The sequence below is a fragment of the Cupriavidus sp. CuC1 genome, assembly GCF_044627735.1.
Classification (GTDB): domain Bacteria; phylum Pseudomonadota; class Gammaproteobacteria; order Burkholderiales; family Burkholderiaceae; genus Cupriavidus; species Cupriavidus ulmosensis.
On record NZ_JBIUHC010000054.1, the window covers coordinates 1 to 57,671 of the forward strand.

The window sequence follows — 57,671 nt, forward strand, 5'->3', positions numbered from 1 at the left end:
GGCGGTGCGGGGGTCTGCCAAGGGCCGTGCCGCGCCACGCCAGCGCGTGGTGGTCGAGGTGGCGCCGCGCAAGGGCGCCGCGGTTGCGGCAAGGTCGTCGGCCAAGGCCGCGCCAACCGTTTCGGCAGCCAAGGCCAGCGCCAAGCCGGCTGGCAAATCGGCGGCGGGGCCGGCGAAGACCAAGGCGCACGCTCGCTGAAGCGGGGATGGGTTTGAGCCAGATCAAGGGCGTGCCAATGGCACGCCCTTTTGCTTGGTGCGGCGCATCGTGGGTAAGCCTTGCGTAAGGCGGCGTACCCAGACTTGCAGGAACCGGTCGCCGGCCTCGGCAAGCCCATGCGTGGGCTGCCATGCACCCGCAGTGGTGGCAAACTAGCGGCAATAAATCCCCAAAGCAACAAACCAACAACCCGCATCTAAGCGGAGGAGACAAGCCATGACGGCTACCCGTGCCCTGCACGCCCGCTCGTTGAGCGACCCTGAAGGCTTCTGGGCCGAACAGGCTTGCCGCATCGACTGGGAAACCCCGTTCGACACCGTGCTGGACGATAGCCGGCCGCCATTCACCCGGTGGTTCGTCGGCGGCCGCACCAACCTTTGCCACAACGCTGTCGATCGCCACCTGGCCGAGCGCGCGGACCAGGCCGCCCTGATCTACGTGTCGACCGAAACGGGCCAGCACCGCACCTACAGCTACGCCGAGCTGCACGACGAGGTCAACCGCATGGCCGCGATCCTGCAGCAGATGGACGTGGTCAAGGGCGACCGCGTGCTGATCTACATGCCGATGATTCCCGAGGCCGCGTTTGCCATGCTGGCCTGCGCGCGCATCGGCGCCATTCATTCCGTGGTGTTCGGCGGCTTTGCCTCGGTGAGCCTGGCCGCGCGCATCGACGATGCGCGGCCGCGCGTGATCGTCAGCGCGGATGCCGGCTCGCGCGCCGGCAAGGTGGTGCCCTACAAGCCGTTGCTGGACGAGGCGGTGAACCTGGCCGCGCACAAGCCGGAGCGCGTGTTGCTGGTGGATCGCCAGCTTTCCCCGATGACGTTCATGCCCGGCCGCGATGAAGACTATGGCGCCTGGCGCGAGCGCGTGGGCGCGGCGCGCGTGCCGTGCGTGTGGCTTGAATCGAGCGAGCCGTCCTATGTGCTCTACACGTCCGGTACCACGGGCAAGCCCAAGGGCGTGCAGCGCGATACCGGCGGCTACGCGGTCGCGCTGGCGGCCTCGATGGCCTACATCTTCTGCGGCAAGGCTGGCGACACCATGTTCTCCAGTTCCGATATCGGCTGGGTGGTCGGGCACAGCTATATCGTCTACGGGCCGCTGCTGGCGGGCATGTCTACGGTCATGTACGAGGGCACGCCGATCCGCCCGGACGGCGGCATCCTGTGGCAACTGGTCGAGCAGTACCGCGTCAACATCATGTTCAGCGCGCCCACCGCCATCCGCGTGCTGAAGAAGCAGGATCCCGCCTGGCTCACGCGCTACGACCTGTCCAGCCTGCGCCTGCTGTTCCTGGCCGGCGAGCCGCTCGACGAGCCCACGGCGAGCTGGATCCAGCAGGGCATCGGCAAGCCGGTGGTGGACAACTATTGGCAGACCGAGACGGGCTGGCCGATCATTGCCATCCAGCGCGGCATCGACCCGCTGCCGGCCAAGCTGGGCTCACCTGGCGTGCCGGTCTACGGCTACGACCTGAAGATCGTCGACGAGGCTACCGGCGCCGAATGCCCGCCGGGGCAGAAGGGCGTGGTCGCCATCGACGGGCCGCTGCCGCCGGGCTGCATGACCACGGTGTGGGGCGACGACGAACGCTTCGTCAAGACGTATTGGTCCAGCGTGCCGGGACGGCGCTGCTATTCCACGTTCGACTGGGGCGTGCAGGACGAGGATGGCTATATCTTTATCCTCGGCCGTACCGACGATGTGATCAATGTGGCGGGCCACCGCCTGGGCACGCGCGAGATCGAGGAGAGCATTTCATCGCACCCGGCGGTGGCCGAGGTAGCTGTGGTGGGCGTGCACGATGCGCTCAAGGGCCAGGTGGCAATGGCCTTTGTCATCGTGCGCGACGCGGCCCGTACCGCTACCCAGGCCGATCGGCTGGCGCTGGAGGGCGATGTGATGAAAACGGTGGACCAGCAACTGGGCGCGGTGGCGCGCCCGGCGCGCGTGTTCTTTGTCAATGTGCTGCCCAAGACGCGCTCCGGCAAGCTGCTGCGCCGCGCCATGCAGGCGGTGGCGGAAGGGCGCGACCCGGGCGATCTGACCACGATTGAGGATCCCACCGCACTCGCGCAACTGCAGGCGGCGATGCAAGGCTGAAGGCAGAGGCGCCCGCCCTCCGGCGGGCGCTGCACTGCGCAAAAGATTGTGCTTGCCAGGGGTGTGCATGCGGACTAATATTTTAAGCATCAAATATTTAAGCATGATCTAGATGCGCTCCCGCGCATCGCATGTGCCGCACGGCTCTCCTGGAACTCAGAATCCCAAGGGGCGGACCGGCACGCAGGAGACGAAAAAATGCGAGTGCTGTGTATTGGCGGCGGCCCCTCGGGCCTGTACTTCGGCTTGCTGATGAAGCTGCGGGACCCATCCAACGAGGTCTACGTGGTGGAACGCAACCGCCCCTATGACACCTTCGGCTGGGGCGTGGTGTTCTCCGACGCCACCATGGACAACCTCAGGCAGGCCGACCCGGTCAGCGCGGAGCAGATCAACGCGGCGTTCAACCACTGGGACGATATCGACATCCATATCGGCGGGCGCACCCTGCGCTCCGGCGGGCATGGCTTTATCGGCATCGGCCGCAAGCGCCTGCTCAATATCCTGCAGGCACGCTGCGAGGCACTCGGCGTGCACCTGGTGTTCGAGACCGACGTGACGGACGACCAGGCGCTGGCGCAGCAATACCGGGCCGACCTCGTGATCGCCTCCGATGGCATCAACAGCCGCGTGCGCGGGCGCTATGCCGAGACCTTCCAGCCCGATATCGATACCCGCCAGTGCCGCTTTGTCTGGCTCGGCACGCGCAAGCTGTTCGACGCCTTCACCTTTGCCTTTGAAAAAACCGAGCACGGCTGGTTCCAGGCCCATGCCTACCGCTTCGACGACAACACGTCGACGTTTATCGTCGAGGCGCCCGAAGATGTGTGGCGTGCCGCCGGCATCGAGCAGATGAGCCAGGAAGAGGGCGTGGCCTATTGCGAACGGCTGTTCGCACGCTACCTGGACGGCAACGCACTGATCAGCAACGCCACGCACCTGCGCGGTTCCGCCAACTGGATCCGCTTCCCCCGTGTGATCTGCGGCACCTGGGTGCGCTGGAATACGCTGGCCAATGGCCGCCGCGTGCCGGTGGTGCTGATGGGCGACGCCGCGCATACCGCGCATTTCTCCATCGGCTCCGGCACCAAGCTGGCGCTGGAAGACGCCATCGACCTGGCCAACAATATCCGCGATGCCGGCGCCGGCGGCGCCGATGTACTGCCGCAGGCGCTGGAGCGCTACCAGGCCACCCGCAGCGTCGAGGTACTCAAGATCCAGAATGCCGCGCGCAACTCCACCGAGTGGTTCGAGAATGTCGAGCGCTACGCCGGCATGGCCCCGGAGCAGTTCGCCTATTCGCTGCTGACGCGCTCGCAGCGCATCTCGCACGAGAACCTGCGCGTGCGGGATCCCGGCTACGTCGAGGGCTTCGAGCGCTGGCTGGCGGGGCAGGCGGCTGCCAACGTCGCCAATGTCACCAGCGCCGCGCAGGCGGCACAGGCCCGCGCAGTGCCGCCGATGTTCACGCCGTTCCGCGTGCGCAACGTCACCTTGAAGAACCGCGTGGTGGTGTCGCCGATGGCCATGTACTCCTGCGAGGACGGCGTGCCGGGCGACTTCCACCTGACGCACCTGGGCGCGCGTGCGCTCGGCGGCGCGGGCATGGTGGTGGCGGAGATGACCTGCACCTCGCCGGATGCGCGCATCACCCCGGGCTGCCCGGGTTTGTGGAACGACGCGCAGCGCGACGCCTGGCGCCGCATTGTCGACTTCGTGCACGCCAACAGCGACGCGCGCATCGCCATGCAGATCGGCCATGCCGGACGCAAGGGCTCGACCCAGCTTGGCTGGGAACAGATGGACTATCCGCTCGCCAGCGGCAACTGGCCGGTGATGTCGGCCTCGCCGTTGCCGTACATGCCGGGCGTGTCGCAAGTACCGCGCGAGATGAGCCGCGCCGACATGGATGCCGTGCGCGATGATTTCGTGGACAGCGCGCGGCGTGCTGCCGAAGCCGGGTTCGACTGGCTGGAACTGCACTGTGCCCATGGCTACCTGCTCTCCAGCTTTATCTCGCCGCTGACCAACCAGCGCACGGACGAATACGGCGGCTCGCTGGCGGCGCGGCTGCGCTACCCGCTCGAAGTCTTCGCTGCCGTGCGCGCCGTATGGCCGCAGGAGCGCCCGATGTCCGTGCGGATCTCGGCCCATGACTGGGTCGAAGGCGGCATCACGCCCGACGACGCGATCGAGATCGCGCGCGCCTTCAAGGCAGCCGGCGCCGACATGATCGACTGCTCCTCCGGGCAGGTGAGCCCGGACCAGGCGCCGGTCTATGGGCGCATGTACCAGACGCCGTTTGCCGACCGTATCCGCAACGAAGCCGGCATCGCCACGATTGCCGTCGGCGCGATCTTCGAGGCGGACCACGTCGACAGCATCATCGCCGCCGGCCGTGCGGACCTGTGCGCGATTGCGCGTCCGCACCTGGCGGATCCCGCCTGGACCATTCATGAGGCGGCGCGGCTGGGACATCGCGACCTGGCATGGCCCAAGCAATACCAGGCCGGCAAGCGTCAGCTCGAAACCAATCTGGAGCGAGCGGCACAACAAGCGCAGCAAGCCCGCCAGCCGGAGGATCACTGAGCATGAACGCGCATCTTTCCCTGCAAGGCCGGCACGCGCTGGTCACGGGCGGCGGGCGCGGCATCGGCGCTGCCATTGCGCGCCGCCTGCTCTCGCACGGCGCTAGCGTGACCTTGCTGGGCCGCGACGCGGCCACGCTGGCGGCCACCGCCGATACGCTGGCCGAGGCCGTGGTGTCGCCTGCCGTGTTGTGCACGGTGACGGCGGACATCTCCCAGGCTGACAGCGTGGCGGCGGCCTTTGCCGAAGCCGCCGGCCGCGCTGGGCCCATCGACCTGCTGATCAACAATGCCGGCCAGGCGCGCAGTGCGCCGTTCGGCAAGACCGATCTCGCGCTGTGGCAATCCATGCTCGCGGTCAACCTCACCGGCACCTTTGTCTGCACGCAGGCCGCGCTGCCGCACATGCTGGCCAATGGCTGGGGCCGCATCGTCAACGTGGCCAGCACGGCCGGGCTGGTTGGCTATGGTTATGTGAGCGCCTATTGCGCGGCCAAGCACGGCGTGATCGGTCTGACCCGCGCGCTGGCGCTGGAAACGGCGAGCAGCGGCGTCACCGTCAATGCGGTCTGCCCGGGCTATACGGAAACCGACATCGTGCGCGACGCCGTCGCCAATATCGTGCGCAAGACCGGCCGCACCGAGGCGCAGGCCCGGGCCGAGCTGGCCAAGGGCAATCCGCAGGGGCGGCTGGTGCAGCCCGACGAGGTGGCGGATGCGGTGGCGTGGCTGTGCCAGCCATCGGCCAGCGCCATCACGGGCCAGTCGATCGCCGTGGCCGGCGGCGAGGTCATGGCGGGTTGATCCCCGACGCATGCAAGTCAACCAGAATCAGAACGAACAAGCGAGAAACGAGATGAGCGAAATAGCACTGGACATGCGCCACCACAAGCGCAGCTTCGCCGGGTATCAGCCGCAGCACTTCCTGTGGTCGGTCTCGGCCGACGGCAAGGTCGGCACCGTGACGCTGAACCGCCCCGAGCGCAAGAACCCGCTCACGTTCGACTCCTACGCCGAGCTGCGCGACCTGTTCCGCGGCCTGTGCTACGCCACCGACATCAAGACGGTGGTCATCACCGGCGCCGGCGGCAACTTCTGCTCGGGCGGCGACGTGCACGAAATCATCGGGCCGCTCACGCGCATGACCATGCCCGAGCTGCTGGAGTTCACGCGCATGACCGGCGACCTGATCAAGGCCATGCGGGCCTGCCCGCAGCCAATCGTTAGCGCCGTCGACGGCATCTGCGCCGGTGCCGGCGCGATGATGGCGCTGGCCTCCGATATGCGCCTGGGCACGGCGCAGGCCAAGACGGCCTTCCTGTTCGTGCGGGTCGGCCTGGCCGGCGCCGACATGGGCGCTTGCTCGCTGCTGCCGCGCGTGATCGGGCAGGGCCGTGCGAGCGAACTGCTTTATACCGGCCGCGCGATGAATGCGGAGCAAGGGCTGCAGTGGGGCTTCTTCAACGCGCTGCATGCGCCCGACGTCGTGCTGGCCGAGGCGCAGGCGCTGGCGGCGCAAATCGCCGCTGGACCGACCTTCGCCCACGGCGTGACCAAGAAGCTGCTCCACCAGGAGTGGAATATGGGGCTGGACGAAGCCATCGAAGCCGAGGCCGAGGCGCAGGCCATCTGCATGCAGACCCGGGACTTCCGCCGCGCCTATGACGCGTTTGTGGCCAAGGCGCGCCCCGTGTTCGAAGGCGACTGAACGATCAGCTGATTAGCAGAGGAAACGCACGCCATGTCCGACAAAAGTTATCTCGCCCTGCCGTTCTTCGACGACGCGCACCGCGAACTGGAGCAACGGCTCGATGCGTGGGCCACGGCCTCGCTCAAGGTCGACCACAGCGATACCGATGCGGCTTGCCGTGCGCTGGTGCGCCAGCTCGGCGCGGCCGGCTGGCTGCGCTACTGCGTGCCAGCGGCCTACGGCGGCGCGCTCGATAAGCTCGACTCGCGCTCACTGTGCCTGCTGCGCGAGACGCTGGCCCGCCATGATGGCCTGGCCGACTTCGCCTTCGCTATGCAAGGGCTAGGCAGCGGCGCGATTACGCTGGCCGGCAGCGATGCCATGCGCGAACGCTACCTGCCGCGTGTGGCGCGTGGCGAAGCCATTGCCGCGTTCGCGTTGTCGGAGCCCGATGCGGGTTCCGATGTCGCCGCGTTGCAATGCCGCGCGGTGCAGGATGGCGACCACTACGTGCTGGACGGCGTCAAGACCTGGATCTCCAACGGCGGCATCGCCGACTTCTATTGCGTCTTTGCCCGCACCGGCGAAGCGCCGGGCGCGCGCGGCATCTCTGCGTTCGTCGTGGATGCGGACACGCCGGGCCTGACCATCGCCGAGCGGATCGACGTGATGGCACCGCACCCGCTGGCCACGCTGCGCTTCGAGAACTGCCGCGTGCCCAAAGCCGCAAGGCTGGGCGAGGCAGGGCAGGGCTTCAAGGTGGCCATGATGACGCTGGACATCTTCCGCGCCTCGGTGGCCGCCGCGTCGCTGGGCTTCGGCCGCGCCGCGCTCGACGAAGCGCTGGCGCGCGCCACCGCGCGGCCGATGTTCGGCGGCGTGCTGGCGGACCTGCAACTGACGCAGGCGGCCATCGGCGACATGGCCACCGCCATCGACTCGGCGGCGCTGCTGACCTACCGCGCCGCGTGGCTGCGCGACGTGGCCGGCGTGCGGACCACGCGTGAAGCGGCGATGGCCAAGATGGTCGCCACCGAGAACGCGCAGCAGGTGATCGACCGCGCCGTGCAGATGTTCGGCGGCCTTGGCGTCAAGGTCGGCACGCGCGTGGAAAGCCTGTATCGCGAGATCCGTTCGCTGCGGATCTACGAGGGCGCCACCGAAGTGCAGAAGCTGATCATCGCGCGCGAAACGCTGGCGCAGCATCGCGCCTGACGTGCCCGGCGCGAGCGGACAACCCCGACCAGTATCACCAGAATGAAGGAAGTGGAGACAACCATGGCGAGCACAGCCCACCTCGATACCTTTGCACTGGACCGCCTGCCGCCCCCGCAGCAGTGGCCGGCGTTCCTGTTCAACGCCGATACCCGGTACCCGGAGCGCATGAACTGCGCGCTGGAGCTGGTCGAGCGCCATGTGCGCGAGGGGCGCGGCGATCGCGTGGCCATCCGCCATGAGCAGGACGGCGCGCACCGCACCGTCAGCTATGCCGAACTGGCTGCGCTGTCCAACCGCATCGCTCATGTGCTGACCGGCGACATGAAGCTGGTCCCGGGCAATCGGGTGCTGCTGCGCGGCCCCAACAACCTGATGATGGGGGCGTGCTGGCTGGCGGTGGTCAAGGCTGGCCTGATCGCGGTGCCGACCATGCCACTGCTGCGCGCCAAGGAACTCAAGCAGGTGATCGACCGCGCGGCAGTCAGCGCCGCGCTGTGCGACGAACGCCTGCGCGAGGAACTGGAGGCCAACCTCGATCCAGGTGGCGAGCACCATTGCCCGAGCCTGACGCAGGCGCTGTACTTCAACGGCAGCGGCGCCGGCTCGGTGGAAGCTGCCATGGCGGGCAAGCCCGAGAGCTTCGAGGCCTGCGATACCGCGGCTGACGACATCTGCCTGATTGCCTTCACCAGCGGCACTACCGGACAGCCCAAGGGCACGGTGCATTTCCATCGCGACGTGATCGCCATGTGCGACCTGTTCCCGCGCCATGTGCTCAAGCCCGGCCCGGACGATATTTTCTGCGGCACGCCGCCGCTGGCCTTTACCTTCGGGCTTGGCGGCATCCTGTGCTTCCCGCTGCGCGTGGGGGCTTCCACCGTGCTGGCCGAGCGGCTGACTCCCGAAAGCCTGCTGGCGCTGATCCAGTCCTTTCGCGCCACCATCGTGTTCACCGCGCCGACCTTCTACCGGCAGATGGCCGCGCTGGCGCAGGGGTACGACATTTCCAGCCTGCTCAAGAGCGTATCGGCCGGCGAGGCGCTGCCCGACGCGACGCGCCAGAGCTGGAAGGCGGCCACCGGGATCGAGATGACCGACGGCATTGGCGGCACCGAGATGATGCACATCTTCATCTCCAGCGCGGGCGCCGAGGTGCGGCCCGGCGCCATCGGCAAGGTGGTGCCCGGCTATGTCGCGCAGATCGTGGACGAGCAGATGCAGCCGGTGCCGTACGGCACCGTCGGCAGGCTGGCGGTGCGCGGCCCCACCGGCTGCCGCTACCTGGACGACCCGCGCCAGGCCAGCTACGTGAAGGACGGCTGGAACCTGCCGGGCGACACGTTCAAGGCCGATGCCGATGGCTACTACTACTACCAGGCGCGTTCCGACGACATGATCGTCTCGGCCGGCTACAACATCGCCGGACCGGAAGTGGAGAGCGCACTGATGCGCCATGAGGCGGTCGCCGAGTGCGGCGTGGTTGCCATGCCCGACCCCGAGCGCGGCCAGATTGTTGCCGCCTACGTGGTGCTGCGTCCCGGCGTGGCGGCCAGCGACGAGACCTGCGCTGCGCTGCAGGCCTACGTCAAGGCCGAGATCGCGCCGTACAAGTATCCGCGCCGGGTGATCTTCGTCGACGCGCTGCCGCGCACCGAGACCGGCAAGCTGCAGCGTTTCCGCCTGCGGCAGATGGCGGAGCAGGGCGGGGCACCCGAGGGCGCGAGGCAGCCGTGAGCGAGGTCTTCAGCAACAGCGTGCGGGTGCGCTTCAAGGATTGCGATGCCGCCGGCATCGTATTCTTCCCGCGCTACTTCGAGATGCTCAACGACCTCGTCGAGGACTGGTTCCGCGAGGCGCTCGGCTGGTCCTTCGCCGAGATGCATGGCGCGGGGCAGGCCGGTGTGCCGACGGCTGAATTGTCCACCCGCTTTGTCGCGCCCAGCCGCCTGGGCGAATTGTTGATGCGCGAGTTGCGTGTGACGCAATTGGGGCGCAGCAGCTTCGCCTTGCTGGTGCGCTTCGTCGGGCCAGCCGGGGACCTGCGCGTGGAGATCGCGCAGCGGCTGGTATGCGTGGATACCGCGCAGATGATGCCGAGCGCGCTGCCGCAGGCAGTGCGCTCGGCCATGGAGCGGTTCCTGGCGCCCGATGCCCCGATGCCCTCACCGATGCGCCCGTCCGGGGCTTAGGGCGAAGTCGACCAGACAGAAAACAAGATCCCAATCACTTCTTACGGAAAACCGACCATGAAGATTCTCCAGCCACCAGACTGGGCCGCGCCGCGCGGCTACTCTAACGGCACCATGACCGAGATGCAGGTGGGCAGCCGCCTGCTCTTCGTCGGCGGCCAGATCGGCTGGAACGGCCAGTGCGAGTTCGAGACCGATGACTTTGCCGAGCAGGTCGGCCAGGCGCTGCGCAATATCGTGGCGGTGCTGGCCGAGGGCGGCGCGCGTCCGGATCACATCGTGCGCATGACCTGGTATGTGAAGGACAAGGTGGAGTATGTGGCGGCCTACCGCGCCATTGGCGAGCACTACCGCGCCACCATCGGGCGTCATTTTCCGGCCATGACGGCGGTGGAAGTGGCCGATCTGGTGGAGGCGCGCGCCAAGGTGGAGATCGAGGTGACGGCGGTCGTGCCGGCTGCCGAATGACGCCATCCGCCTGGCATGCCTGCGGGCTGCCAGGCGCATCGGGGAGGGTCGAGGCGTCCGCAAGTCCTTGATAACTTGAGAAAATGAGTGGCGCGGGGTATAATCCAAAAGTTTCGCTTTCAGAACCCCTCACCCTAGCGCCTACCGAATTCCACCTTCCGCCGCCCCCATTTCGCCCTGGCTCCGCCGCATTGTTTTGTGTGGCGTATCGAGCACCGAGCGAACGGCCCCGGCGACAAGCATCGCGTCCAGTCGACGAAATCGACAATCCACGCGCTGCCGGTCGCCCCGCCGCAGAACGGGGCAAGAGGCGTTGAGCAGGTCGGTCACGGGGTGAATCCAGCAGGAGCCTACCCGTGTTACCGTCTTTTCCGTCCGCCATTCTCGCGCTTGCAGACGGCACGGTCTTTCGTGGCTATTCCATTGGCGCTTCCGGCCATACCATCGGCGAAGTGGTGTTCAACACTGCTCTGACCGGTTACCAGGAAATCCTCACCGACCCCAGCTATTCCCGGCAGATCGTCACCTTGACGTATCCGCATATCGGTAATGTCGGGGTCAATACAGAGGATGTCGAAGCCACGAAAGTCCATGCCGCCGGCCTGATCATCAAGGATCTGCCGCTCCTGGCCTCCAATTTCCGCAAGGAACATTCCCTCGGCCACTACCTGAAGCAGGAAAAGGTGGTGGCGATCGCCGGCATCGATACCCGCAAGCTGACCCGTATCCTGCGCGAGAAGGGTGCGCAGAACGGCTGCATCCTGGCTGGCGAGGACAATGTGCAGAAGGCCATCGACCTGGCGCGCTCCTTCCCCGGCCTGGCCGGCATGGACCTGGCCAAGGTGGTGTCGGTCAAGGAACCGTACGCGTGGAACCAGACCGAATGGGCGCTGGGCAGCGGCTACGGCAAGCTGGAGTCGCCGCGTTTCCACGTGGTGGCCTTTGACTACGGCGTCAAGTTCAACATCCTGCGCATGCTGGCTGAACGTGGCTGCAAGGTGACGGTGCTGCCGGCGCAAGCCAGCGCTGCCGACGCGCTCGCGCTCAACCCGGACGGCATCTTCCTGTCGAACGGCCCCGGCGACCCCGAGCCTTGCGATTACGCGATCCGCGCCACCCGCGAGTTCATCGAGCGTGGCATCCCCACCTTCGGCATTTGCCTGGGTCACCAGATCATGGCGCTGGCAGTTGGCGCCAAGACGCTGAAGATGAAGTTCGGCCACCATGGCGCGAACCATCCGGTGAAGGACCTCGACGACGGCCGCGTGGTGATCACTTCGCAGAACCACGGTTTCGCGGTGGACGCCGATACCCTGCCTGCCAACGTGCGCACCACCCACGTGTCGCTGTTCGACGGCTCGCTGCAGGGTTTCGCGCTGACCGACAAGCCCGCCTTCTGCTTCCAGGGCCACCCGGAAGCCTCGCCGGGCCCGAACGACGTGGCTTACCTGTTCGACCGCTTCACCAAGATGATGGCGGACGCACGCCAGTAATCGCAGCGAAGCCAAGACGAGAAGTGACGTAGACAAGCAAACCAAGCAGATAAAGCAGACCGCAGGACGACCCGATGAACGCCTTCATGCATGCCGCGCTGGGCATTACCGATTTCTGGACCTTTGTGCTCGGCACGATTTTCATCGTGCTGCTGCCGGGGCCGAACTCGATGTATGTGCTATCGGTGGCCGCGCAGCGCGGCGTGCGCGAGGGCTACAAGGGGGCCTGCGGGGTGTTCCTGGGGGACGCCATCCTGATGGTGCTGTCGGCGGCGGGGGTGGCCTCGCTGCTCAAGGCCAGCCCGGCCTTGTTCTACGTGGTGAAGTACATCGGTGCCGCTTATCTGGGCTGGATCGGTTTCCAGATGCTGCGCGGTGCCGTGCGCGCCTGGACGAGCCGGGGCAGCGATGGCGGGGCGGCGCAGGCGCAGGCGCCCGTGGACCGCGACGTCAGCCCATTCCGTAAGGCGCTGGTGGTGAGCCTGCTCAACCCCAAGGCCATCCTGTTCTTCATCTCCTTCTTCATCCAGTTCGTCGATCCGCAGTTCGGCTATCCGGCGCTGTCGTTTGTCGCGCTGGGGCTGGTGTGCCAGTTGTGCAGTTTCGCCTACCTGACCGCGATCATCTTCGTGGGCGCCAGGCTGGCCGAAGCGTTTCGCCGCCGACGACGCCTGTCGGCGGGCATGGCGAGCGGGGTAGGCGCCATGTTCATCGGCTTCGGCGCCAAGCTGGCGACGGCCACTCTGAACTGAATCGAATCCTGATATCCGGTGCGGCCCGCGCGATCGTGCGGGCCGGCCAATAATGAGAGCGTGCAATGCCAAAGCGCACAGACATAAAGAGCATCCTGATCATCGGCGCCGGCCCCATCATCATCGGGCAGGCGTGCGAGTTCGACTATTCCGGCGCCCAGGCCTGCAAGGCGCTGCGCGAGGAAGGTTTCAAGGTCGTGCTGGTGAATTCCAACCCGGCCACGATCATGACCGATCCCAACACGGCCGATGTGACCTACATCGAGCCGATTACCTGGGAAGTGGTCGAGCGCATCATTGAAAAAGAGCGTCCCGACGCCATCCTGCCGACCATGGGCGGCCAGACCGCGCTGAACTGCGCGCTGGACCTGCATCGCCATGGCGTGCTGGCAAAGTACAACGTCGAGCTGATTGGCGCGTCGCCGGAAGCCATCGACAAGGCCGAGGATCGCCAGAAGTTCAAGGAAGCGATGACCAAGATCGGCCTGGGCTCGGCCAAGTCCGGCATCGCCCACTCGATGGAAGAAGCGCTGGCCGTGCAGACGCAGATCGCCAAGGAAACGGCGACCGGCGGCTACCCGATCGTGATCCGCCCGTCCTTCACGCTGGGCGGCTCCGGCGGCGGCATTGCCTACAACCGCGAAGAATTCGAGGAAATCTGCAAGCGCGGCCTGGATCTCTCGCCGACCCGCGAGCTGCTGATCGAAGAATCGCTGCTGGGCTGGAAAGAGTATGAGATGGAAGTGGTCCGCGACAAGAAGGACAACTGCATCATCATCTGCTCGATCGAGAACCTGGACCCGATGGGCATCCACACCGGTGACTCCATCACGGTGGCGCCCGCCCAGACCCTGACCGACAAGGAATACCAGATCCTGCGTAACGCCTCGCTGGCGGTGCTGCGCGAGATCGGCGTCGATACCGGCGGCTCCAACGTGCAGTTCTCGATCAACCCGGCCGACGGCCGCATGATCGTGATCGAGATGAACCCGCGCGTGTCGCGTTCGTCGGCGCTGGCCTCCAAGGCCACTGGCTTCCCGATCGCCAAGGTCGCCGCCAAGCTGGCGGTGGGCTACACGCTGGATGAGCTGAAGAACGAGATTACCGGCGGTGCGACCCCGGCCTCGTTCGAGCCGTCGATCGACTACGTGGTCACCAAGGTGCCGCGTTTCGCCTTCGAGAAATTCCCCCAGGCCGACAGCCACCTGACCACCCAGATGAAGTCCGTGGGTGAAGTGATGGCCATGGGCCGCACCTTCCAGGAATCGTTCCAGAAGGCCCTGCGCGGCCTGGAAGTCGGCGTGGACGGCCTGGACGACAAGTCCACCGACCGCGACGAGATCGTCGAGGAAATCGGTGAAGCCGGCCCGGACCGCATCTGGTACGTGGGCGACGCCTTCCGTATCGGCATGTCGCTGGAAGAAGTGCACGCCGAGACCGCGATCGACCCGTGGTTCCTGGCCCAGATCGAAGACATCGTCAAGACCGAGACCCTGGTCAAGGCACGCAAGCTGGACAGCCTGTCGGCCGCCGAGCTGCGCCACCTGAAGCAAAAGGGCTTCTCGGATCGCCGCCTGGCCAAGCTGATGGGCGCCGAGCCCGCAGCCGTGCGCGCCGCTCGCCATGCCGCCGGCGTGCGCCCGGTGTACAAGCGCGTGGACACCTGCGCTGCCGAGTTCGCCACCAACACCGCCTACATGTACGGCACGTATGAAGCCGAACATGGCGAGTGCGAAGCCGACCCCACCACCAATCGCAAGATCATGGTGCTGGGCGGCGGCCCGAACCGGATCGGCCAGGGCATCGAGTTCGACTACTGCTGCGTGCATGCCGCGCTGGCGCTGCGCGAAGACGGGTACGAGACCATCATGGTCAACTGCAACCCGGAAACCGTGTCGACCGACTACGACACCTCGGACCGTCTCTACTTCGAGCCGCTGACGCTGGAAGACGTGCTGGAAATCGTCGACAAAGAGAAGCCCGTCGGCGTGATCGTGCAGTACGGCGGCCAGACCCCGCTGAAGCTGGCGCTGGACCTGGAAGCCAACGGCGTGCCCATCATCGGCACCAGCCCGGACATGATCGATGCCGCGGAAGACCGCGAGCGTTTCCAGAAGCTGCTGCATGAGCTGGGCCTGCGCCAGCCGCCCAACCGCACCGCGCGTGCCGAGGACGAAGCACTGCGCCTGGCCACCGAGATCGGTTACCCGCTGGTGGTGCGCCCGTCGTACGTGCTGGGTGGCCGCGCGATGGAAATCGTGCATGAGCCGCGCGACCTCGAGCGCTATATGCGCGAGGCCGTCAAGGTCTCGCACGATTCCCCGGTGCTGCTGGATCGCTTCCTGAACGACGCCATCGAGTGCGACGTCGACGCCCTGTGCGACGGCCAGCGCGTGTTTATCGGCGGCGTGATGGAGCACATCGAGCAAGCCGGCGTGCACTCGGGCGACTCCGCCTGCTCGCTGCCGCCGTACTCGCTGGCGCAAGCCACCGTGGACGAGCTCAAGCGCCAGACCGCCGCCATGGCTCGCGCCCTGAACGTGATCGGCCTGATGAACGTGCAGTTCGCCATCCAGCAAGTGAATGGCGAAGATGTCGTCTACGTGCTGGAAGTGAACCCGCGCGCTTCGCGTACCGTGCCGTACGTGTCCAAGGCCACCGGCCTGTCGCTGGCCAAGATCGCCGCGCGTTGCATGGCGGGCCAGACGCTCGACTCGCAAGGCGTGTTCGATGAAGTGGTGCCCCCGTACTTCAGCGTCAAGGAAGCGGTGTTCCCCTTCAACAAGTTCCCCGGCGTCGACCCGGTGCTCGGACCTGAGATGCGCTCCACCGGCGAGGTGATGGGCGTGGGCAAGACCTTCGGCGAAGCGCTCTTCAAGAGCCAGCTGGCCGCGGGCTCGCGCCTGCCGGAGAAGGGCACCGTGCTGCTGACCGTCAAGGACAGCGACAAGCCGCACGCGGTTGGCGTGGCGCGCATGCTTCACGACATGGGCTACCCGATTGTCGCCACCCGCGGCACCGCCTCGGCCATCGAAGCCGCCGGCATCCCGGTGCGCGTGGTCAACAAGGTGAAGGACGGCCGCCCGCATATCGTCGACATGATCAAGAACGGCGAGCTGGCGCTGGTGTTCACCACCGTGGACGAAACCCGCACCGCCATCGCCGATTCGCGCTCGATCCGGATCTCGGCCCTGGCCAACCGGGTGCCGTACTACACCACCATCGCCGGCGCGCGCGCCGCGGTGGAAGGCCTCAAGCACATGCAGAGCCTGGAGGTCTACGACCTGCAGAGCCTGCACGCCTCGCTGGGCTGAAGGTCGCCCTGGGCCCCAGGGCCGTCCGCAGTTGCTGCGGGCGGCCGTCTTGGCCTAAACTAACAGCATTTCGTCGACCCAGTGGCCGGGCAAGCGTGCGGCCATGTGATCGATCCAACCTGACAACCTGAAAGGCCGCGGTTGAGCGGAAGTGCCCCGGGCAGCGATGCCGGTGCATGGTTCCAGCTCCGCTGCGGCTCATTTTTTTGCAGAACGAAGACATGAGCACGATTCCGATTACCAGGCGCGGCGCAGAGCTGCTCAAAGAGGAACTGCAGCGCCTGAAGGCCGTCGAACGTCCCGCGGTGATCAACGCCATTTCCGAAGCACGTGCGCAAGGCGACCTCTCCGAGAACGCCGAGTACGACGCCGCCAAGGAAAAGCAGGCCTTTATCGAAGGCCGGATCATCGAAGTGGAGTCCAAGCTGTCGGCGGCGCAGGTCATCGACCCGACCCAGCTCGATACCGACGGCCGCATCGTGTTTGGCGCCACCGTCGACCTTGAAGACCTGGAATCGGGCAAGCCCGTGAGCTACCAGATCGTCGGCGACGACGAGGCCGACCTGGACAGCGGCAAGATTTCCGTCAGCTCGCCGATCGCGCGTGCGCTGATCGGCAAGTTCGAGGGCGATGTGGCGATCGTGCTGGCCCCTGGCGGCGAGCGCGAGTACGAAGTCATCACGGTTCGCTACGTCTAAAACGAGGCTGCGTGTTCTCCTCCTCTTATTCGAGCCTGCCGCCGCTGCCGCATCGGATCTTCCTCCTGCTGACCGTGGTCTGGGCCGGCAGCCTGTGGACAGTGGGCTACATGGTGGCCCCGACGCTGTTTTCCGTGCTGCCCAGCCGCGAGACGGCAGGCTTGATCGCCGGGCAGCTGTTCCGGACCGAGGCGATCCTTGGCGTGGTGGTCGGCGTGCTGCAGCTTGCGCTGTGCAACCTGATGATCCGCCGGGGCGCGGGGCGCTATCGCGGCCTGCGCTGGCTCGTGCTGGGCATGCTGCTGTGCGTGCTGGCTGGGTACTTCGGCATCCAGCCCTTCATGGAAAACCTGAAGGAGAAGGCGACGGCGCTTGGCGTGGGCGTGTCCGAATCGCCCTATAAGGGGCAGTTCGGCATGCTGCATGGGGTGTCCAGCGTGTTCTACCTGGTGCACAGCCTGCTGGCGCTGGTCACGGTGTGGCGCGCAGCGGCGCCGCGCTCGGCTGGCGAGTAAGGCTGGCGAGTAGGCTGAAGGGACGGGCCAGGGCGGCCGTCCGTTGCGATACCAGCGGCCCCGACGGGCGCGCTGGCATGGCTTCGACATTAGTCGAGCGCTTTCTTCTTCTGGCTGGTCGGGCGGACGCGCGCGCGCTTGACGTTGCCGCCAGCGGTGACGCGTTCATTGCCCAGTACCGTCACTTGCGAGCGCTTGGGGCGGCGATTGGGCGCGGCGCTCGGCTTCTTGACGGTCACGGTGCGCGGCGCGGCGCCGCCGCGCGGGGCCAGGCGGCCCAGTTCCTGCGGACGGTTTTCCTTCAGGACGGCCGGGCCGGGACGCCATACCACCAGTAGCTTGCCGATATGCTGGATCGGAGCGGCATCCAGATCTTCGCAAATGGTTTCGTACATGGCGATGCGGCTTTCGCGGTCGTCGCCGAAGACGCGGATCTTGATCAGGTCATGCGACGCCAGGCTACGGTCGATTTCAGCCAGGACGGGGCGCGTCAGGCCCTCGCCACCGATCATCACGACCGGATTGAGGCCGTGGGCACGGGAGCGGAGTTCTGATCGCTGGGCGGGAATAAGTTGAAGAGCAGGCATAAGTAAAGCGCAGGCGAGGGCGCAAATGGGCGCGCAAGTGGTGCGCAAACCAAGGCACCGAAGTGCCGAAAAAGCGAATCGGCGCGTATTATCCGTCAAACTGGCGCGGTCAGGCCTGCAAAAACAGCAAAACGAGTGAAAAACGCACGGACGGCCGCGGGCCGGCGGCGTTTTTCTCCATACAGATGTCTCCGGAATGGCCAAGAACAAATTCAATCAGGCGTGGTTGCACGACCATATCAACGATCCCTACGTCAAAATGGCGCAGCGCGAGGGCTACCGCGCCCGCGCAGCGTATAAGCTGAAGGAGATCGACGAGCAGGACAAGCTGATCCGCCCCGGCCAGGTCATTGTCGACCTTGGCGCGGCCCCAGGCAGCTGGAGCCAGTACGCCCGCAACAAGCTGGCGGCTTCCCCGCGCGCCAAGGACGGCGGCATCGACGGCGCGGTGATTGCCATCGACCTGCTGCCGATGGAGGCCGTCGCCGACGTCACATTTATCCAGGGTGACTTCCGCGAGGAGGATGTATTCCGCCAGTTGGAGAAAATCGTGCTGCAAGCGTCCGGCGGCGCAAAGATCGATCTTGTTTTGTCGGACATGGCCCCCAACTTGTCCGGTGTAGCCTTTGCCGATGCGGCCCGTATCGATTACTTATGTGACCTGGCGCTGGAATTTGCCCAGGCGCATCTGAAGCCGGAGGGCTCATTGCTGGTAAAGTGTTTCCATGGCAGTGGTTACAGCCAGATCGTGGAGAAGTTCAAACGCCAGTTCAAGGTAGTCGCCAAACGCAAGCCCAAGGCGTCACGCGACAAGTCTTCCGAGACCTTCATTCTTGGGCGTTTCCTCAAGTCGGCGGGGTGAAGCGGTGCCTATCGCTTCGATGAATTTGCTTTTTACCCCGACGCCGGGCACTGCATTACAATGCAGCTATCCCGTTGGCAAGGCGTTCGTAAAGGAGTTTGGCCTTGAATAACAACCTGTTTCAAAAGGCGGCAATCTGGCTCGTGATCGCGCTGGTGTTGTTTACCGTCTTCAAGCAGTTCGACAAGCCCCGCGCGCAGGAAGGCGTCACCTATTCGCAGTTCATGGATGATGCCAAGGCCGGCAAGGTGGGCCGGGTTGACGTGCAAGGCCGCAATCTGGTGGTGACGCCCAAGGAAGGGCAGAAGTACACCATCATCTCGCCGGGCGACATCTGGATGGTTGGCGACCTGATGAAGTTCGGCGTCCAGGTTACCGGCAAGGCAGACGACGAGCCCAACATGCTGGTGCAGGCCCTGTATTACCTCGGGCCCACCCTGCTGATCATCGTGTTCTGGTTCTACATGATGCGGCAGATGCAGGGCGGCGGGAAAGGCGGTGCCTTCTCCTTCGGCAAGTCGCGCGCGCGCCTGATCGATGAAAACCAGAACGCGGTCACTTTCCAGGACGTCGCCGGTTGCGATGAATCCAAGGAAGAAGTGATCGAACTGGTGGACTTCCTCAAGGATCCGCAGAAATTCCAGAAGCTGGGCGGCCGTATCCCGCGCGGCGTGCTGCTGGTCGGCCCTCCGGGTACCGGCAAGACGCTGCTGGCACGCGCCATCGCCGGCGAAGCCAAGGTGCCGTTCTTCAGCATTTCCGGCTCGGACTTCGTTGAAATGTTCGTCGGCGTGGGCGCGGCCCGTGTTCGCGACATGTTCGAGAATGCCAAGAAGCAGGCACCCTGCATCGTCTTCATCGACGAAATCGATGCGGTCGGCCGTCACCGCGGCGCCGGCATGGGCGGCGGCAACGACGAGCGCGAGCAGACCCTGAACCAGATGCTGGTCGAGATGGACGGCTTCGAGGCCAACTCGGGCGTGATCGTGATCGCTGCCACCAACCGTTCGGACGTACTGGACAAGGCGCTGCTGCGCCCGGGCCGTTTCGACCGCCAGGTGTATGTCGGCCTGCCCGATATCCGCGGCCGCGAGCAGATCCTCAAGGTCCATATGCGCAAGGTGCCGATCGGCAACGACGTCGACGCCTCGGTGATCGCACGCGGTACCCCGGGCTTCTCCGGCGCCGACCTGGCCAACCTGGTCAACGAAGCCGCATTGTTTGCCGCCCGCCGCAGCAAGCGCGTGGTCGACATGCAGGACTTCGAGGACGCCAAGGACAAGATCTACATGGGCCCGGAACGCAAGTCCACGGTCATGCGCGAGGAAGAACGCCGTGCAACCGCGTACCATGAGTCCGGCCATGCGGTGGTGGCCAAGCTGCTGCCCAAGGCGGATCCGGTGCACAAGGTCACCATCATGCCGCGTGGCTGGGCACTGGGCGTGACCTGGCAGCTGCCGGAGCACGACAAGTACTCGAAGTACAAGGACAACATGCTCGACGAGATCGCCATCCTGTTTGGCGGCCGCGCGGCGGAAGAGGTCTTCCTCAACGCCATGAGCACCGGTGCTTCCAATGACTTCGAGCGCGCCACCAAGACGGCTCGCGACATGGTTACCCGTTTCGGCATGAGCGACACGCTGGGCACCATGGTGTACGTGGATACCGAGCAGGATGGCATGTTCGGCAAGATGTCGTCCAAGACGGTGTCGGAAGCCACCCAGGTCAAGGTCGACGCGGAAATCCGCCGCATCGTCGACGAGCAATATGGCCTGGCCAAGCGCCTGCTCGAAGAAAATCGCGACAAGGTCGAAGCCATGACCGCGGCCCTCATGGAATGGGAAACCATCGATGCGGACCAGGTCAACGACATCATGGCGGGCAAGCCGCCGCGGCCGCCGCGTGGCGCGTCCAGCCAGAACGGTGGTGGCAACACCCCGTCGGGTGGCTCGCCGGTGGCCCCGACCAACGCTCCGGCCACGGCCTGAGCGGATGGCCGGCACGATAGCGTCGTCGGCGCTCCGGTAACCCGGATACGGTAGACGTGCTTGTCGTGGTTGCAGCGGTCGTTCACCAAGCCTGAAGCCGGCGCCTTGTGCGCCGGCTTTTTCTTTGCCGGCGCGCATTTCGCGCAGCCTCTTTTTGATTCCTCGTTTTCGTCTTTTGGTCTTTTCGTATCTTGTCGTCGATCTCAACTGATTCGAGTTTCCAGTGCGGCCGCTACCGCTTCGCGCGCGACCGCCGTCCGCTGGTGATGGGCATCCTGAACGTCACCCCCGATTCATTTTCCGATGGCGGCCAGCACGCTGGGCGCGATGCCGCCTTGCGCCATGCCGAGCGCATGATTGCCGAAGGCGTGGACATCATCGATATCGGCGGCGAGTCGAGCCGGCCGGGTTCGGCGGCATTGCCGCTGGACGAGGAACTGGCGCGCGTGCTGCCGATGGTCGAGGCGCTACGCGATTGCGGCCGGCCGTTGTCCATCGATACCTACAAGCCGGAAGTCATGCGCGCGGCGCTGGCTGCCGGAGCGGACCTGATCAATGACATCTGGGGCTTTCGCATGCCCGGCGCCATCGAGGCGGTGAGCGAGGCGCAGGCGGGGCAGGCCGGACTGTGCGTGATGCATATGCAGCGCGATCCGCAGACCATGCAGGAGCAGCCCCAGTATGAGGATGTGGTGCGCGAGGTGGCTGGCTTCCTGCGCGAGCGGGTGGACGCGCTGCGCGCCGCCGGCGTGAGCGACAGCCGCATCACCCTCGATCCGGGCTTTGGCTTTGGCAAGACGCCGGATCATAATCTGCACTTGCTGGGCCAGCTGCCGCGACTGGCGGTGGATGGCCTGCCCTTGCTGGTGGGCTTGTCGCGCAAGTCGACGCTCGGCGCCATCCTGGGCGGCCGGCCGCCGCAGCAGCGGGTCGCCGCCAGCCTGGCAGCGGCGGTTTGCGCCGCGGAGCGGGGCGCGTACATCGTGCGTGTGCATGATGTGGAACAAACTGTGGATGCGCTCAAGACCTGGTGGGCCATCCGTCATGAAACAATTGCCGGTTAACATTTGTTTTGATTGCTGGCATCCAGCATTGCGCGCTTAGCCTTTAGCATTCGGCATCCGCAACACCGAACAACGGGAGAATGATCATATGACACGCAAGTATTTCGGCACGGATGGGATTCGCGGCAGGGTTGGCGAGGCGCCGATCACGCCCGACTTCGTGATGCGCCTGGGCTACGCGGCGGGCATGGTGCTCGCCCATGGGGCGAAGCAGCAGGACCAGGCACGTCCGACCGTGCTGATCGGCAAGGACACGCGCATTTCCGGCTATATGCTGGAGGCCGCGCTGGAGGCCGGCTTTACCTCGGCAGGCGTCAACGTGCTGCTGACCGGGCCGCTGCCGACGCCGGGCGTGGCCTACCTCACGCGCGCGCTGCGCTTGTCGGCAGGCGTGGTGATCTCCGCCAGCCACAACCCGTACTACGACAACGGCATCAAGTTTTTCTCCGCCGATGGCGACAAGTTGCCCGACGCCGTGGAAATGGCGATCGAAGAAGCGCTGGAAGAGCCGATGGTCTGCGTGCGCTCGGACGATCTCGGCCGCGCGCGCCGCATCGAGGATGCCGCTGGCCGCTACATCGAATTCTGCAAGAGCACGTTCCCCTACGAGCAGGACCTGCATAAGCTCAAGCTGGTGGTGGACTGCGCGCACGGCGCCGCGTACCACATCGCGCCGCACGTCTTCCATGAGCTCGGTGCCGATGTGATCTCGATCGGCAACCAGCCGGACGGTCGCAACATCAATGCCGGCTACGGCGCGACGGCCCCGGAAAAACTGATCGAAGCGGTCAAGGCCAATGGCGCCGATCTTGGCCTGGCCTTCGACGGCGACGCGGACCGCCTGCAGGTGGTGGACCGCGACGGACGCCTGTTCAACGGCGATGAGCTGCTGTACCTGATCGTCCAGGACCGCCTGCAGGCGGGCCAGGCCGTGGAAGGCGCGGTGGGCACGCTGATGACCAATATGGCGGTAGAGCTCGCGCTCAAGCGCCAGGGCGTGGAGTTCGTACGCGCCAAGGTGGGCGACCGCTATGTGCTGGAAGAGCTGAACAAGCGCAAGTGGACGCTGGGCGGCGAGGGCTCGGGCCATCTGCTCTGCCTGGATCGCCACACCACCGGCGACGGCATCGTCTCCGCGTTGCAGGTGCTGGCCGCACTGCGCCGTAGCGGCAAGAGCTTGTCGCAACTGCTGGAAGGCGTTTCGCTGTTCCCGCAGACGCTGATCAACGTGCGCGTGGAGAAGGGCTTCGACTGGCAGTCGCATGCGGGCCTGAGCGCGGCGCGCGCCGTGATCGAACCGCAGCTCGAGGGCCGGGGCCGGGTATTGATCCGCGCCTCGGGAACCGAGCCGGTGGTGCGCGTGATGGTCGAAGCCGAGAAGGTCGAGACCGCGGAGCAGGCAGCGCAGACCCTGGCGGACGCCTTGCGGGCCTGAACACCGGGTCATCGCCGCTAGCTGTTGCCAGAACGCCGGGTTTTCGCCCGGCGTTATTTTTTGTTGAAAAGCAATTAACCGCGACCTTTTTTTGGCTTGCGAGGAGCCATATGCGGGTCGGGAAGGGCATTGGCGATGTGATTCAGGAGGCAGCATCCGCAGACTTAGAAGAAGATCTCGTGATGTCATGGAATTGTCATAGTCGGAGCATAAAGTTCGACTTGTCAAAAAATTGTCATTCCCCAACCATGTCTCTGGAGGACATATGAAGCTGGTCAAGACTGCCGTTGCAGGCATCGTGTCGTTGGTGGTAGCGGGCACTGCGTTCGCGGCGGAAATTACCGGTGCTGGCGCATCTTTCCCGGCGCCCGTGTATTCCAAGTGGGCCGATGCATACCAGAAAGCAACGGGTAACAAGGTCAACTATCAATCCATCGGCTCGTCCGGCGGCATCAAGCAGATTGGCGCCAAGACCGTCGACTTCGGCGCCTCCGACGCGCCCCTGAAGGACGAAGAGCTGGCCAAGCAAGGCCTGGTGCAGTTCCCCACGGTGATCGGCGGCGTGGTGCCGGTGATCAACCTGCAAGGCATCAAGCCGGGCGAACTGACCATCACCGGCGAATTGCTGGCGAACATCTACCTGGGCAAGATCAAGAAGTGGGACGATCCCGCCATCAAGGCACTGAACCCGCACGCCAAGCTGCCGAGCCAGGACATCCTGCCGGTGCGCCGCGCCGACGGTTCGGGCACCACCTTCATCTTCACCAACTACCTGTCCAAGGTCAGCCCGGACTGGAAGAGCTCGGTTGGCGAGGGCACCACGGTCAACTGGCCGGGCGGTGGCACTGGCGGCAAGGGTAACGAAGGCGTGGCCGCTTTCGTGCAACGCCTGAACGGCGCCATCGGCTACGTCGAGTACGCCTACGCCAAGCAGAACAAGATGACCCACCTGAACATGAAGAACGCCGCGGGCGCGGTGGTTCAGCCTGGTGACGACGGCTTCAAGGCAGCAGCAGCAGGCGCCGACTGGAGCAAGACCTACTACCAGATCCTGACCAACGAACCGGGCAAGACGGCATGGCCGATCGCCGGCGCGACCTTCATCCTGGTGCACAAGAACCAGGAAAAGGCAGCGCAGGGCGCCGAAGTGCTGAAGTTCTTCGACTGGGCGTACAAGAGCGGCGGCAACATGGCCAGCGAGCTTGACTACGTACCGCTGCCGGACGCCGTGGTGAACCAGATCCGCGCGACCTGGAAGAACTCGGTCAAGGACGGTTCGGGCAAGGCGTTGTACAACTGATCGGCTGGCTGCCATCCCGGCCCGCATGCGCGGGCTGGCCTGGCAGCCGCGCCAGCCTGGCGCCCCAACGGCGCCGGGCAGGCACCGCGGTAGCGGCATTGAAGACAGCAAGGCAGTAGAAGCAGTAGTAGAGAAGCAGCGCAGCAAACGCGGCAATCCGCGCGGGCAGCATGACGCAATGCGATGGGCCCATCGGCCCCGAGCGGGCGGCACGGCCGGCGAGCCGCCAACTAAACGAATTCCAATACCACATCATGGCGACTACATCCGATCAATCCGCAGTGCGGCCGCCTAGCCGTACCGGTGACATCCTGTTTGGTGGCCTGACGCGCGGCGCCGCCATCGTGACCCTGCTGCTGCTTGGCGGCATCATCGTGTCACTCGCAATCAGCGCATGGCCTTCCATCGAGGCCTTCGGCCTGCGCTTCCTGTGGACCGCCGAGTGGGATCCACCCGCGGACGTCTACGGCGCGCTGGTGCCGATCTACGGCACCATCGTCACCTCCCTGATCGCCCTGATCATTGCGGTGCCCATCAGCTTTGGCATCGCGCTGTTCCTGACCGAGCTGTCGCCGGCCTGGCTGCGCCGCCCGCTCGGCACCGCGATCGAATTGCTGGCCGCCGTGCCCTCGATCGTCTATGGCATGTGGGGCCTGCTGGTGTTCTCGCCGATCTTCGGCGAGTACTTCCAGAAGCCGCTGGCCGCCACCGTGGGCCAGGTGCCGCTGATCGGCAAGCTGTTCCAGGGCGCGCCGCTGGGCATCGGCCTGCTGTGCGCCGGCGTGATCCTGGCCATCATGATCATTCCCTACATCGCTTCGGTGATGCGCGACGTGTTCGAAGTCACCCCGGTGCTGCTCAAGGAATCCGCCTATGGCGTGGGCTGCACCACCTGGGAAGTGATGTGGCGCGTGGTGCTGCCCTTCACCCGTGCCGGCGTGATCGGCGGCGTGATGCTGGGCCTGGGTCGTGCGCTGGGCGAGACCATGGCGGTCACCTTCGTGATCGGCAATACCAACCTGCTGGACAATGCCTCGCTGTTCTCGCCGGGCAACAGCATCACCTCGGCGCTGGCCAATGAATTCGCCGAAGCCGGCGCCGGCCTGCATACCGCCGCGCTGATGGAACTTGGCCTGATCCTGTTCTTCATCACTTTCGTGGTCCTGGCGCTGTCGAAGATCCTGCTGCTGCGCCTGGCCAAGAGCGAGGGCGCAAAATGAGCCAAGCCGCGATGACTTCCTCCTCTTCCTCGATTCCGGCTGTGAGGCCAGATGCGGATGCCATGCGCACGCGCCTGCAGGCACGCCGCCGCCGCACCAATTTCTATGCGCTGACCGCATCGCTGGGCGCCATGGCGTTCGGCCTGTTCTGGCTGGCCTGGATCCTGTGGACCACCATCTCGCTGGGAGTGGGTGGCCTGTCGATGGACCTGTTCACGCAAATGACGCCGGCGCCGAATACCGCCGGCGGCGGCCTTGCCAATGCCATCTACGGCAGCTTCGTGATGGTTGGCCTCGCCACGCTGTGCGGAACGCCCCTGGGCATCCTGGCCGGCATCTACCTGGCAGAGTACGGCAAGACTTCGCCGCTGGCCAGCTTCATCCGCTTTATCAACGACATCCTGCTGTCGGCGCCGTCGATCGTGATCGGCCTGTTCGTCTACGCGCTAGTGGTGACCCGCATGGGGCACTTCTCCGCCTGGGCCGGGATCTGCGCGCTGGCGTTGCTGCAGATTCCGATCGTGGTGCGCACGACCGAGAACATGCTGAACCTGGTCCCGAACGCGCTGCGTGAAGCGGCCTTCGCGCTGGGCACGCCCAAGTGGAAGATGGTGCTGTCGATCACGGTGAAGTCGTCGTACGCAGGCATCGTCACCGGCGTGCTGCTGGCGGTCGCGCGTATTGCCGGCGAGACCGCGCCGCTGCTGTTCACGGCCTTGTCCAACCAGTTCTGGACCAGCGACCTGAACAAGCCGATGGCGAACCTGCCGGTGACCATCTTCCGCTTCGCCATGAGCCCGTTTGTCGAGTGGCAGCAACTGGCCTGGGCCGGCGTGTTCCTGATTACCGTTGGCGTGCTGGCGCTCAATATCCTGGCACGCATGCTGTTCAAGAAATGACCGGCAGCGCGATAGCCGCACGGCATTCCCGAAATTCTTTGCGAGAGACGAGCATGACCTCGACCGTCATCGACATTCCCGACACGACCCGCGCCAAGATCGACGTGCGCAACCTGAACTTCTACTACGGCCAGTTCCATGCGTTGAAGAACGTCAACATGTCGATTCCCGAGCGCAAGGTGACGGCCTTTATCGGCCCGTCCGGCTGCGGCAAGTCGACCCTGTTGCGCACCTTCAACAAGATGTACGCGCTCTACCCGGAGCAGCGTGCCGAGGGCGAGATCAACATGGATGGCGACAACCTGCTGACCGCCAAGCAGGACATCGCCCTGTTGCGTGCCAAGGTTGGCATGGTGTTCCAGAAGCCCACGCCGTTCCCCATGTCGATCTATGACAACATCGCCTTTGGCGTGCGCCTGTTCGAGAAGCTGTCACGCTCGGAGATGGATGACCGCGTGGAGTGGGCACTGTCCAAGGCGGCGCTGTGGAACGAAGTCAAGGACAAGCTCAACCAGTCGGGCTACGGCTTGTCCGGTGGCCAGCAGCAGCGCCTGTGCATCGCGCGCGGCATCGCCATCCGCCCCGAAGTCCTGTTGCTGGATGAACCGTGCTCCGCACTCGACCCGATCTCGACGGGCCGGATCGAAGAACTGATCGCCGAGCTCAAGGACGACTACACGGTGGTGATCGTCACGCACAATATGCAGCAAGCCGCGCGCTGCTCGGACTACACCGCCTATATGTACCTGGGTGAACTGATCGAATTCGGCGAGACCGAGAAGATCTTCATCAAGCCGCATCGCAAGGAAACCGAAGACTACATCACCGGCCGTTTCGGCTGATTGAGCGTTAAGCACATAACGCATAGCATACGAATAGAGCGGCTAGGAGAGCAACATGTCTGACAAGCATCTGTCGACCCAATTCGACGCCGACCTCAACGCCATCAGCACGAAACTGCTGCAGATGGGCGGTCTGGTCGAGTCGCAGATCGAAAACGCCATGCGGGCGCTTTCGGAGTTCGACGCGGGCCTGGCCGACCAGGTCATCGCGCGCGAGCATCACCTGAATGCCCTGGAACTCGAGATCGATGCCGATTGCGGCAACATCATCGCGCGCCGGCAACCGACCGCGCGCGACCTGCGCCTGGTGATGGCGATTTCCAAGACCATCACCAACCTGGAACGTGCGGGCGACGAGGCGGAGAAAATCGCCAAGCGCACCAAGCACATCATGGAAGACGCGGGCGCCCACCAGATCAATTATTCCGAGGTGAAGCTCTCGGGCGAGATGGCCATCGCGCTGCTGCGCCAGGCACTCGATGCCTTTGCGCGCTTGGACACCGTGGCTGCCGCCCGGATCGTCAAGGACGACAAGGCCATCGACGACGAATTCCGTGCGTTCGTGCGCAAGCTCATCACCTATATGATGGAAGACCCCCGCACGATCTCGGTCGCGCTGGATTTCCTCTTTATCGCCAAGGCGATCGAGCGCATTGGCGACCACGCCAAGAACATCGCTGAATTCATCATCTACATCGTCAAGGGAACCGACGTCCGCCACGCCTCGCGTGAGGACATGGAGCGCGAAGCGCTGAGTTAAGGCGCCACCGCGGAGAAAATTACATGCCAAGCAGCATTCTTGTTGTCGAAGACGAACCCGCGATTGCCGAACTGATCGCGGTCAACCTGCAACACGCGGGACATTATCCGATCCGGGCCTATAACGCCGAGCAGGCGCTGTCGCTGATGAGCGACGTGCTGCCCGACCTGGTGCTGCTCGACTGGATGCTCCCGGGCAAGTCGGGAGCAACCTTCGCCAAGGAACTGCGCAATAACGACCGCACCAAGCAGATTCCGATCATCATGCTCACCGCGCGCAGCGAAGAGCAGGACAAGGTGCTGGGGCTCGAGGCCGGCGCGGACGACTACGTCACCAAGCCGTTCTCGCCCAAGGAACTGCTGGCCCGCATCAAGGCCGTGCTGCGCCGCCGCGCCCCGCAACTGACCGACGACGTCGTTGCCATCAATGGCCTGCGCCTTGACCCGGCCACGCATCGGGTCACCGGCCAGGACGAATCCGGCCTGATCAAGCTGGACCTCGGTCCTACCGAGTTCCGTTTGCTGCACTTCCTGATGACGCATCCGGAGCGCGTCCACAGCCGTTCGCAGTTGCTGGACCAGGTTTGGGGCGATCACGTGTTCGTGGAAGAGCGGACCGTCGACGTGCATATCAAGCGCTTGCGCGCCGCGCTGACCCCCGGCGGCTACAGCAACATGATCGAGACGGTGCGCGGCAGCGGCTACCGCCTGGCGCGCGCGCCCAGCCACTGATACCCGGCTTGCCACGCCGTCGCCGGCGTGGCGCCTGTTTGCCTGCGAGTCGCTTGCGAGTCGCTTGCCAGTCGCCTGTTGCTTGCTTGTTGCCCGTTTCGTGGCACACTCCACCGCATTCCATGCGGTCTTGCCGCCTGCCTGACCTTCTCACTTCTTCATGAACGTCATCTGGGCCCGTTCGGCGGCCATCCTGATTCTCCTGGCCCTGGCTTCGGCCGGGCTGTACTTCGTCCTTGGTCCCGTGCCTGCGCTGGCCGTGCTGTGCGTCGGGTTGCTGGGGCATCTGCTCTACTACATCTACCAGATCAACCGGCTTTGGAAAGTGCTGGATGCGCCTGCCTACGGCGAGATTCCCAGCGCGCTGGGGCTGTGGGGCGAGGTGTATTACCGCCTGCATCGTCTGGTCAAGCGCTGGCGCACCCAGGTGCTGCAGGTCGAGCAGCAACATACCCGCTTTATCCAGGCCATCCAGGCGTCGCCCAATGGCGTGCTGATGCTCGACGATGCCGACCAGATCGAATGGTGCAACGATGTGGCCGAGCAGCATTTTGGCCTCAATGCGCGTCGGGACGTGCGCCAGCGCATCACCCACCTGATCCGGCGGCCGGAATTCGTCCAGTACCTGCACTTGCAGCGTTTCGATGAGCCGCTGGTGATGCGCGACATGGGCGAGCACAAGCGCAGCGTGATCGCCGTGCAGATCCTGCCTTACGGGGATAACCGCAAGCTGGTGCTCACGCACGACATCACCAAGGTGGAGAACACCGAGGCGATGCGCCGGGATTTCGTCGCCAACGTCTCGCACGAACTGAAGACACCGCTGACGGTGCTGACCGGCTTCCTGGAAACGGTGCGCGACCTGCCGGTGTCGGAGCAGGATCGCAACCGCTACCTCGACATGATGCTGGTGCAGTCCATGCGCATGCAGCACCTGGTCGAGGACTTGCTGGTTCTGGCCAAGCTGGAAAGCGACGAGCAGCCGCCGAGCCTGGACCGGATCGACATGGCCGAACTCGTTGCGCACCTTGTGCACGACGCCGAGGCGCTATCGCAGGGCGAGCACCAGATCTCGGCGCAGATCGATCCGGCCGTCATGATCCGCGGTGCGGAGCGTGAACTGCTGTCGGCCTTCGGCAACCTGGTTTCCAACGCGGTGCGCTATACGCCGGAGGGTGGGCGCATCAGCATCGCGCTGACGTACGAGAACGAGCACGCCATTTTCTCGGTCACCGATACGGGCCTGGGCATCGCCGCTGACCATATCCCGCGCCTCACCGAGCGCTTCTACCGGGTCGACCGCAGCCGTTCGCGCGATACCGGCGGCACTGGCCTGGGGCTCGCCATCGTCAAGCATGTGCTGTCGCGCCACCATGCCGACCTGCGCATCACCAGCGAAGTGGGGCGCGGCAGCGTGTTCCGCGTGGTATTCCCGGGCGATCGCAGCGGCTATTTGCCTAGCGCCTTGCCGCAGCCTGGCCAGTCGCCGCAGAAGGCGGCCTGACCCGCGCTCGCTCGCGGCGTTGTGCATGGCACGGCGCACGCGAGGCGCGCCGTGCCGATTCCAACCCTCAGGCGCTGCCGAACAGGGCCAGCAGGTCGTTCTGGCTGACGTGCGGCTGCTTGGACTTGGTGTGCTTGCGGGTGTAGCTGCCGTCGAGTTGCATGGTCCATGCGGAGGCATTGTCGTGCAGATGCACCCGCAGGCTCTCCTTGATGACCCGCGCCTTCAGTACCTTGTCCAGCACCGGGAATGCCACCTCGACGCGACGGAACAGGTTGCGGTCCATCCAGTCCGCACTGGACAGGTAGACCACCTCCGCACCGTCGGCCAGGAAGTAATAGACGCGGTGATGCTCGAGGAAGCGCCCGACGATGGAGCGCACCGTGATGTGCTCCGACAGGCCCGGCACTCCCGGGCGCAGCGCGCACACCCCACGGATGATCAGGTCGATCTTCACGCCGGCGCGCGACGCCTTGTACAGCTCGTCGATGATCGATGGCTCCAGCAGCGCATTCATCTTGGCCATGATGCGGGCGGGCTTGCCGGCGCGGGCGTTGCGGGCCTCCGCGCGGATATGCTCCACCAGGTTGCTCTGCATGGTGAATGGCGACTGCCACAGGTGATTCAGGCGGATGGTGCCCGCGGTACCCGTGAGCAACTGGAACACGTGCTGGACGTCCTCGCAGATCTGCTCGTTGGCGGTGAGCAGGCCAAAGTCGGTGTACAGCCGTGCGGTGCGCGGATGATAGTTGCCGGTGCCCAGGTGCGCGTAGCGGCGCAGCTTGAACTGCTTGCTCTTGGCGCTATCCAGTTCGCGCCGCACCATCAGCAGCATCTTGGCATGGCACTTGTGGCCAACCACGCCGTAGACCACATGCGCGCCGGCGGATTCGAGCCGCTCGGCCCAGTTGATATTGGTTTCCTCGTCAAAACGCGCCAGCAGTTCCACCACCACCGTGACTTCCTTGCCGTTGCGCGCCGCGGTCATCAGCGCCTCCATCACCGGCGACTCGTTGCCGGTGCGGTAGACCGTCTGCTTGATGGCTACCACGGCAGGATCGACGGCGGCCTGCTGCAGCAGGTCGAGCACCGAGCTAAAGCTCTCGTAAGGATGGTGCAGCAGCACGTCCTGCTGGCGGATCGCGTCGAACATCGAAGCGCCGGGCACAAACACCTTGACCGGCGCCGGCACGTGCGGCGGGTACTTGAGGGCAGGGCGGTCGACGAGGTCGGGGATCTGCATCAGTCGCACCAGGTTGACCGGGCCGCTTACGCGGTACACGTCCTGCTCGCCCAGGCCGGATTCGAGCAGCAGGCGGCGTGCCATGGCCGGGGGGGTGTCGGCCGAAATCTCCAGGCGCACGGTGTCGCCGAAGTGGCGGGTCGGCAGTTCGCCCTGCAGTGCCTCGCGCAGGTCCGTGATATCGTCCTCTGACACGAACAGGTCAGAGTTGCGGGTGACGCGGAACTGATAGCAGCCGTTGACCTTGATAGCGGGGAACAGCTCATGCACGAACCCTTGCATGAAGGACGACAGCAGCACAAAGCCGTAGGGATAGCCGGAGAGCTCCCCGGGCATCCTGACCACGCGCGGCAGCGCGCGGGGCGCCTGCACGATCGCCAGGTCGGCCTCCCGGCCGAAGGCATCCTTGCCCGACAATTCAATGATGAAATTCAGGCTCTTGTTGAGCACCCGCGGGAAGGGGTGGGCCGGGTCCAGCGCGATCGGCGTCAGGACCGGGCCGAGCTCGCGCACGAAGAAGCTGCGCGCCCATTCACGCTGTGCCTCGTTCCAGGTGGGGGCCAGGTGAAAGAACACCCCTTCTTTCTCCAGCAGGGGCAAAATCACGTTTTGCAGCATGTCATACTGCATTGCCACCAGCTTTTGCACGCGTTCCGTGACGATCTGGTATGCCTGCTGCAAGGAAAGGCCGTCGGGCGTGATGCCGGACGGATTGTCACGCATCTGCTCCTTCAAGCCGGCCATGCGGATCTCGAAGAACTCATCCAGATTGCTTGAAACGATACAGATGAACTTCAGACGTTCGAGCAGTGGCACGTTGGCGTCAGCCGCCTGTGCCATGACTCTCATATTGAATTCCAGAATGCCCATTTCGCGGTTGAGCAGCGTGCCGGGTGGGCTTGTCGACATTGGCATGACCTTCTTTTGGTAATGCGGCGACTTTTTCATAGAATCATGTCAAATTGATGACAATGTGATTTTGTCACGATATAGACATGATAAAGACATATTTTCTATGGTTGGTCGAACCTGACTGCCCGACACCGTTACTTACGCCGCGGCTTGCGGCCTTTACCCACATTCCCCTACCGCGATGAACCAAACCCCTCGCCTGCTGGCCGCCGTCGACATGGGCTCAAACAGCTTCCGCCTGATGATCGGGCGGGTGGACGAAAGCCTGACCGCATCCGGGCCGGCCAGCCAGCTATTCCAGGTCGATGCGCTGCGCGAGCCGGTGCGCCTGGCCGCGGGCCTGACGCCGGACAAATACCTGGACCAGCCGGCGCGCCGGCGCGGCATCGACGCCCTGCGGCGTTTCGGCGACCGCCTGCGCGATTTCTCCCCCGACCAGGTGCGGGCGGTGGCCACCAATACCCTGCGGGTAGCCAAGAACGCTTCGGAATTCCTGATCGAGGCCGAGCATGCGCTGGGATTCCCGATTGAAGTGATTGCCGGGCGCGAGGAAGCGCGGCTGATCTACCTGGGCGCTTCGCACGATGCGCCGGCCTGCGCGGGCAACCGGCTGGTGGTCGATATCGGTGGCGGCTCGACCGAGTTCATCATCGGCACCGGCTACACGTCCAAGCTGATGGAGAGCCTCTACATCGGCTGCGTCTCGCACAGCCGCCAGTTCTTCCCCAGCGGCAACGTCGACGACTACGCGATGAAGCAGGCGGAACTGGCCGCGCGCAGGGAGATCCAGGTGCTGGTGCGCCAGTACCGCGCTGCCGGCTGGCAGCAGGCGGTGGGTTCGTCGGGCACGGCGCGCGCGCTGGCCGAGCTGATCGAGCTCAACGGCATGAACGACAACCCGGCCGAGCACGGCATCACCCGCGAAGGGCTGGAGCGCCTCAAGCGCGCGCTGGTCAAGGCGGAGAACGCCAACAGGGTCAAGCTGGTGGGCCTGAAGGCGGATCGCATCCCCGTGCTGCCCGGTGGCCTGTCGATCATGCTCGGCGTGTTCGCCGAGCTCGACCTCGATCGCATGGACGTCACCGACGGCGCGCTGCGCCTGGGCGTGCTGTACGACCTGCTGGGCCGCACGCATCACGAGGACATGCGCACCATCACCGTTGATCAGTTCATGCGCCGCTATGGAGTCGACCGCGCGCAGGCCCAGCGCGTGCGCCAGGCCGCGCTGGGCTTGCTGGCGCAGTTTCCCGAGCCGCGCAATGAGCGCCGCGACGACAACCTGGCGCTGCTGGGCTGGGCCGGCGGGCTGCACGAGATCGGCATGACCATCTCGCACAGTGGCTACCACAAGCACTCGGCTTATATCGCCACGCACGCCGACATGCCGGGCTTCTCAAAGACCGACCAGGCACGGCTGGCGACCCTGCTGCTTGGGCATGCCGGCAAGCTCGGCAAGCTCTCCGGCAGTGGCAAGTTCCTCGATTGGCGGATGCTCTTCAGCCTGCGCCTGGCGTTCGTGCTGTGCCGGCGCCGCGCCGACGAGCCGTTGCCCGAGATCACCGTGGGCCAGCGCTCGGATGCGCTGGACGAAGGCTTCGAGGTGCGCCTGCCGAAGGCGTGGATCGAGGCCAACCCGCTGGTCGAGTACAGCCTGGCGCAGGAAGCCGACGAGTGGGAACGCATCGGCAAGCGCTACAAGGTGGTGTACGCCTAAGCAAAGCGCGGGGGCAGCCGGATGGCTGCCCCCGTTTCGACAAGCGGCTCAGACCAAAACAGGCGGCGAGCGCCCGTGCAGGCTCAGGCGTCGCGGTTCAGGCCAAGGAAGTGGCGCGCATAGCGGGGGTTCATGTCGTTGACGCGCAGCAGCGTGAGGAAGTCTGCCACGTTGAAGTCGGGATCCCACGCCGGCATGCCGCAAATGCGCGCGCCTAGCCGCAGGTAACCCTTGATCAGCGCCGGCGGCTCTACGTCCAGCGTCTGGTTGAGCTCATCGATCGGCAGGGGCAGGCGCGGGAATGCGTGGTACTCGATCGGCGCCAGGGCGCGCTCGGCAAAGACCCGGTAGAGGCTGGCCGCGTAGTGGCCGCCATCGCTCATCGGCACGCTCGCGCATCCCAGCATCGACTCGATGCCCCAGCGCTGCAGATACTCGCCCAGGCCGCCCCAAAGCGCCATGATCACGCTGCCCGAGCGGTAGTCGCGGTGCACGCACGAGCGGCCCAGTTCCACCATCTTGGGTTTCAGGTGAGCCAGGCGCACCAGGTCGAATTCCGACTCGGCATAGAGGCAGCCGATGCGCTTGGCCTGGTGGGGTGCCATCACGCGGTAGGTGCCAACGACCTTGAGCGTGGCCGTATCGCGCACGATCAGGTGATCGCAGTAGGCGTCGAACATATCCACGTCAAGTTCAGGCCTCGACGGGTTTAGCCTGGCGCCCATTTCTTCGGCGAAGACCTTGTAGCGCAGGCGCTGCGCTTCTTCTACTTCATCCTGGTGGCGCGCCCACGCCACGCTGAAAGCAGGCTGGTCATGCGCTTGTTCATGTGCTTGTGCAGGTTGCTGGCGATGAAGACGCCTCCGCGCCGAATGGCCTGAGAGGCCACTGGGCAGGGAATCGAACAACGGCTGGGTGGGCGTCGGGAGCTCTCGCATCAGTATGTCCTTTCGGTGACGAAACTGTTGCGGTTGAATGTAGAGAGGGCAGGTGACAGTGCCGTGAAGCCGTCGTGACGGTTCCGTGACGGCGGCCCGGAAAGCCGGGCCGCGCGGGTGCGGGGTGCAAAAAAAATGCTAGAGAAATTCCGGATTGATGACAGCGCGCAACACTACCTGCGATTCGCTTTCGCGCGTGCGTCCCGACAGCCACCAGATGCCGCTCTTGCGCACGCTCCAGTTCATTTCCGAGCCCGCCAGCAGCAGGCTGGCAAGCCGGCCAAGCCAAGGCTGGTGGCCGACGAGCACGGTGTGCTCGGCGCCTTGGGGCCAGTCGATCGCGGCTAGCACCGAGCTGACATCGGCGCTCGGGGCAAGCTCGGGCAATACCTCAGCGTTCTCCCACAGGGCAGCGGCGGTCTCGCGGGTGCGCAGGGCGGGGCTGCAGACCACCCGCGTCCCGGGAGGCAGGTGGCTGCGCAACCAGGCTGCGGAGGCATCCGCCTGCTTATGCCCGCGTCTGGTCAGGGGGCGTTGCAGGTCGGCATTGCGGGAAAAGCCAAGCGCGCCAGACAACTCCTCGGCTTCGGCATGACGCCACAGGATCAGGTTCATGAGAGCAGTGTGCTCAAGCTAATGGGAAAAGGGATGTTTCGAGTATGGCCACGCGCTCAGGTGCGTGCAAGACGGGCAAACACCGGGCGGGCATGCAGCATGGCACGGCTGAATGACGCGCATGTGGCGAGCCATGCATGCCGGAAGCAGTGGCAACCTGGGATGAAACGAGAGGGCAGCAACGGCAGGCAAGCCACCGGCATCGACCAGAACTCCAGGCCTGAGGCACCAAGATGGAATAGCCATCATGATTATTTCAGTGGAATCGTTCCTGTCGATGCTTGCAGGTGGCAATGGCCAGATGTTTCCCAGGGCGGGACCGCGGCGATGCGGTGCCCTGGAGCGCGGTTTAGCGCAACGCTCGCCGGCGGCGACGAGCGTGGAAGAAGATCAGACTTTATGGCGGAAGTTAATGCGGCCCTTCGTCAGATCGTAGGGCGACATTTCCAGCGTCACGCGGTCACCGGCCAGAATGCGGATGCGGTGCTTCTGCATCTTGCCCGAGGCATAGGCCCAGATTTCCACGCCGTTTTCCAGCGTCACGCGGTAACGGTTGTCCGGCAGGGCTTCCGAGACAACACCGCCAAATTCGATAAGTTCTTCCTTAGCCAATCTTCTTCCTTTACGGCAGCCTTGGGCTGCATGAATTTAGGTAAATCCGGTGAGACGAGCGCCGGCAGGCTGCCTGCATGCTCGCGAGGTCCGGGTGCCAGCAGTGACAAGCGCCGGCTTGCTTGGTTGCGCCTTGAAGTTGCGGGAGGCAAGCTGACCCGGACCGGCACGGCAAAAAAAGCGCGTGCAAAAAAGGTCCACGTTAGGGAATCGCCAGGGGGCGCGTCAGTGCCCGGCCGATTGCCTTGCCGGTTGCGGCCCAAGCTAATGCGGCCGTGCTACCGTGATAGGCGCGGGGGCAATGAAGCGGGCAAGATGTTCCCGGTGACTTGCCGAGCTGCTGCGAACTGCGCTGCGCAGTTCGCTGAATACTGCGCTGCAGTGTGATGGCTGCGTTCCTCGGCAAGGGCGCCCGGTTACAGGGCATGCTGCATAAACCCCGGGCTAACGCGCGATTATATCATGGGTGTGCATCTGAGGCGTGGCGCGCGCGCTCGCCCTACCCGGATACGGCGGCGAAAACACGAGAAAAAATGCCCGCCGCCGGGTGGGTTGCGGGCTAAAAAGTGGTGTGGGCGGTTCGCGGACCCGCCCGGTGCCAGTGTGGGCGTTTCAAGCGTGCAGGGCATCCCATATTCATGGCATTGCCATTGGGTTGCTGCGCCGCAATGAAAGCAGGGTGGCCGCGGCGGCCAGAACAGGCCCGGACAAAATGAGGCGACAAAAAAAGGCTTAGACCCTACGGTCTAAGCCTTTGATCTTGTTGCTAAATACTGGTCGGGGCGACATGATTCGAACATGCGACCCTCTGATCCCAAATCAGATGCGCTACCAGGCTGCGCTACGCCCCGAAGCGTCGGATTGTAGCCCGGCGGCAGGGCCAGGGTCAAATTTTACTTTTGCATCGGCCAAGCGAAGCGCCGGCCGGTGTGGGCATCGTCGCTGGGTTTGATGGATAGAAGGGTTCTCTTGACTTGGTCGCAAGCGCTGACATAATCCGCACACCGCAGCGGCCAGGCCCTGCGCCCGGTCAGGCGCAGAGGCAATCCGGGCCGCTAGCGGGACTGGCGCCGAACATGAGAATAAGAGTGCCCTCGCCACGATCGCGAGGCCCAGCCCCTGTCCGCCGGGGCGCATGAAGACGGTCAGAAGCTTAAAAAGAAAGTATGGCGAAAACCTCGGGTCCGCGCGGGTCCCGGGGCGCATGGTGGCGTGATGGAACGCCGCCTGCCAAGTTGGACGGGGAAATCATGTTTCAGTCACAGGTTAGTGTGCTGGTCGCGGGCCTATTCGGGCTGCAGATGGCGGTGGTGTTCGCAGTCTTGCAGCGCGCACCCGGCATGGGCCGCGCCGGTTTGAATTCTTGGGTGGCGGGTGCGTTGCTGGTCACCGCAGCCACCGTCTTGCTCGCTGCGCAGGACTATCTGCCGGAATGGCTTACGCTCAATCTGGTGGATCTGGCCATGACGGCGGCCTTGTCCTTGATGGTCTATGGCACGCGCCGCTTCTTCGGCAAGCGCGGGGGCGCGCTTGCGCTCTGCCTACTGAACCTGGCGGTACTGGCCAATGCCGCCTACTTCGATTGGGCGGGCGTGTCGCCGACGGAGCCGGCGCTCGTCTTTATCCTGGCCAATATCTATCTTCCGCTGGGATTGCTGCGTGTAGTGGCGCCGCAAATGCGCGCCAAGCGCGGCACCGGCCGCCTGGCAGCGCTGTCGCTTGGGCTGATCGCGCTCGCTTGCGCGGCCATGGGCCTCTATCAAGCCATCGACCTCACGCTGCTGCCCGCTGGCCTTGCCTGGCTGGCCAAGCTGCCGCCCCGGGAATCGTTCACCATCCTGCATGCCTTTGGCATTGTCAGCCTGGCCGTGAGCTTCGCGCTGCTTGCCCACGATAGCCTGCGCCGGCGTCTGGAGCGCCGTGCCAGCTATGACGACCTGACCGACGTACTGTCGCGCGGACCCTACTGGGAGGCGCTGGAAGAGGCCTGCAAGCAGGCGGACCGCCAGCAACGACCGCTGACAGTGGCGTTCATCGACCTGGATCATTTCAAGGCCATCAACGATCTCTACGGCCATCTGGCCGGCGACAGCGTGCTGCGCCATTTCAGCGGCCTGCTGCGCAGGACCGTGCGCGCGGACGATTTCGTCGGCCGGCTGGGCGGGGAAGAGTTTGGCATCGTGATGCCCGGCACCGCGCTGGACCAGGGCAGGGCGATCAGCCTGCGCCTGAGCGCGCTGGTGCGCACCACCCCATGTCCATCCGAGCCGGATGCGATTTCTTACACGGTAAGCATCGGCATGGCCGAGCGGCTGCCGGGAGAGGGGGCGGATACGCTCATGCGCCGTGCCGACAATGCCCTCTACGATGCCAAGACCATGGGGCGCAACTGTGTGTCCACGCAGCCCATTGAACGGCTTGCCGGCATGGCGACGCCGCCGCGGATGCGGATTTCGCAGGCATCTTGAGCCGGGCTGTATCAGGCAGCGTGCCGACGCGGTAGGATCAGACGCGGGGCTGAGGTAGAATACCGGCCTTCGCATGCTAAGCGTTCAGCAGCATGCCAAGCCTTCAGCATTTCAGCAGTTCCTCCTGTCCGCCCTTAGCTCAGTTGGATAGAGCACTCGCCTTCTAAGCGAGCGGTCACACGTTCGAATCGTGTAGGGCGGACCATTTTCACCCCCGCATTCCCCATCGCCCATAGCCTCCGGTGCCTCCAGAACCGGCATCGCATCGCGAACATCGCGGATGCGCCGCCGCTGGCCGCCAGTCCGGACTAAGATTTCGGGGCTGGCCGTGGTCTTTGTTTTTGTCACGGCGCCTTTCCCGAGGCCATTTTCCGTATTCCCATTCCCATGGCGAAGTCCACCCCAGGCGCTGGCAGGAAGCTCCGTTACTGGCTGGCCGGCGGCGCCTGCCTGCTGATGCTGGCTGCCGTTGCCCGCCATGCCTTGTTCCTGGCGGTCGAGGAGGACGTGTTCGAGCCCAAGCCGGCCGGCGCGGCCGACTTGATGACGCCGGACCGCCTGGGCGTCGCGTCGCGCCAGTTCGCGTTTGCCAGTGGCGAGCGCATGTTGCGCGCCGCTTGCGTCCTGGCGCAGGGCGGTGATGCGCCCGCCGTGCTGATCTACCACGGCGATGAGGAAAACCTGTCCGACTGGGCCAGCGCGCAGGCGCTGCTCTACCGCAACGGGATCTCGTCCTGCGTGTTCGACTACAGCGGCTACGGCGCCAGCGGCGGCAAGCCCCGCGTGGTCAACCTGCATGAGGACGGCTTGGCTGCGTATGGACAGTTCCTCGCCATGACGCCGCGGGCCAGCCGGCGCTATGTGATGGGCTTTTCACTGGGATCCGGGGTGCTGCTGGACGTGATCTCCGCCTTGCGCCCGGCGCCCGCGGGCCTTGTGATTGCCGCAGGCTTCACGTCCGCGCGCGAGGCGGCAGTGGTGACGGGGCGGGTGCCGGCGTGGATCGCCAGGCTGCTTCCTGAGCCGTGGGACAACGAGGATCAGCTGCGAAAATCGATGCTGCCGCTGCTGCTTGTGCACAGCCGCGCGGACGAGGTGATTCCCTTCGCGCATGCCGAACGGCTGGAGCGCGCTGCCGGCGGCCCCAGCCGGCTGGTGGCGCTGCCGGCGCTGCCGCACGATGCGGCGATCCAGCCGGAGCGGCAGGACGCGTTCTGGGCGCCCATCGTCGCTTATCTGCGCTCGGGCCGCCTGGCCGGAGAGGGTGCCGAATAGGCTGCGCGCGCTGTGCCGACGGGCGGGCACTAAAAAGGGGCGTCGGCCAAAGCCGTACGCCTCATTATTGCGATGGCCGCCGCGAGAGGCGGCCGTGCCGGGATTTACACTTCTTCCGGCAGGCTCGCGCCCACCGTATTGAAGCCGGCGTCCACGTAGGTGATCTCGCCGGTCACGCCGCTGGACAGGTCCGACAGCAGGAAGGCGGCCACGTTGCCGACCTCGTCGATGGTCACATTGCGGCGCAGCGGCGCTGCCTCTTCGATGTGGCCCAGCAGCTTGCCGAAGCCCTTGATGCCGGAAGCGGCCAGGGTCTTGATCGGGCCGGCGGAAATGCCATTGGCGCGAATGCCGCGCGGGCCCACCGAGGCGGCCAGGTAGCGCACGCTGGCTTCCAGCGATGCCTTGGCCAGGCCCATGGTGTTGTAGTTCGGGACCACGCGTTGGGCGCCGAGGTAGGTCAGCGTCAGCAGCGAGGCCTTGTCCGACAGCATGGGCAAGGCGGCCTTGGCCAGCGCGGGGAAGCTGTAGGCGGAGATGTCGTGCGCCACGCGGAAGGATTCGCGTGAGAGGCCTTCCAGGAAGTCGCCGGCGATGGCCTCGCGCGGCGCGAAGCCGATCGAATGCACCAGGCCATCGAGCTTGTCCCAGCTCTGGCCGAGCGCGGCGAAGGTGGCGGCGATCTGCTCGTCGCTGCCAACGTCGCATTCGAATACCAGGCTGCTGCCGAATTCCTTGGCAAAGTCGTTGATGCGGTCCTTGAACCGCTCGCCGACATAGGTGAATGCGAGCTCGGCGCCTTCGCGCTTGCAGGCCGTTGCGATGCCGTAGGCGATCGAGCGGTTGGACAACAAGCCGGTGATCAGGATTCGCTTACCTGCGAGAAATCCCATAACTTCTCCAATGATCTTCGAGATGGACGGGCACGTTTCGTGCAATGGCGTCCGGGTTGCGGCGCGCACCGCGCGGCGGCTGCTTTGCAGCAGGCTGACGACCGGCAAGACGGCGGTGCCGCGTACTGGAATGTCCGGATGGCTGGATGCCAGCCGAACCCATGTAAAATTGTCTCATAACTTGACCGCGCCGCCGAAGGCTGCGGACTATCCGATTCAGGTGGAGGACCCAGACCGGATGCATATTCGCGCACGTAGACCGCTTCAGGCGGCATGGCAGCGCTTCCGCACATTTGCGGCGCTGGGCTGTGGATTAGTAGCCCTGTGTACCGCGGGTTTTCCCTTGTCAGCCGGAGCCGCCCATGGCTTCGCACAATATGGCGGCCTCAAGTATCCCGCCGACTTCACCCATTTCGATTACGCCAACCCGGACGCGCCGCGCGGCGGCACGCTGACGCTCGCGAACCCGGACCGCCGCACCAGCTTCGACAAGTTCAATCCGTTCACGCTCAAGGGTACCTCCGCCCCGGGCGTGAATGCGCTGATGTTCGAGTCGCTGCTGATTGCCAGCAGCGATGAAACCGCCAGCGCCTATGGCTTGCTGGCGGAAGACGTGACCGTGGCGCCGGACGAACTGTCCGTTACCTTCCGCATCCGGGCGCAGGCGCGCTTCAGCAACGGCGATCCGGTGCTGGCCAGCGACGTCAAGTACTCCTACGACATGCTGATGAGCAAGGCATCCAGCCCCGGCTACCGCAGCATGTGCACGGATGTGAAGGCCGTCACGGTGGTGGACCCGCGCACGGTGCGGTTCGATTTCAAGCAGCGCAATATCGAGCTGCCGCTGATTGTCGGCTCCTTGCCGGTGTTCTCGAAGAAATGGACCGCCACGGTATCGTTCGACAAGCTGACCTTCGAGGATCCGGTGACCAGCGGGCCCTACCTGATCGAGCGCTACGATGCCGGGCGCGGCATCACCTTCAAGCGCGACCCGTCGTATTGGGGCAAGGACCTGGCGGTGCGGCGCGGTACCTTCAACTTCGACCGGGTGGTCTATCGCCTGTACAAGGACGAGACCGCCAAGCTCGAAGCCTTCAAGGCGGGCGAGTTCGATGCCATCGTCGAGTACAAGGCCAAGAGCTGGGCCAAGAGCTATGAGGGCAAGCGCTTTTCCAACGGCGAACTGCTCAAGACCGATTTTCCGCACCGCAACGGAGCCGGCATGCAGGGCTTCGTCATGAACATGCGCAAGCCGATGTTCCAGGACGTGCGGGTGCGGCAAGCCCTGATCCTGGCGCTGGATTTCGAGTGGCTCAACCGCCAGCTGTTCTATGGCGCGTATCGCCGCCTCGATAGCTGGTTTTCCAACAGCGAGCTGGCCGCCAGTGCCACGTTCGACGGCCGGCCCGGCCCCGGCGAGCTGGAACTGCTGGAGCCGATGCGCGCGCAGCTCGCGCCCGAGGTGTTCGGTCCCATCGTCTCGCAGCCCGCCACCAATCCGCCGCGTTCGCTGCGGGACAACCTGCGCGATGCGCGCCGGCTGCTGGCGCAGGCCGGCTGGACGTACGAGGATGGTGCGCTGCGCAATGCCAAGGGCGAGCCCTTCGTCTTCGAGTTCCTGGACGACGGCGGCGCCATGAGCCGCGTCATCACCACCTACGTGCGCAACCTGGAAAAGCTGGGCATCGAGGTGAACCAGCGCACCACCGATTTCGCGCTGTACCAGAAGCGGCTTGAAGACTTCGACTTCGACATGGTGTCGATCCGTTTCCCGGATTCGCAGAGCCCCGGCAACGAGCTGCGCGACCGCTTCAACAGCGAGGCTGCCGGCACGCCCGGATCCGACAATCTGTTTGGCCTGAAATCGCCGGCGATCGACCGCTTGGTGGACAATGTCCTGCACGCCCATACTCGCGAAGAACTGGTCAACGCCGGGCGGGCACTGGACCGCGTGCTGATGCACGGCTACTACATCGTGCCCAACTGGTATAGCGCGTCGCATCGGGTGGCCTACCGGAAGGAGCTGATCTATCCGCAGCGCCTGCCGTACTACTACACGGCCGAAGGCTGGATCCTGAGCAACTGGTGGCGCGCCGACACCAAGCCGGCCGCTCAATAAGCGCGACAAGGAAACAAGATGCTCGCCTATCTGCTCAAGCGCGTACTGCTGATGATCCCGACCCTGCTCGGCGTCATCACGCTGACGTTCGCGGTGATCCAGTTCGTGCCGGGAGGGCCGGTCGAACAAATGATGCTGGAGCTCAAGGGACGGGGCGGCGGTGGCGGGGAGGCCAGTGGCGGCGGTGCCGAATATCGCGGCCGGCGCGGCGTGGACCCCGACAAGATCAAGGAGATCCAGGCCCTGTACGGCTTCGACAAGCCGCCGCTGGAGCGCTATTTCATGATGCTCAAGCGCTTCGCCCAGTTTGACCTGGGACAGAGCTATTTCCAGCACCGCAGCGTGTGGGAACTGGTGAAGTCGAAGATGCCGGTCTCGGTCAGCCTGGGTCTGTGGACCTTCTTCCTGACCTACCTGATATCGGTGCCGCTCGGGATCTCCAAGGCGATCCGGGCGGGCAGCCGCTTCGATGTCGTGACCAGCATGGTGGTACTGGTGGGCTATGCCATTCCCGGCTTCGTGCTGGGCGTGTTGCTGCTGGTGCTGTTCGGGGGCGGCACCTTTGTGCAGTGGTTCCCCTTGCGCGGCCTCACGTCGGATAACTGGGACCAGCTCACGCTGATGGGTAAGGTGATGGATTACCTGTGGCACCTGGTGCTGCCGATCACCGCCTCCGTGGTGGGTAGCTTCGCCGTGGTCACCATGCTGACCAAGAACGCGTTCCTGGAAGAGATCCGCAAGCAGTACGTCCTGACCGCTCGCGCCAAGGGGCTGGCGGAGCGGCGCGTGCTATGGAAGCACGTTTTCCGTAACGCGCTGATTCCACTCGTGACCGGTTTCCCGGCGGCCTTCATCGGTGCTTTCTTCACCGGCTCGCTGCTGATCGAAACCTTGTTCTCGCTTGACGGGCTCGGCCTGCTGTCCTACGAGGCCGTGTTGCGGCGGGACTATCCTGTCGTGCTGGGCACGCTCTACCTGTTCACCCTGATCGGCCTGGTGACGCGGCTGATCTCCGACGTTTGCTATGTGATGGTCGACCCGCGCATCCACTTCGAGGCGGTGCACCGATGAAATTCAGCTCGCGCACGCTCCCCAATGGGCTGCCGCATTCCCCGTCGCCGCGCCAGCGCGCCTGGCAACGCTTTCGCCGCAATCGCCTGGGCTACTGGAGCCTGATCCTGTTCGTCGCCATTTTCCTGCTGAGCATGGTCGCCGAGACCTTGTCCAGCGACCGGCCGCTGGTGGTGAAGTACAAGGGTGAGTGGTATTTCCCCATCGTCAAGACCTACGCCGAGAGCACGTTCGACGGGGACTTTCCCACCAAGGCTGACTATCTCGATCCGTTTATCCGCGATCGCATCACCAGCAACGGCAATTTCGCGATCTTCCCGCCCAACCGGTACTCATACGACTCGATCAACTATTTCTCCAAGGAGCCCAACCCGGCGCCGCCTTCGGCGGAGAACTGGCTGGGCACCGACGATCGCGGGCGCGATGTGCTGGCGCGGCTGCTCTATGGGTTCCGCGTCTCGGTGCTGTTCAGCCTGGCGCTGACGTTGATCGGCGTGGTGATCGGCACCTTGACGGGCGCCCTGATGGGATTCTTCGGCGGGCGCTTCGACCTGATCTCGCAGCGTGCCATCGAGATCTGGAGCTCGATGCCCGAGCTCTACCTGCTGATCATCTTCGCCTCGATCTTCACGCCGAGCCTGGCGCTGCTGATCATCCTGCTTTCGCTGTTCGGCTGGATGGGTCTGTCCGACTATGTTCGCGCCGAGTTCTATCGCAACCGCTCGCTTGACTACGTCAAGGCGGCGCGGGCGCTGGGACTGTCCAATGTACAGATCATGTGGCGCCATATCCTGCCCAACAGCCTGACGCCGGTCATCACCTTCCTGCCATTCCGCATGAGCGCTGCCATCCTGGCCCTGACCAGCCTCGACTTCCTCGGCCTGGGCGTGCCGCCTACCACGCCGAGCCTGGGCGAGCTGCTGGCGCAGGGCAAGGCCAACCTCGATGCCTGGTGGATTTCCTTGTCGACCTTTGCCGTGCTGGTGGTGACGCTATTGCTGCTGACGTTCATGGGCGACGCGCTGCGCGACGCCTTCGATACGCGCCTGGGCCTGGCCCAGCTGCGCGGCCGTGTAGAGCCGAAGGCGCCGGAGGGTTCGCCCGCGGCCGAGGCGGCGTCATGAGCGCACTGCAACAAGCCACGCAGGCCACGCAGGCTACACAAGCCAGCGCGATGGACCCAACGCAACCCGCGCAAGCCAAAGGCGATGCAGGCGGCCCGCTGATGTGCATCGACCGCTTGTCGGTCACCTTTGGCCATGGCGAGGATGCCACCCGGGCGGTGCGCGATGTCAGCTTCGACCTGCGTGCCGGCGAGCGTTTCGCGCTGGTGGGCGAGTCCGGCTCGGGCAAGACGGTCACGGCGCTGGCCATGCTGCGCCTGGTGGAGGACGCGCGCTACCAGGGCTCGGTGCGCTTCGAGGGGCGCGACCTGCTCAAGGTGTCGGAGCGCGAGATGCGCGGCATCCGCGGCGCCGACATCGCCATGATCTTCCAGGAGCCGATGACCGCGCTCAACCCGCTCTACACGATCGGCAACCAGATCGTAGAGACGCTGGCGCTGCATGAGGGCCTGGACCGGCGTGCGGCGCGCGAGCGCGCCATCGCGCTGCTGGAGCGCACGGGCATCAGCGACGCGGCGCACCGTTTCGACAGCTTTCCCCACCAGCTTTCGGGCGGCCAGCGCCAGCGCGCCATGATCGCCATGGCGCTCGCCTGCCGGCCCAAGCTGCTGCTTGCCGACGAGCCCACCACGGCGCTGGACGTCACCATTCGCGTCCAGATCCTGGAGCTGCTGCGCGACCTGCAGGCGGAGTTCGGCATGGCCGTCATGCTGATCACGCACGACCTCAACCTGGTGCGGGCCTTCGCCCAGCGGGTGGGGGTGATGGAGAAGGGCGTGCTGGTCGAGGTGGGCGAGACCGCCACGGTCTTCGCCGCGCCCCAGCACCCGTACACCCGTAAGCTGATCGACAGCCGGCCGCGCCGCGAGGTGCTGCCGCTGGTGCCGCTCGCGCCGGTGTTGCTGGAGGCGCGCGGCTTGTGCGTGAACTATGCGCGCAAGCGCCGCGGCCTGGCCGGGTGGTTTGGCCGTGACCAGTTTGCCGCGGTCAAGGACGTGAATTTTGCGCTGCGCGAGGGTGAGACCATCGGCATCGTGGGCGAGTCGGGCTCCGGCAAGACCACGCTGGCCCATGCCGTGCTGAACCTGCAGCGCCGCGGCGCCGGGGATATCCAGTTCCTGGGCAAGAGCCTGGACGAGGTCTCCCGGCGCGAGCGCAGCACGTTGCGATCGCGCTTGCAGGTGGTGTTCCAGGACCCGTTCGGCTCGCTGTCGCCGCGCATGACCATCGAGCAGATCGTGGGGGAGGGCCTGGCCTTGCACCAGCCGGGCCTGTCGCGCGATGCCATGCGCCAGCGCGTCACCGAGGCGCTGCGCGAGGTAGGCATGGACCGCACTGCCCTGGGGCGGTATCCGCACGAGTTCTCCGGCGGCCAGCGCCAGCGCGTTGCCATCGCGCGCGTGCTGATCCTCAAGCCGCAGGTGCTGGTGCTCGACGAACCCACATCGGCGCTCGACGTGTCCATCCAGCAGCAGGTGCTCGCGCTCCTGTCGCAGCTGCAGCGCAAGTACAACCTGAGCTATCTCTTCATCAGCCACGACCTGGCGGTGATCCGCGCCATGGCGCACCGGGTCATCGTGATGAAGTCCGGCGAGGTGGTCGAGGCGGGGGATACCGAGGCTGTCCTGGGTGCTCCACAGCACGCATACACCCGCAAGCTCATGATCGCGGCCGAAATTGGTGCGAGCGACCCGACGCTGCCACAAATTGGTGCGGCCGAACTCAGGGTGTCACCCGATTGACCTGCGGTTGACATAATCAAACTGAGAAAGCTTCTGCGACTTTCGTCGTATAGCCTTGATTGCAAAGCCTTTTATCTGAATTTTGTAACGAACTTTGACATGTGGATGACAACCTTATACCATCCGGCGAGAACTAATTTCGGGGGTGGTTCGCGCGTCTCTTATGCGTGTGGCGAGTGGTTTGCATCACTTGGTCCGCTTTTTGCATGCGAGTCATCCCATTGATTTCAAGCCCGCCCGGTGTGTTTTCCCAGGCCTGGTCTAGAACGATTCATCAGGAGAACCAATGCAGCGAATGCTTCATTCCCTGGCGCGCGGCGCCGTAGGAATTGCCATTGCCTGCGGTGCCACTCTATCGAATGGAGTGCTGGCTGATACGGTCTTCAAGGATCCCGACGCCCGCATCGACGCACGTACCGAACTGAGCGCAGAGCCGCATCCGGAAGGCAAGCGCGGCTTGCTCTCTTCGGTCATGAGCTCCACCAGCCATGTGGCCAGCAAGGCCGGCGACCTCGTCATGAACGCCCTCGGGCTGATCGGCGTGCGCTACCGCTTTGGTGGCAACAGCCCCGAATCGGGCCTGGACTGCAGCGGCTTCGTTCGCTACGTGTTCAACGACACCTTTGGCTTTGTGCTGCCGCGCCGCTCGGTTGAAATGAGCCAGGTCGGCACCACGGTGGCTTCCAACGACCTGCGTCCCGGCGACCTGGTGTTCTTCAACACCATGCGCCATACCTTCTCGCACGTTGGCATCTACATCGGCGACAACAAGTTCGTGCACGCGCCGTCCACCGGCAGCAAGATCCGTGTCGACGACATGCGCGCCTCGTATTGGGTGACGCGCTACAACGGCGCGCGCCGTATCGACGATGCGCCGCAGGACAGCGGCAGCGCCAACAACCTTGGCAATATGGTCGAGACCCTGAAGCGCTTCGACCCCAGCGCTGGTGGCCGTTCGCTCTACGGCGGCTGATCGACAGGCGGACGCGGTCCGCACAGGTCAAAGAAAAAGGACTGCCACGCAGTCCTTTTTCCATTTTCTTCATGGGTGCCGCCGCCCGGCGGCACGTGCGCCCGCCCTTACTGCGCGGCCACCGTCCCGGCGGGCCGCAGCCGAGCCTGGGCCAGCTTGTCGCGCAGGCTCGCCATCACGGCGGCGGCGGCTTGCTCGCCAGCCAGGATGGCGCGGTTGCGTGAGGCGAAGTCGCTGCCGCCCATGTCCGGCAGGTCGGGGCGGATCACCACGTCGGCCCGCGCCAGCGCCATCTTGCTGATCGACTGCCCCATGATGGCGGTGGTCTGCAGCAATACACCGCTCTGGCCGTTGCTCTTCTGGCTGGAAGGCTCGGCGGAGATATTCACGGCGATCACGAAGTCCGCGCCCATGGTGCGCGCGGAATCCACCGGCACGGGCTCGACCAGTCCGCCGTCCACATAATCATGTCCCTGGATCGAGACTGGCTGGAACACCCCCGGCACGCTGCTCGATGCGCGCACCGCCTGGCCCGTGTTGCCGCGCCGGAACAGGATCCCCTGGCCGGTCTTGAGATCGGTGGCGACGATGCCCAGCGGCAGCTTCATGGACTCGATCGGGCGATTGGCGATCAGCTTGTTGATGTAGTTCTGCAGCGCCTCGCCCTTGAGCCAGCCGCCGAAACGGGTGCCGAAGGGCAGGGCCCAGTCGGCGATGGCGGCTTCGTCCATCGTCAGCGCCAGCTTGTTGAGCTGGAAGCCGCTCATGCCTGAAGCGTAGAGCGCCGCGACCACCGCACCCGCGCTGGTGCCGGTGACGAGGTCCGGGTGGATGCCCTGGGCCTCGAGTGCCTTGATCACGCCGATATGGGCGAACCCGCGCGCGGCGCCCCCGCCAAGCGCGAGGCCGATCTTGATGGGACGAGGCGGCACCGCGGGCGGCACGGCCGGTGTTTCCGGCGTGGCGGTGAGGGTGCCCGGCTTGGGGCCAAAGGAACAGGCAGCCAGCAGCGCTGCCGCGCCGGCGCCAAGGAAGTTGCGTCGTTGCATGGATAACCGAGGGAAGAGAAATGGCGCAGTCGTCACAACCAGCGCGCGTGACGGCAGGAATATGCTGTCCGCGCTGGCCACGCGTCCCGCGCGACAGCATTCAGACCGGGCAGAGCATAAATGATTCCGCGCGGCTGGGCATTTCGAGGCAGGGCGGGGCGGGCTGCCACGCCCTGCTTGCTATAATGCGGCGATCCTACACCCCCCCGGCCTGCGCGCATTCGTGCGCGGGCTTTTTTGTTTCATTCCTATATGACACAACAACGCGTCCGCACCCGCTTCGCGCCGAGCCCGACCGGCTTCATTCACCTCGGCAATATTCGCTCCGCGCTCTACCCCTGGGCCTTTGCGCGCCGCATGAAGGGCGATTTCATCCTGCGCATCGAGGACACGGACGTCGAACGCTCTTCGCAGGAATCGGTGGACGTGATCCTGGAAGGCATGGCCTGGCTCGATCTCGATATCGATGAAGGCCCGTTCTACCAGATGGAGCGCATGGACCGCTATCGCGAGGTGGTCAAGCAGATGCTGGACAGCGAGCTGGCCTATCCCTGCTACATGAGCACCGAAGAGCTCGACGCCCTGCGCGACGCGCAGCGCGAGCGGGGTGAGAAGCCGCGCTACAACGGCTTCTGGCGCCCCGAGCCGGGCAAGGTCCTGCCGGCCCCGCCGGCCGGCGTGCAGCCGGTAATCCGCTTCAAGAACCCGATTGGCGGCAGTGTGGTCTGGGACGACGCGGTCAAGGGCCGGATCGAGATCTCCAACGACGAGCTGGACGACCTGGTGATCGCCCGCCCTGACGGCACGCCGACCTACAACTTCTGCGTGGTGATCGACGATCTCGATATGCGCATCACCCACGTGATCCGCGGCGACGACCACGTCAACAACACCCCGCGCCAGATCAACATCATCCGTGCGCTGGGCGGCGTTGCTCCCGTGTACGCCCACTTGCCGACCGTGCTCAACGAGCAGGGCGAGAAGATGAGCAAGCGCCATGGCGCCATGCCCGTGACGGGCTACCGCGACGAAGGCTATCTGCCCGAGGCCGTCCTCAACTACCTGGCCCGCCTGGGTTGGGCGCACGGCGATGCGGAAATCTTCTCGCGCGAGCAGTTCGTGGAGTGGTTCGACCTGGAGCACCTGGGCAAGTCGCCGGCGCAGTACAACCCGGAAAAGCTGGCCTGGCTGAACAACCACTACATCAAGGTTGGCGACAACGCACGCCTGGCCGGGCTGACCCAGCCGTTCATCGAGGCGCTGGGTGGCAAGGTGGAAGGTGCAAGCCTGGAAGGCGTCATCGGGCTGGTGAAGGACCGTGCGAATACCCTGAAGGACGTGGCGCAGGCCGCACTGCTGTTCTACCGTGGCGAGCCGCAGCCGGATCCGGCGCTCAAGGCGGAACACCTCAACGCTGACATCCTGCCGGCGCTGCAGGCCCTGGCCACGCGGCTGGCGGCGCTCACCGAGTGGAGGCGCGACGAGATCAGCGCGGCCTTCAAGGCGGTGCTGGCCGAGTTCGGCCTGAAGATGCCCAAGCTGGCCATGCCGGTCCGCCTGCTTGTGGCGGGGCAGTTGCAGACGCCTGCGATCGATGCCGTGCTGGAGCTGTTTGGGCGCGATACGGTGCTGCGCCGCATCCAGGCGGGGCTTGCCTGAAATAATTTGCAGAAAGTTCTGGCGGGGGCTTGCGCTCCCGCCAGGAATTCAGCATAATCTCGTTCTCCCTGCAGCGCGGACAAAAACCAAGCGGGCATAACGGATGGAAGCGATAAGAAGTAATCCCGCAGTAATGCGGATCGCAGAAAAAAGTTAAAAAAAGGGGTTGCAAAAAAGCAAGGTTGTTTATACAATCTTGTCTTCGCTGAAACGAAGAAACAAACGCGAAACGCAGTGGTAGTAAAAAGCAGTAGGCAGCAACGTAGTACCATGGGGCTATAGCTCAGCTGGGAGAGCGCTTGCATGGCATGCAAGAGGTCAGCGGTTCGATCCCGCTTAGCTCCACCAAAATGCCGGAAGTTTCGAATGCAGTAAATCGAGGCTTCCCAGGTGCGGTGAAGATCTGATTATTCAGGTCTTCGCAGTGCCAGACGGAATAAGTCGAAAGACAAGTTTCTGTCCCCATCGTCTAGAGGCCTAGGACATCACCCTTTCACGGTGAGTACAGGGGTTCGAATCCCCTTGGGGACGCCAAATAACGAACGTAACCAAACGTTCGGTTTGTCGTCGAAAGCATCGCTGTCGATGGCAAGCAAGAGTATGGAGTGGTAGTTCAGTTGGTTAGAATACCGGCCTGTCACGCCGGGGGTCGCGGGTTCGAGTCCCGTCCACTCCGCCAAAACTAAACCCGCATGGTTATGCCATGCGGGTTTTTTCTTTTGCTGTCCGGCATTCGCTCAGGCAGTTTCCGATAATCCCCGCTATTTGATTCGGCGCGCGCACGGTGGTGGCGCGGCGCATTATGTCCGGCCGCGCCTGCTAGCCAGGCAGGCATTATCGCGTCGTAGCCGGCGGCGGTCGGCCATGGCTCGACTATATGCCCTAGCCGCAGTGGAGATAATCCATCCGCCGCGCGTTCCAGGCTTGTTCAGCGTGCGCGGCGCCGGCTGACGGTGACGAAGTAGCGCACCAGCAGCGAGCCGGCGATGGCCAGGCTGATGCTGTTAGCCAGCCAGAACCCCGCGGCACCCCGTGTGAAGGCGGGCAGGGAGCCGATCAGGCCAAAGCCCAGCACGTAGCCGCCCCCCAGGCCGACGCCCCAGAGGGACACCGCGTAGATCAAGGTAGGCACCAGTGCGATCTTGTAGGCGCGCAGGATGAACGCCGTCATGACCTGTACCGCGTCGAAACCCTGGTAGAAGGCGATGAACAACATGAGAGGAAGGGCGGCGCGTACCACTGCCGGATCCTTGGCGTAGGCATGCAGCAGCGGTTCCCGCAGGATCCACAGCAGGCCGCCCACCATGATCGCCAGCGTTGCTGCCAGGCAGATGCCGCGCCGGGCAATGCGGCGTGCGCCGTCCTGGTCGCGCGCGCCGATGGACTGCGCGACCAGCGTGGAAGTGGCGATCGCCAGCGACAGCGGCAGCATGTAGGCCACCGCGCCGAGGTTGGCGATGATCTGGTGGCCAGCCAGCACCACGGTGCCCATGCGCGTGATGAAGATCGACATCAGCGTGAACGAGGTGATCTCGATCAGGTAGGTCAGCCCCATCGGCACGCCCAGGCGCAGCAGCGCGCGGATCGGCCGCGCCTGCGGCCATGCCCAGCTGGAAAAGATCTGCAGGGGGCGGTAGGCCGCGTTGCGCCGCAGGATCAGGACGCCAGAGATGCACCAGATCCAGCTGATCAGCGCCGAGGCCAGCGCGCAGCCCGGCCCGCCCATCGGCGCCAGGCCGAATCCGCCGTCGATAAACCAGGCATTGAGCGGAATCTTCACCACCAGCCCGACGAGCTGCAGCACGGTCACCATGACCGGGCGCGACAAGGCGTTGTTGAGCGCGGAGTAGATGCGAAAGCCAAGTGCGGCCGGCAAGCCGAATGCCTGGATATGCAGGTAGTGCGTGGCCTTCTCGACCAGCTCCGGCGGTGCCTGGGCAAACTCCAGCAGCGGGCCGGGGAACAAGAGCAGCAACATGCCGGGGATCGCCAGCGCCAGTCCCAGCCACGCGGCCTGCCTGACCTCGCTGCCGATTTCCGCCCCCCGCCCGGCGCCATGGAGCTGGCCGGCGATCGGGGCGAGCGCCTGCAGCACGCCCATCAAGCTGATGTAGACCGTGACGTAGATCGATCCGCCCAGCCCCACGGCGGCCAGGTCGATGGCCGAGGCCCGCCCGGCCATGATGGTATCGATCACGCCAAAGGCAATCACCGCAAGCTGGCCGACCAGGACCGGCGCGGCCAGCACGGAAATGCGGCGGATATCGTGGAACATGTTCATGCGGGCAGGCGCGGCGCAGTCACCTCAGGGGTGGCTCGGCAGCCGGCGCCCAGGCAGGCTGGGCCGGGGCGGCGCAACCCGGGACATATCGACCAGGCGATACATGCGGAAGCGCTCGTCGCGGTCGGAAGGGCGTCGGCCTTCCCAGATCAGGCGCCATTCGAAATGCGAGATGCTGGTGGGCTCGCCGTAGTCGACGGGATCGTGGCGCAGCAGGATGTCGCAGCCGTCGTTCGGGCCGCCAAAGCGGATGTGGCCGAAATAGGCAAACGAGGCCAGCTGCGCGTCGCCCATGCGAATCGGCTGCACGCAGTTATAAGCCGTGGGCAGCGCCATCGAGGCGGCCTGGGCCACATCGCGATAGGTCTTGCCGTAGTTGATCGATGGCATCCACAGCGTCATTGCCAGTACCCACATCAACGTGGTGCCCGCGGCCGAGATCACCACGGGGCGCCAGATCTGCTTGGGCGCGCGCGACAGGCGCCAGCGCACGATCAGGATCCAGGCTGCCGTCACCAGCAGCGCATAGATGATCGCGCTGACGGTGAAGTCTTGCTGGAAGCCCGGCAGCAGGCGGTAGATATTGGCGGCGATGCGCGGGGGCTGGCCCGTCGTCCTGGCGATCCACATGAACCAGACAAAGCCACCGAAGATGGTGAAGAACAGCAGGGCGAACCAGTCGATCGCGTTGATGGCGGCGCGCGTGAGCGTGGGCAACCCGAACGCGGCAAGCACGGCCATCGGCGGCAGCAGCAGGATGAACTGCACGTCGCCCGGCGAGCGCAGCAGGAACAGCAGCAGCAGCGGCGGCAGCAGCATCGCCAGGGGCAGCGCCACATGCGGCGCGCGGCGCATGCCCGACCAGCTCAGCCAGGCCCAGCAGGCAATCGGCCACACCGGCCAGGTAAACAGCAGCAGGTTGCGTGCGATGAAGTTGAGCGCGGTGGCGTTCGGTGCGCCGTAGGTGCGGCGATCGTAGCGCGACCACTCGCGGATAAAGGTCACGGCGTCGTTGTGGTCGGTCGCGCCCAGGTAGGCGGCGGCCATCCAGGCCGCCACCAGCGCCAGCGCCAGCGGTACGCTCGCGAGCAAGACGCGCGGCAAGGGCAGGGGCTTGCAGGCCAGGCCGCAGATGATGACCGACACCAGCAACACCAGCGGGATGACCGGCCCGCTGGACAGGGTCAGCGCACCCAGCCCGACGCCCAGCCAGATGCCGCCCTGGATCGGCTTGTCCAGGCTGCGCACCATGCCATACAGGCTCATGGCGACAAAGCAGACCTGGCCCACCTGCGGCGTGGTTTCGTGGCCGCGCATGGCCAGGCCCACGCAGGCCAGGAAAATCAGCAGGGCGCCGTCGGCCAGCGTGCGGCCGTAGTCGCGCGCGTTGGGCTGGCCGCCGAAGACATAGGCGAAAGGCTGCACCTCGGCGCGCCGGCCGAGCAGGTAGGTGGCGTACCAGATCAGCGCGCAGGTGCCAAAGTAAAAGAGTGCCGTGGCGATGCGCGACGCGTCCGGCGCGCCGAGCCAGCCGCCAAACAGCCGGATCATCAGGGCGCCAACCCAGAACACCAGCGGGCCGTCTTCGCCGTAAGGGCGGCCCACGATATTGGGCATCAGCCAGTCCTGGGTGCCTCCGGTGGCAAGTTGCCACATCACGCCGAAGCCGGCCGCATCCTCGTTTTTCCATGGATCGCGGCCGAACAGGCCAGCCAGGCCGTAGATGATGCAGATGGCCAGCAGCAGCGCGCGCGGAAGCGTGCCGGTGGCGGCTGCGGTCAGGTGGACACGGGAAGTCTTGGCTGCGCTCATTGATTGGTGGGGCTTGGGGGCGGCCGGGGCGGGCGCTTCCGGTTAGCTGCGTCCGGCGGCGCCGGTTGGTGCCGATCCAGCGGAGGCTGCAAAAGCAAAGAGGCAGCCGATGCTGCCTCTTTGCTTGGGTGCGCGGCGCCGGAGCATCTTGTCCGAGGCCATGCAGCGAGCGGGCTCGCGGCGAATTACTTCGCGGTGAGCTTGTTCAGCTTGCTGCCGAACTTCTGACGGAACTTCTCGACGCGGCCGGCCGTGTCCATGATCTTCTGGGTGCCGGTGTAGAACGGGTGCGATTCCGACGAAACTTCGATCTTGGCCAGGGGGTATTCCTTGCCGTCGCGGGTGATCGTGTCGCGCGTCTGGATGGTCGAGCGGGTCACGAAGCTGAAGTCGTTCGACACGTCGAGGAATACGACTTCGCGATAATTCGGGTGAATGCCTTCTTTCATGGTGTTTCCTTTCAGGTTGGGTAGCCAGTCCGTTGTTTGCCGTGCTGCTGCCGCTGCCAAGACTAAAAGCGCCAAAAGCTGGATGCGCTGATTGCACCGATTGCACTGGCAGCGTTGCGGCGAACGAACCACTTGCCGATAACGGACAATCCGGGATTATCGCAGAAAAACAAAATGCTGGGCAAGTTTTGAGTGCGCGATGCGCGGGGCGGACGAGGGTGCCGAAATATTGATCTTCGATCACATCGAGGCCGGGTCCTGACGGTAGAACGCCGCGAGCGAATCATAGAGGACCGGCCAGTGCCGGCGCAGGCCAGCCGGCTCGACAAAGAAGGTCTCCGAGGCCACCGCGAAGAACTCGCTCGGCGCCTCGCAGCCATACGGGTCGATCACCCGCAGCGCCGGCGGCAGCCGTTCCGGATGGTCCCAGGCATGGTCGGACTGCTGCTCGCATGCGTCGGCGAAGCGGTCGTATTCGGTGAGGAAGGTCTCGGCCCATTGTTCGCGGTCGATGCCCGGATGGAGCACGCGCGAGAAGGGCGGCACGCCGTCCGGTTCGCCGTCGAGCATGTCGAGCTTGTGGGCGAACTCGTGGATGACCACGTTGTAGGTGTCGTCGGGGTGGTGGGCGTGGCGCGCATTCAGTCCGGCGCCGGGCGTCTGCACATCGGGCCAGGAGAGGATGACCGGCCCATGTTCCCAGGCTTCGCCGCTGGCTTCCTCGACCACACCGTGCACCAGGCCGATCTCGTCCTCGACGGTACGGCGGATGACGAATTCACCGGGATAGAGCACGATGCCGCGCCAGCCGCGGTACCACTCGATGCCCAGCTTGAGGATGGGCACGCAGGCCTGCAGCGCCACGCTGGCCACCATGTCGTCGGTGAGCGGCAGGTCATGCGCGGTCGAGTATTCCTTGTCGGCAATGAACAGCGTGGCGAGCTCGCGCAGGGCGGCGAGATCGGCGTCGCCATAGCGCTGCACAAACGGCAGCATGGCCACAGTGTGCGTCCACAGCGCATCGGGGATCGCGTAGTGCTCGAGTTTGCGCACGCGCGAGCGCGCACGCAGGAAGTGGCTCAGTCGGCCGAACATGGGACTCCTGAAGGCACAGGGCGGAAATGCAAAAAGGGCGCGCCGAGGCACGCCCTTCCAGTGCAGTGCCAGCGCGCGAACCGCAGCGCGCGGCATAGCGAACGATCAGCCGCCTCTGCGCATCATATCGAAAAACTCGGCGTTGTTCTTGGTCGCCTTCATCTTGTCGAGGATGAACTCCATGGCCTGCACTTCGTCCATGTCCGAGATGAACTTGCGCAGCACCCAGACCTTTTGCAGGATTTCCGGCTTGATCAGCAGTTCTTCGCGGCGCGTGCCGGACTTGTTCAGGTTGATCGACGGATAGACGCGCTTTTCCGCCAGGCGGCGTTCCAGGTGCACTTCCATGTTGCCGGTGCCCTTGAACTCTTCGTAGATCACGTCGTCCATGCGGCTGCCGGTTTCGATCAGCGCGGTGGCGATGATGGTCAGCGAGCCGCCTTCTTCCAGGTTACGCGCAGCGCCGAAGAAGCGCTTGGGGCGTTGCAGGGCGTTGGCGTCCACACCACCGGTCAGCACCTTGCCCGAGGCCGGCACCACCGTGTTGTAGGCACGTGCCAGGCGGGTGATCGAGTCCAGCAGGATCACCACGTCGCGCTTGAGTTCGACCAGGCGCTTGGCCTTTTCGATCACCATTTCAGCGACCTGCACGTGGCGGATGGCGGGTTCGTCGAAGGTCGACGCCACCACTTCACCGCGCACCGAGCGCATCATTTCGGTCACTTCTTCCGGGCGCTCGTCGATCAGCAGCACGAACAGGTCCGCTTCCGGATGGTTGTTCGCAATCGCGTGGGCGATGTGCTGCAGCATCACGGTCTTGCCGGACTTGGGCGAGGACACCAGCAGGGCGCGCTGGCCACGGCCGATCGGCGCGATCATGTCGATGATCCGGCCGGTGATGTTTTCCTCGGCGCGGATTTCGCGCTCCAGCGTCAGCGGCCGGTTCGGGTGCAGCGGCGTCAGGTTTTCGAACATGATGCGGTTCTTCACCGCTTCAGGCGCTTGACCGTTGACCTTGTCCACCTTCACCAGCGCGAAATAGCGCTCGCCGTCCTTGGGGGTCCGTACTTCGCCCTCGATCGTGTCGCCGGTATGCAGGTTGAAGCGGCGGATCTGCGAAGGGCTGATGTAGATGTCGTCCGTGCTTGCCAGGTAGGAGGTCTCGGGCGAGCGCAGGAAGC

General features: G+C 64.9%; 45 protein-coding genes, 5 tRNA genes and 1 pseudogene (1 of these 51 running past the window's edge). 38 read left to right on the forward strand and 13 right to left on the reverse strand.

What is annotated here, in order from left to right:
* The 14 genes and pseudogenes from ACGLHR_RS22625 to ACGLHR_RS22690 all read left to right on the forward strand — a co-directional run.
* A pseudogene (locus ACGLHR_RS22625) lies at positions 1–199 on the forward strand (lytic transglycosylase); the annotation flags it as partial.
* A gap of 186 nt (positions 200–385) precedes the next feature.
* Entirely contained in the window at positions 386–2,329 is a 1,944-nt protein-coding gene (locus tag ACGLHR_RS22630) for a propionate--CoA ligase (protein WP_400096485.1), read from the forward strand.
* Positions 2,330–2,527: 198 nt separating this feature from the next.
* Positions 2,528–4,918: a bifunctional salicylyl-CoA 5-hydroxylase/oxidoreductase gene (locus tag ACGLHR_RS22635; RefSeq protein WP_400096458.1), complete on the forward strand. Its 2,391-nt coding sequence runs from the start codon at positions 2,528–2,530 to the stop codon at positions 4,916–4,918.
* A gap of 2 nt (positions 4,919–4,920) precedes the next feature.
* Positions 4,921–5,721 carry an SDR family NAD(P)-dependent oxidoreductase gene (locus ACGLHR_RS22640; RefSeq protein WP_400096459.1) on the forward strand — a complete coding sequence of 267 codons (801 nt, stop codon included), beginning with the start codon at positions 4,921–4,923 and terminating at the stop codon, positions 5,719–5,721.
* Between the two features lie 52 nt (positions 5,722–5,773).
* Positions 5,774–6,625 carry an enoyl-CoA hydratase family protein gene (locus ACGLHR_RS22645; RefSeq protein WP_400096460.1) on the forward strand — a complete coding sequence of 284 codons (852 nt, stop codon included), beginning with the start codon at positions 5,774–5,776 and terminating at the stop codon, positions 6,623–6,625.
* Between the two features lie 33 nt (positions 6,626–6,658).
* Complete coding sequence (locus ACGLHR_RS22650) at positions 6,659–7,822, forward strand: acyl-CoA dehydrogenase family protein (RefSeq protein ID WP_400096461.1); 1,164 nt, start codon at positions 6,659–6,661, stop codon at positions 7,820–7,822.
* Between the two features lie 63 nt (positions 7,823–7,885).
* On the forward strand, positions 7,886–9,559 hold the full coding sequence (locus ACGLHR_RS22655) for an AMP-binding protein (RefSeq protein ID WP_400096462.1): 1,674 nt from the start codon (positions 7,886–7,888) through the stop codon (positions 9,557–9,559).
* Positions 9,556–10,014 carry an acyl-CoA thioesterase gene (locus tag ACGLHR_RS22660; RefSeq protein WP_400096463.1) on the forward strand — a complete coding sequence of 153 codons (459 nt, stop codon included), beginning with the start codon at positions 9,556–9,558 and terminating at the stop codon, positions 10,012–10,014. Before ACGLHR_RS22655 ends, ACGLHR_RS22660 begins: the two co-directional genes overlap by 4 nt.
* Positions 10,015–10,071: 57 nt before the next feature.
* Positions 10,072–10,482 carry a RidA family protein gene (locus tag ACGLHR_RS22665; RefSeq protein ID WP_400096464.1) on the forward strand — a complete coding sequence of 137 codons (411 nt, stop codon included), beginning with the start codon at positions 10,072–10,074 and terminating at the stop codon, positions 10,480–10,482.
* 356 nt (positions 10,483–10,838) lie between these two features.
* On the forward strand, positions 10,839–11,975 hold the full coding sequence (gene carA, locus ACGLHR_RS22670; RefSeq protein ID WP_400096465.1) for a glutamine-hydrolyzing carbamoyl-phosphate synthase small subunit: 1,137 nt from the start codon (positions 10,839–10,841) through the stop codon (positions 11,973–11,975).
* Positions 11,976–12,049: 74 nt separating this feature from the next.
* Entirely contained in the window at positions 12,050–12,727 is a 678-nt protein-coding gene (gene leuE, locus ACGLHR_RS22675; RefSeq protein ID WP_400096466.1) for a leucine efflux protein LeuE, read from the forward strand.
* 65 nt (positions 12,728–12,792) lie between these two features.
* Complete coding sequence (gene carB / locus ACGLHR_RS22680; protein ID WP_400096467.1) at positions 12,793–16,041, forward strand: carbamoyl-phosphate synthase large subunit; 3,249 nt, start codon at positions 12,793–12,795, stop codon at positions 16,039–16,041.
* A gap of 221 nt (positions 16,042–16,262) precedes the next feature.
* Positions 16,263–16,739 (forward strand): transcription elongation factor GreA, encoded by a 477-nt coding sequence (greA, locus tag ACGLHR_RS22685; RefSeq protein WP_267603700.1) that lies wholly within the window; start codon positions 16,263–16,265, stop codon positions 16,737–16,739.
* A gap of 11 nt (positions 16,740–16,750) precedes the next feature.
* Positions 16,751–17,254 (forward strand): DUF4149 domain-containing protein, encoded by a 504-nt coding sequence (locus ACGLHR_RS22690; RefSeq protein WP_043419067.1) that lies wholly within the window; start codon positions 16,751–16,753, stop codon positions 17,252–17,254.
* Positions 17,255–17,343: 89 nt separating this feature from the next.
* Here ACGLHR_RS22690 and ACGLHR_RS22695 read toward each other — a convergent pair whose 3' ends face one another.
* Entirely contained in the window at positions 17,344–17,841 is a 498-nt protein-coding gene (locus tag ACGLHR_RS22695) for a YhbY family RNA-binding protein (protein WP_043347609.1), read from the reverse strand.
* Positions 17,842–18,037: 196 nt separating this feature from the next.
* On the opposite strand from ACGLHR_RS22695, the gene ACGLHR_RS22700 reads away from it, so the two are divergent.
* From ACGLHR_RS22700 to phoR, 11 genes are all read left to right on the forward strand, one after another.
* Positions 18,038–18,703, forward strand: a complete 666-nt coding sequence (locus ACGLHR_RS22700) for an RlmE family RNA methyltransferase (RefSeq protein ID WP_400096468.1) — start codon at positions 18,038–18,040, stop codon at positions 18,701–18,703.
* 104 nt (positions 18,704–18,807) lie between these two features.
* The gene (ftsH, locus tag ACGLHR_RS22705) at positions 18,808–20,691 is read left to right on the forward strand and encodes an ATP-dependent zinc metalloprotease FtsH (protein WP_267603696.1); all 1,884 of its coding nucleotides are present in this window, start codon (positions 18,808–18,810) and stop codon (positions 20,689–20,691) included.
* A gap of 266 nt (positions 20,692–20,957) precedes the next feature.
* Positions 20,958–21,755: a dihydropteroate synthase gene (gene folP, locus ACGLHR_RS22710; RefSeq protein WP_400096486.1), complete on the forward strand. Its 798-nt coding sequence runs from the start codon at positions 20,958–20,960 to the stop codon at positions 21,753–21,755.
* An 88-nt stretch (positions 21,756–21,843) separates the two neighbouring features.
* Positions 21,844–23,190 carry a phosphoglucosamine mutase gene (gene glmM / locus ACGLHR_RS22715; protein WP_267603695.1) on the forward strand — a complete coding sequence of 449 codons (1,347 nt, stop codon included), beginning with the start codon at positions 21,844–21,846 and terminating at the stop codon, positions 23,188–23,190.
* A gap of 265 nt (positions 23,191–23,455) precedes the next feature.
* Positions 23,456–24,490, forward strand: coding sequence for a phosphate ABC transporter substrate-binding protein PstS (gene pstS, locus ACGLHR_RS22720; RefSeq protein WP_400096469.1), 1,035 nt, complete (start codon positions 23,456–23,458; stop codon positions 24,488–24,490).
* Positions 24,491–24,744: 254 nt separating this feature from the next.
* Positions 24,745–25,710 (forward strand): phosphate ABC transporter permease PstC, encoded by a 966-nt coding sequence (gene pstC, locus ACGLHR_RS22725; protein WP_400096470.1) that lies wholly within the window; start codon positions 24,745–24,747, stop codon positions 25,708–25,710.
* The gene (gene pstA / locus ACGLHR_RS22730) at positions 25,707–26,609 is read left to right on the forward strand and encodes a phosphate ABC transporter permease PstA (protein ID WP_400096471.1); all 903 of its coding nucleotides are present in this window, start codon (positions 25,707–25,709) and stop codon (positions 26,607–26,609) included. The genes pstC and pstA overlap by 4 nt, the downstream gene beginning before the upstream one ends.
* Positions 26,610–26,662: 53 nt before the next feature.
* Positions 26,663–27,451: a phosphate ABC transporter ATP-binding protein PstB gene (pstB, locus tag ACGLHR_RS22735; RefSeq protein WP_020202891.1), complete on the forward strand. Its 789-nt coding sequence runs from the start codon at positions 26,663–26,665 to the stop codon at positions 27,449–27,451.
* A 55-nt stretch (positions 27,452–27,506) separates the two neighbouring features.
* Positions 27,507–28,211 (forward strand): phosphate signaling complex protein PhoU, encoded by a 705-nt coding sequence (gene phoU, locus ACGLHR_RS22740; RefSeq protein ID WP_318231129.1) that lies wholly within the window; start codon positions 27,507–27,509, stop codon positions 28,209–28,211.
* Between the two features lie 23 nt (positions 28,212–28,234).
* Complete coding sequence (gene phoB / locus ACGLHR_RS22745) at positions 28,235–28,942, forward strand: phosphate regulon transcriptional regulator PhoB (RefSeq protein WP_043347578.1); 708 nt, start codon at positions 28,235–28,237, stop codon at positions 28,940–28,942.
* A gap of 160 nt (positions 28,943–29,102) precedes the next feature.
* Positions 29,103–30,446: a phosphate regulon sensor histidine kinase PhoR gene (gene phoR, locus ACGLHR_RS22750; protein ID WP_400096472.1), complete on the forward strand. Its 1,344-nt coding sequence runs from the start codon at positions 29,103–29,105 to the stop codon at positions 30,444–30,446.
* A gap of 67 nt (positions 30,447–30,513) precedes the next feature.
* On the opposite strand, the gene ppk1 is transcribed toward phoR, so the two are convergent.
* Positions 30,514–32,637, reverse strand: a complete 2,124-nt coding sequence (gene ppk1 / locus ACGLHR_RS22755) for a polyphosphate kinase 1 (protein WP_400096473.1) — start codon at positions 32,635–32,637, stop codon at positions 30,514–30,516.
* Positions 32,638–32,782: 145 nt separating this feature from the next.
* Here ppk1 and ppx point away from each other — a divergent pair, with 145 nt between their 5' ends.
* Positions 32,783–34,315, forward strand: coding sequence for an exopolyphosphatase (gene ppx / locus ACGLHR_RS22760; protein ID WP_400096474.1), 1,533 nt, complete (start codon positions 32,783–32,785; stop codon positions 34,313–34,315).
* An 83-nt stretch (positions 34,316–34,398) separates the two neighbouring features.
* Here the strand turns inward: ppx and ACGLHR_RS22765 are convergent, their stop codons facing one another.
* From ACGLHR_RS22765 to ACGLHR_RS22780, 4 genes are all read right to left on the reverse strand, one after another.
* On the reverse strand, positions 34,399–35,253 hold the full coding sequence (locus ACGLHR_RS22765; RefSeq protein ID WP_082054896.1) for a GNAT family N-acetyltransferase: 855 nt from the start codon (positions 35,251–35,253) through the stop codon (positions 34,399–34,401).
* A 138-nt stretch (positions 35,254–35,391) separates the two neighbouring features.
* On the reverse strand, positions 35,392–35,868 hold the full coding sequence (locus ACGLHR_RS22770; protein WP_400096475.1) for a SixA phosphatase family protein: 477 nt from the start codon (positions 35,866–35,868) through the stop codon (positions 35,392–35,394).
* Positions 35,869–36,258: 390 nt separating this feature from the next.
* Positions 36,259–36,480, reverse strand: coding sequence for a translation initiation factor IF-1 (gene infA / locus ACGLHR_RS22775; RefSeq protein ID WP_006157708.1), 222 nt, complete (start codon positions 36,478–36,480; stop codon positions 36,259–36,261).
* 774 nt (positions 36,481–37,254) lie between these two features.
* A tRNA-Pro gene (locus tag ACGLHR_RS22780) sits at positions 37,255–37,331 on the reverse strand.
* A gap of 399 nt (positions 37,332–37,730) precedes the next feature.
* Between ACGLHR_RS22780 and ACGLHR_RS22785 the strand changes: the two genes are divergently transcribed.
* The 3 genes from ACGLHR_RS22785 (at position 37,731) to ACGLHR_RS22795 (ending at position 40,223) form a co-directional block, all read left to right on the forward strand.
* Positions 37,731–38,948 (forward strand): GGDEF domain-containing protein, encoded by a 1,218-nt coding sequence (locus tag ACGLHR_RS22785; RefSeq protein WP_400096476.1) that lies wholly within the window; start codon positions 37,731–37,733, stop codon positions 38,946–38,948.
* A gap of 128 nt (positions 38,949–39,076) precedes the next feature.
* Positions 39,077–39,153, forward strand: a tRNA-Arg gene (locus ACGLHR_RS22790).
* A gap of 182 nt (positions 39,154–39,335) precedes the next feature.
* The gene (locus ACGLHR_RS22795; RefSeq protein WP_400096477.1) at positions 39,336–40,223 is read left to right on the forward strand and encodes an alpha/beta hydrolase; all 888 of its coding nucleotides are present in this window, start codon (positions 39,336–39,338) and stop codon (positions 40,221–40,223) included.
* Between the two features lie 104 nt (positions 40,224–40,327).
* Here the strand turns inward: ACGLHR_RS22795 and fabI are convergent, their stop codons facing one another.
* A complete protein-coding gene (gene fabI / locus ACGLHR_RS22800; protein ID WP_318231122.1) occupies positions 40,328–41,116 on the reverse strand; it encodes an enoyl-ACP reductase FabI in 789 nt (262 codons plus the stop codon).
* A 238-nt stretch (positions 41,117–41,354) separates the two neighbouring features.
* On the opposite strand from fabI, the gene ACGLHR_RS22805 reads away from it, so the two are divergent.
* From ACGLHR_RS22805 to ACGLHR_RS22825, 5 genes are all read left to right on the forward strand, one after another.
* Positions 41,355–43,235 carry an extracellular solute-binding protein gene (locus ACGLHR_RS22805; RefSeq protein WP_400096478.1) on the forward strand — a complete coding sequence of 627 codons (1,881 nt, stop codon included), beginning with the start codon at positions 41,355–41,357 and terminating at the stop codon, positions 43,233–43,235.
* Between the two features lie 18 nt (positions 43,236–43,253).
* A complete protein-coding gene (locus ACGLHR_RS22810) occupies positions 43,254–44,306 on the forward strand; it encodes a microcin C ABC transporter permease YejB (RefSeq protein ID WP_150983328.1) in 1,053 nt (350 codons plus the stop codon).
* Positions 44,303–45,430, forward strand: a complete 1,128-nt coding sequence (locus tag ACGLHR_RS22815) for an ABC transporter permease (RefSeq protein ID WP_400096479.1) — start codon at positions 44,303–44,305, stop codon at positions 45,428–45,430. The genes ACGLHR_RS22810 and ACGLHR_RS22815 overlap by 4 nt, the downstream gene beginning before the upstream one ends.
* A gap of 50 nt (positions 45,431–45,480) precedes the next feature.
* Positions 45,481–47,172, forward strand: coding sequence for an ABC transporter ATP-binding protein (locus tag ACGLHR_RS22820; protein ID WP_400096487.1), 1,692 nt, complete (start codon positions 45,481–45,483; stop codon positions 47,170–47,172).
* 286 nt (positions 47,173–47,458) lie between these two features.
* Positions 47,459–48,145 carry a C40 family peptidase gene (locus ACGLHR_RS22825; protein WP_400096480.1) on the forward strand — a complete coding sequence of 229 codons (687 nt, stop codon included), beginning with the start codon at positions 47,459–47,461 and terminating at the stop codon, positions 48,143–48,145.
* Between the two features lie 107 nt (positions 48,146–48,252).
* Here ACGLHR_RS22825 and ACGLHR_RS22830 read toward each other — a convergent pair whose 3' ends face one another.
* Entirely contained in the window at positions 48,253–49,194 is a 942-nt protein-coding gene (locus ACGLHR_RS22830) for a patatin-like phospholipase family protein (protein ID WP_400096481.1), read from the reverse strand.
* Between the two features lie 252 nt (positions 49,195–49,446).
* On the opposite strand from ACGLHR_RS22830, the gene gltX reads away from it, so the two are divergent.
* The 4 genes from gltX (at position 49,447) to ACGLHR_RS22850 (ending at position 51,532) form a co-directional block, all read left to right on the forward strand.
* Positions 49,447–50,853: a glutamate--tRNA ligase gene (gene gltX, locus ACGLHR_RS22835; RefSeq protein WP_400096482.1), complete on the forward strand. Its 1,407-nt coding sequence runs from the start codon at positions 49,447–49,449 to the stop codon at positions 50,851–50,853.
* A gap of 272 nt (positions 50,854–51,125) precedes the next feature.
* Positions 51,126–51,201, forward strand: a tRNA-Ala gene (locus ACGLHR_RS22840).
* A 110-nt stretch (positions 51,202–51,311) separates the two neighbouring features.
* Positions 51,312–51,387: transfer RNA gene (locus tag ACGLHR_RS22845), tRNA-Glu, on the forward strand.
* Positions 51,388–51,455: 68 nt separating this feature from the next.
* A tRNA-Asp gene (locus ACGLHR_RS22850) sits at positions 51,456–51,532 on the forward strand.
* A 249-nt stretch (positions 51,533–51,781) separates the two neighbouring features.
* Here the strand turns inward: ACGLHR_RS22850 and ACGLHR_RS22855 are convergent.
* The 5 genes from ACGLHR_RS22855 to rho all read right to left on the reverse strand — a co-directional run.
* A complete protein-coding gene (locus ACGLHR_RS22855; RefSeq protein ID WP_400096483.1) occupies positions 51,782–53,134 on the reverse strand; it encodes an MATE family efflux transporter in 1,353 nt (450 codons plus the stop codon).
* Between the two features lie 24 nt (positions 53,135–53,158).
* Positions 53,159–54,946, reverse strand: a complete 1,788-nt coding sequence (locus ACGLHR_RS22860; protein ID WP_400096484.1) for an ArnT family glycosyltransferase — start codon at positions 54,944–54,946, stop codon at positions 53,159–53,161.
* Between the two features lie 185 nt (positions 54,947–55,131).
* Complete coding sequence (locus ACGLHR_RS22865) at positions 55,132–55,395, reverse strand: type B 50S ribosomal protein L31 (protein WP_006157720.1); 264 nt, start codon at positions 55,393–55,395, stop codon at positions 55,132–55,134.
* A gap of 240 nt (positions 55,396–55,635) precedes the next feature.
* Positions 55,636–56,490 carry a M90 family metallopeptidase gene (locus tag ACGLHR_RS22870; RefSeq protein ID WP_267603673.1) on the reverse strand — a complete coding sequence of 285 codons (855 nt, stop codon included), beginning with the start codon at positions 56,488–56,490 and terminating at the stop codon, positions 55,636–55,638.
* 105 nt (positions 56,491–56,595) lie between these two features.
* A protein-coding gene (gene rho, locus ACGLHR_RS22875; protein ID WP_043347534.1) for a transcription termination factor Rho crosses the window boundary here: on the reverse strand, positions 56,596–57,671 show its 3' portion. The gene runs 187 nt beyond the window's last position; only the last 1,076 of its 1,263 coding nucleotides appear in the window; its start codon lies beyond the right edge, outside the window; it ends in the stop codon at positions 56,596–56,598.

Bases quoted from the DNA above. Each gene is read 5' to 3' on its own strand.
- ACGLHR_RS22635 (WP_400096458.1), top strand. From the start codon at position 2,528: ATGCGAGTGCTGTGTATTGGCGGCGGCCCCTCGGGCCTGTACTTCGGC.
- ACGLHR_RS22640 (WP_400096459.1), top strand. From the start codon at position 4,921: ATGAACGCGCATCTTTCCCTGCAAGGCCGGCACGCGCTGGTCACGGGC.
- ACGLHR_RS22645 (WP_400096460.1), top strand. From the start codon at position 5,774: ATGAGCGAAATAGCACTGGACATGCGCCACCACAAGCGCAGCTTCGCC.
- ACGLHR_RS22650 (WP_400096461.1), top strand. From the start codon at position 6,659: ATGTCCGACAAAAGTTATCTCGCCCTGCCGTTCTTCGACGACGCGCAC.
- ACGLHR_RS22655 (WP_400096462.1), top strand. From the start codon at position 7,886: ATGGCGAGCACAGCCCACCTCGATACCTTTGCACTGGACCGCCTGCCG.
- ACGLHR_RS22665 (WP_400096464.1), top strand. From the start codon at position 10,072: ATGAAGATTCTCCAGCCACCAGACTGGGCCGCGCCGCGCGGCTACTCT.
- leuE (WP_400096466.1), top strand. From the start codon at position 12,050: ATGAACGCCTTCATGCATGCCGCGCTGGGCATTACCGATTTCTGGACC.
- carB (WP_400096467.1), top strand. From the start codon at position 12,793: ATGCCAAAGCGCACAGACATAAAGAGCATCCTGATCATCGGCGCCGGC.
- greA (WP_267603700.1), top strand. From the start codon at position 16,263: ATGAGCACGATTCCGATTACCAGGCGCGGCGCAGAGCTGCTCAAAGAG.
- ACGLHR_RS22695 (WP_043347609.1), bottom strand. From the start codon at position 17,841: ATGCCTGCTCTTCAACTTATTCCCGCCCAGCGATCAGAACTCCGCTCC.
- ACGLHR_RS22700 (WP_400096468.1), top strand. From the start codon at position 18,038: ATGGCCAAGAACAAATTCAATCAGGCGTGGTTGCACGACCATATCAAC.
- folP (WP_400096486.1), top strand. From the start codon at position 20,958: ATGGGCATCCTGAACGTCACCCCCGATTCATTTTCCGATGGCGGCCAG.
- glmM (WP_267603695.1), top strand. From the start codon at position 21,844: ATGACACGCAAGTATTTCGGCACGGATGGGATTCGCGGCAGGGTTGGC.
- pstS (WP_400096469.1), top strand. From the start codon at position 23,456: ATGAAGCTGGTCAAGACTGCCGTTGCAGGCATCGTGTCGTTGGTGGTA.
- pstC (WP_400096470.1), top strand. From the start codon at position 24,745: ATGGCGACTACATCCGATCAATCCGCAGTGCGGCCGCCTAGCCGTACC.
- pstA (WP_400096471.1), top strand. From the start codon at position 25,707: ATGAGCCAAGCCGCGATGACTTCCTCCTCTTCCTCGATTCCGGCTGTG.
- pstB (WP_020202891.1), top strand. From the start codon at position 26,663: ATGACCTCGACCGTCATCGACATTCCCGACACGACCCGCGCCAAGATC.
- phoU (WP_318231129.1), top strand. From the start codon at position 27,507: ATGTCTGACAAGCATCTGTCGACCCAATTCGACGCCGACCTCAACGCC.
- phoB (WP_043347578.1), top strand. From the start codon at position 28,235: ATGCCAAGCAGCATTCTTGTTGTCGAAGACGAACCCGCGATTGCCGAA.
- phoR (WP_400096472.1), top strand. From the start codon at position 29,103: ATGAACGTCATCTGGGCCCGTTCGGCGGCCATCCTGATTCTCCTGGCC.
- ppk1 (WP_400096473.1), bottom strand. From the start codon at position 32,637: ATGAAAAAGTCGCCGCATTACCAAAAGAAGGTCATGCCAATGTCGACA.
- ppx (WP_400096474.1), top strand. From the start codon at position 32,783: ATGAACCAAACCCCTCGCCTGCTGGCCGCCGTCGACATGGGCTCAAAC.
- ACGLHR_RS22765 (WP_082054896.1), bottom strand. From the start codon at position 35,253: ATGCGAGAGCTCCCGACGCCCACCCAGCCGTTGTTCGATTCCCTGCCC.
- ACGLHR_RS22770 (WP_400096475.1), bottom strand. From the start codon at position 35,868: ATGAACCTGATCCTGTGGCGTCATGCCGAAGCCGAGGAGTTGTCTGGC.
- ACGLHR_RS22785 (WP_400096476.1), top strand. From the start codon at position 37,731: ATGTTTCAGTCACAGGTTAGTGTGCTGGTCGCGGGCCTATTCGGGCTG.
- ACGLHR_RS22795 (WP_400096477.1), top strand. From the start codon at position 39,336: ATGGCGAAGTCCACCCCAGGCGCTGGCAGGAAGCTCCGTTACTGGCTG.
- fabI (WP_318231122.1), bottom strand. From the start codon at position 41,116: ATGGGATTTCTCGCAGGTAAGCGAATCCTGATCACCGGCTTGTTGTCC.
- ACGLHR_RS22805 (WP_400096478.1), top strand. From the start codon at position 41,355: ATGCATATTCGCGCACGTAGACCGCTTCAGGCGGCATGGCAGCGCTTC.
- ACGLHR_RS22810 (WP_150983328.1), top strand. From the start codon at position 43,254: ATGCTCGCCTATCTGCTCAAGCGCGTACTGCTGATGATCCCGACCCTG.
- ACGLHR_RS22815 (WP_400096479.1), top strand. From the start codon at position 44,303: ATGAAATTCAGCTCGCGCACGCTCCCCAATGGGCTGCCGCATTCCCCG.
- ACGLHR_RS22820 (WP_400096487.1), top strand. From the start codon at position 45,481: ATGGACCCAACGCAACCCGCGCAAGCCAAAGGCGATGCAGGCGGCCCG.
- ACGLHR_RS22825 (WP_400096480.1), top strand. From the start codon at position 47,459: ATGCAGCGAATGCTTCATTCCCTGGCGCGCGGCGCCGTAGGAATTGCC.
- ACGLHR_RS22830 (WP_400096481.1), bottom strand. From the start codon at position 49,194: ATGCAACGACGCAACTTCCTTGGCGCCGGCGCGGCAGCGCTGCTGGCT.
- gltX (WP_400096482.1), top strand. From the start codon at position 49,447: ATGACACAACAACGCGTCCGCACCCGCTTCGCGCCGAGCCCGACCGGC.
- ACGLHR_RS22855 (WP_400096483.1), bottom strand. From the start codon at position 53,134: ATGAACATGTTCCACGATATCCGCCGCATTTCCGTGCTGGCCGCGCCG.
- ACGLHR_RS22860 (WP_400096484.1), bottom strand. From the start codon at position 54,946: ATGAGCGCAGCCAAGACTTCCCGTGTCCACCTGACCGCAGCCGCCACC.
- ACGLHR_RS22865 (WP_006157720.1), bottom strand. From the start codon at position 55,395: ATGAAAGAAGGCATTCACCCGAATTATCGCGAAGTCGTATTCCTCGAC.
- ACGLHR_RS22870 (WP_267603673.1), bottom strand. From the start codon at position 56,490: ATGTTCGGCCGACTGAGCCACTTCCTGCGTGCGCGCTCGCGCGTGCGC.